This is a genomic window from Ewingella allii (genome assembly GCF_044430645.1).
GTDB lineage: Bacteria > Pseudomonadota > Gammaproteobacteria > Enterobacterales > Enterobacteriaceae > Ewingella > Ewingella allii.
In genome coordinates this window covers 115,344-173,014 of sequence record NZ_JAWUDN010000006.1, presented here as the reverse complement: position 1 = coordinate 173,014, position 57,671 = coordinate 115,344, and the positions used below count along the sequence as shown (strand labels likewise).

Below are 57,671 nucleotides of genomic sequence, written 5' to 3'. Positions count from 1 at the left end.
GTGAAAAAAAACGCAATTATAACAAAGAATTATTAATCCTGATTTTCACCGTTAAAAACCACTCTTTCAGGCAAGCCACATCCCCTCTGCCATCGATCAGGATCAATAAAACAAAGCGAATAGAACTTGATTATTCAAATACGGAAAACTAGGATAGCCGGTGTTTGCTTTCACTAAAATATTGATATGAAAATTTTATTAATTAGACGCGATAATATTGGCGATTTGATTCTGACTACCCCATTAATCAAAAACCTAACAGATAACACTCAAAATACGCTCGATTTACTGGTTAATACTTACAATAAAGATGTACTGGTGGGTAACCCACACATCAACAAAGTTCATCTCTATTGCAAGTCTCACCATCGACAAGCGGGCCAAACGCTGCTTGGCGTCTATCTTCAGCGGCTAATAACCTCAATCTCTGTGCGTATGGGAGGCTACGACGTCGCCCTGCTCGCCAGCACTGACAAACGCTCACTCCAATGGGCAAAACTCTCTGGTGCAAAACGCATTATAGCTATCGGAAATAATCCTAAGAGCTTCGTAACGGATAATTTACCGAACATTGAGGGTTTGCATATTGTTGAATTATTAAACACATTATCAGAGCCATTAGGTATCAATAAGGCACCGGGGCCACTGGAATTATATGTCTCTGAAAATGAAGTTAATTATATTGTTGATAAATTTAAAATTGTCAGAGACAAGCCAATCTATGGTTTACAAATAAGCTCTCGCAAGCCACAGCAGCGTTGGCAAGTAGAGAAGTTTATTGAGTTAGCGCATCGCTTAGTGGCACGGGAAGATTGCCGTTTAGCTTTATTCTGGTCACCGGGAGCTGAAAATAACCCTAAACATCCGGGCGACGATCAAAAAGCGCAAGCAGTCATTGATGCCTGCAAAGATCTACCTTTAACGCCAATGCCAACCGACAGCATTCGCGAGCTGATGGCGGCGATGTCACTTTGTGATCAAATCATCACCAGTGATGGCGGCGCATTGCATATTGCTGCGGGAATGCAAAGACCCGTAGTGGCAATGTATGGCAATAGCGATGCTAATTATTGGGCACCATGGCAGGTTCCATGCTCCATCATTGAAGCTCCTTCAGAAGACGTTCGTTTGCTAGAAGTTGATGATGTTTATAGCCGTTTTATAGAGCTGCGTGAAAAAGTGCTGTCCTTGGCCCCATAAGCCAAAGTTCGTTATGTTAGCTAATCCCCTAAACGTAAAAAAGCCCCATAAACGGGGCTTTTTTTTATGCGCAGAACCCAGCAGTTATCAGCCGTTTTCCACTTCAGCATCTACAGTGGCTGGTAGCTCGGCGGCGAAACCGCGTAGACCCACCACGTGCACGTGTTCATGGTTGTTGAACACTTTACGCACCAGCTTATAGGTTGTGCCCTTCTCTGGACTGATGTTTTCAGGTGCGGCGATGATCAGCTGCATCTCAAGCCGGTCGCAGAGTTCGAACAAGGTGGCGATAGATTTCGCATCTAGACGCGCCGCTTCATCAAGGAACAGCAGGCGGCAAGGCGAAATGTCTTTACCGCGCATGCGGCTCGATTCTTCTTCCCAGCTCTGCACCACCATCACCAGAATCGACATACCGGTACCGATAGCCTCACCGGTAGACAGCGCCCCGCTCTCCGCACGCAACCAGCCGTCAGAACCACGGTTAACCTCCACTTCCATTTCGAGATAGTTACGATAATCCAGTAACTCCTCGCCGATGGTTTGTGGCGTACGCTGGCCCATGTCGATCTGCGGATTCAGGCGCTGATAGAGCTTCGCCAGTGCTTCAGAGAAGGTTAGACGGTTGCTGCTAAACAGGTCCTGATGCTGATCTTGCTGCTCGGAGAGCACGTCCAGCAGGCCCGCATGTGCTTCGCGAACGTTAACGTTTAGCCGCACGCTCTTAACCTGACCGAAGGCCACGGCCTGTAGCCCCTGGTTCAGCATGCGAATACGGTTCTGCTCGCGCTGAATGGTTTTGCGAATAATGTTCGCCACGCTCTTCGAGCTGATCGCCAACTGCTGCTCACGCGCGGTCAGCTCTTCCGTCAGACGCCCCAGCTCGATTTCCATCTGTTCGATAGCTTCAACCGGGTCGTCGGTGCGAATAATATCCTGACGAATGCGCTCGCGCAGATGCTGATAAACCGCGATGTAGAACTGAATTTTGCGCTCAGGGCGTTTTGGATCTTCGGAAAGACGCAGAACGTCGCGCAAATGCTCGTTGTCAGCCACCGCCAGGCGCAGCGCGCCCAGTGATTTATCCGACATGGAACGCAGCTCGTCGCCGTCCATATAGGCCAGCTCGCGGCGGTGCAGACGACGCTCGACGCCATTGTCTTTCACCAAACGCATCACCGCACACCAACCCGCCTTCGCGGTGACCACGTGTTCGCGGCTCTGGTGATAATCACGCTCGAGCTTGCGCAGTTTCTTCTGCAAGTTATCCATTTCGGCTTCGCAGAAGGTGATCTGTTTTTCCAACTGGTTGCAGCGAGCGCGGTTGGTGCTCAGCGCGGCATGCAGCTCGTCACGACGGGTCTTGGCGCGGGCCTCGGCGTTAGCGTCAGCCTGCACGCCGATATCCTGCAGCTCTTGCCCCAGCTCTTTGAGCATATCGCGCTTGGCATCGAATGAGCTTTTCAGCGACGCCAACACTTGGTTGTACTGGGCGTACTGTGCCTGATGTTGACGCATCTGCTCACGGGCACGGGTACGCTCAGCCTCGGCATGTTCAAGGCGCTGACGCAGCTTGTCATTCAAATCAGAGTTTTCAGTCAGCATGCCCGCTGAATCGGTATAGCCGAAGTGCGCACGACGCTGAACCACTTCGGTAAGCGAGAAGGCCTGCTGCTTCGCCAATCGCTGCGCGTGCTGGGCCTGTGCGTAATCCTCTTTTAACTGGTCATGCTGCTCGGGGTCACTTTGCAGCACAGAAACCAGCGGCTCCAGCTTGGTGAGAGACGCGCCGTGTTGCTGAATAAAGCGGGCAGAATCCTGCGCTTCTTCCAGCTCTTCACGGATCTCTTCAACCCGGTCGATCAGGGTTTCATCACACAGCAGGCCAACGCGCGGTAGCAGCTTGTTGAGCATGGCAACGGATTCTTTTGCCTGTTCATACTGCTGGCGCTGCTGCTGGTTGGCCCCTTCATGAGAGTTCAGGGCGCGCTCCAGCTCACCGCGACGCCCGCTGAGAGTGCGGATCTCGGCTTCCGGGTCGGCATCAAACGCCACCGCCAAGTGACTGCCGATGAAGCGGCTGAAGGCCTGATGCACACGCTGGATCTTCTGTACGTCAAACGACAAGGTCGCATAACGCTCAGACAGGGTTTCGCGCTCTTTATGTAAAGTCTCGAGGCGATTCTCACGCGCCGCGCGGCCGAACAGAGGCACCTGCGGGAAGTGGGAATAACGCCACTGGCGGTCGCCTGTTTTGACCAGCACCGCGCCCTGCATCTCTTCGACGGCAAACACGCTGTCATCGAAGGACTGCGGGTCCCCTTCAATCAGATAAAGGTCTTCTGGGCAGTCGTCCAAGCCGTCAAGCTGGTCGCGGATCAGAGAGAGATCTGGCACCACGATGGCGTGGCGGGAAGGCCCGTAAAGCGCGGAGAAGTAAGGCGCGTCATCAATGGTAACGTCGTCATAAATCTCAGAAAGCAACACACCGCCAAAACGCTCAGCCAGAGCAATCATGCGCGAATCTTCCGCACCGCTTGGCTGGCTAAGGCGCGTTATTTGCCCTTCAATGCGTTTTTTGCGCGAAGCCACTTCGTCGCGCTCAACCGTGGTTTCGCGCTCGCTTTCCAGCATCTGCTGCATGTACTCAGTAACCTGCTGGCTACTTTCCAGCGGCTCTTTGCTCTGCTCGCTCAGCTGGCTCAGCGCCTCTTGCGCCGCCAACCACACCGGTGCACGGGCGGTCAGCTCACGAATACGGGCCTGAACGCGCTCAAGCTCTTGGCGCATCTCCATGCGGCGCTCGCCGGCTTGAGAAACCACGCCAGACAGCTCTTCAATCTGTACTTCCAGCTCGCGCTGAAGCTCGTCTAAATCTTCAGGATGAACATCCTGACCCGAACGTTTGCAGAACTCCTGCAATTGGCGCTCGGCGTCTTGCTGCTCGCGCAGGCGGCCTTCAAGCTCGGACAGGCGCATGCGCAGTGGCTCTACGCGCTCGGCCTGATGCTGTTGAGAAGACCAGTCGCGCAACAGTTCACGCGCGGTTTGCCAGGCTTCGCTGCGGCTCACTTCACCGGCGATTTTCACCACCAGCTGATAGGCGTTTTCGAACTGGCTGTGCGCCGCGTCGGCCACGCTCATCTTCTGCTCGAGCATCAGCAGGATATCTGTGGCTTCCTGCTCTTTGCTTTGGAAGGTTTCCAGCCACTCTTCGCTGTTCTGGCTCGACAGGTCAGGGATTTGGCACAGCTCGCGCGCGCGCTCAAGGGCGTGCAGCGCCTGCTGGTATTGAATAGCGCGGGTTTGTTGCACGTCGAGCGCCTGCTGGTAATCCGCCAGCTGGCTCTTCAGCTCATCCACCTCAATCTCAGCGGCTTCGGCGCGGGCTTCGTGCTCGGCGTGCAGCTCGCTGGCTTCCGCAACCACTTCATTTTGTTCTTCGAGACGGTAGGTCAGCTCTTCGAGGTCGCTCTCATAGCGCTCGATTTTTTCCTGCTGGCGCATCGCCGTTTGCACCAGACTCAGGTGGTCACTGGCCGCCTGATAGTCAGTTTCTAAATCACTTTGCGAGCCGCTCTGCTCGGCCAACTCGCGGGCCATTTCAACATGGCGATACTGCTCGCTGGAGAGCTGTTTGCGGCTGGTCAGCAAGTCGTTGCGCAGCACCAAGGCACCGTCGAGATGGATGCGACGCTCGTTGGCATGGCGCATATAGTCGGCGGCAACGTAAGAGGTGGCTTCGGAGATCAGGTGTTTGAACAAATCGCGGTCAGACTGGGTGACGCGAATAGCTTCCAGCGTCATGCGGTTCTCACGCAGGGCGGCTTCCATATCCTGGAAGGCTTTGCGCACGCCGCTGTTTTCTGGCAACAGGTAGTCGCGCAGAGAGCGGGTGATGGCGCTGGAAATCCCGCCGTACAGCGAGGCTTCAATCAGGCGATAGAACTTGCTGCGATCGGACGCGGTGCGCAGACGGCGCGGGATCACGCCCAGATCGAACATCAGCGAGTGATAGTCAGTGATCGAGTTGAACTGCTTGAACTGCACCCCTTCCATCGCTTCGACGCTGTCTTTTAGCTCTTGCAGCGACAGCACGCGCGCCTGACGGTCGCCCACGGTCTGGGTCAAAATCTCAGTAGGCTGAATCGCAGTAGGCAGACCTTGAATGGTGAAAGGTTTGATATCTACTTTACGATCACGCCCGGCAACCTGCTGCAAACGCACACCAACGATCACCCGCTGATGGCGCGAGTTCACCACGTCGAGGGTGGAATAGCAGACGCCCGCGCGCAGCTTGCCGTGCAGACCTTTGTCACGAGAGCCGGAGGTCGCACCCGCTTCGGTGGTGTTACGGAAGTGCAGCAAGGTTAAGTCAGGGATCAGCGCCGTAACGAAGGCCGCCATGGTGGTCGATTTCCCCGCCCCGTTGCCGCCCGAAAGCGTGGTAACCAAAGCATCAAGGTCAAAAGTACGCGCAAAGAAGCCGTTCCAGTTAACCAGCGTTAGTGAGCGAAATTTACCGCGTTCAATCATTCCTGTTCGTCCTCTGCGCTGTCATGCCTTTGTTCGGTTGGCGATTCGCTGTCTTCGTTTTCGTCATTCAGCGATAACGCGCTTTCAATTGGCATTGCTTCACCGTCGCGGATCATTCGCAACTGCGCTTCGCGGGCGTCATCGCCACTGCGTACATCTGCCCCGAAGCGGAAAACGGCTTCGGTAATGCGGAATTTGCTGCTGTCGGCCCCCATAAACCACACCATGCCCAAGCGGCGCAGGCGGTTCAGCGAGGTTCTGACTTTCTCTTGCAGTTTCTGGCGATCAAGGTCAGAGCCGGTAGAACGCTGATTGACGTATTTCAGCAGCTTGCTTTCATCGGCAAGGCTGAGCAGCTCATCATAAAGTTCCTGCTGGGTGAAAATGCCTTCATGCGCCAGACGCTCCGGGCTGAGGTACAGATAGCAGAGAATTTTCCCTACCATCATGTCCAGCTCGGACAGCACCGAACGCGGGATGAGCGTGGTTGAACGTGGGCGCAGGTAGAAGAAACCTTCAGGCGCTCGGATCAATTCAACGCTGTAGCGGCTATAAAACAGCTCGAGTTCTTCCTGATAGTCCATCAGGAAAGCGTGGTTATCCAATTCGTCAATGCCAATGTGACGGCCAGAACGCAGCTGACTGTCCAGAGCAGGAAATACGGAATTTGCCAACGCTTGCGCCAGCTTAGCTGGCATTATGTGTTCAATATTTGTCGATGACATGGGCCTGCACCTTGGCTCCGAAATCATTGATTGCCTGCCATTCGGCTGGCAACCCTGAAAAATCTGCTTCAGCCACACCAAGGCGTACAGCCTGGTCGACCACAATTCGCGCTACGTCAAAATGCCGCGCGCGCGGGTACTGTTCAAGGTAATCGCGCATCACGGTGCCCAGATTGAGCGGCGTCTTCTGTTGTTGATACACTTGCAGCGCTTGCTCAATCATTGCGGCAAGCTGCTCACGTATTTCACTAAATTCTTCATATTCCAGGTCCGGCGGAAGTTCACCGGTCACCTCTTCACTGCGCAGCGCCAGCTCTTCATCACGCATGTCCAGTAAACGCTCTGCATTCGCAAAGGTTAACGTCCACGGATTGTCGAAGTAATTTTGGACGGACTGGCGAAGACGCTGAGCAAAGACGCGGTTTTTATCCATATCGATCGCGGTACGAATAAATTTGTGAACATGACGGTCATAACCGATCCACAGGTCAATCGCTTGCTGGCCCCAGCTGGTAATTCGGTCAAGCTTGCTTTGCAAATCAAAGACTAACTTATCGACGAAGCTCAGTTCGCTTTCGCCCATGGTCGAGTCCTGAATCCGCAGTAAGTGCGCTTGCAGCAGGTCGCCCGCGGCCTCCAGCGTATCCTGTAATTCACGCAGCGTACCTGAGGTTTCGGACAGCAGCATTTCACAGCTGGAAATGGCCGCGCGCCAATCTTTGTTTAACAGCGCGGCGATATCGTCTTTCACACCCTGCTGCTGCTCGTCCATGATGCGCTGCGTCATGTCGATACTGTCAAAAATCTCCGCCACGGAGTATTTCAATGGCGCGAAAACGTTGCGATGCCAATGGAACTCATCCCCGCCCTCTTCGGCGGCATCCGCGGCGCGCTTAAGCTCTTGGGCCACGATGGACAGCTGCATGGAGAGGCGCAGCGTCGAGAATTCACGTTGGCGAATATAGTAGTCGGTGATGCCAATGCCCAGCGGCGTTAAACGATAAATGGCATTGCCGTCAGCCAGTTCACTGACAAAACGATTGAGTAAACGCTGACGCACCATGTCATTAATGGCGTTGTTGGCGCGCACGGTGACCGTTTCGTGAGTTTGCTCGAAGCCTTTGCTTACGTGGCGAAAAGCATCGACCAGCTCACCCTCACTCATTTCACCGTCCAGACGCTCACCGTTCAGCGTGGCGATTGCCAGCAGAAAGGCCAGACGTTCGGTAGGCAGAGAAATGGAGAAGTCATTTTTGCGCGCCCAGGCGACCAGTTCGGGTACAGTCTGGGAAAATTCACTCATGATTCGTCCTTCAGATTGGGTTTGTGCGCCATCACGTGGATGTAACGTCCCAAACTAATAAAAGGTTCCTGTCGGCAATAACGCTGTTCCAGCGCCAGAAGCTCGTCGAAATCCTGTTTATGTTGTTGCCGGTTACGCAAGTAATCATGGAAAACGCGAACACCGGTTTTGCCCGTGATCACCATCCCCAACGCCTCAAGCCAGGCATAAACTTGTTGAGGTTCCAGAGGATGATCCGGCAACAGCGAGCTTTTTTTAATTTTTGGCACGCCTGCTTCGACGTGACCGAAGTTACCCAAGATCATGTGACGCATCACCAGACCATGGATATTGTAAAACATTAGCGACAAGGCACCACCCGGCGCCAAACAATCGGTTAATGCCTGCAGCGCCTGTTGAGGTTCCGCGAGCCATTCAATCACCGCGTGAAACAATATCAGATCAACAGGCTGTTCCAAATGCTGAGCGACGTTCTGAGCAGGACATTGTACAAATTGCATGTTGTCGCTCACACCTTTTTCCTCGGCGGCCGCTTTGGCGCGGCGGATCATCTCACCAGAGAGATCGCACAACAAGACCTGATGTCCCAAAGCGGCGAGTTCGCACGCCATCTGCCCTTCGCCGCCCCCGGCATCCAGAATGCGCAGCGGCCTCTGGGGGAGCGTGGCGATCAGTTCGCGAAGATCTTGTCCCAGCACGGCCTGACGAATACGGCCTTTGGTCGTACCGTAAATATTGCGTGAGAACTTTTCGGCGATATCGTCGAAATTACGATCCTGCATGAAATGATACCTGTTCCTGATAGCGCATTTTGTTGAATGAAATCATAACCGAAATAGTTGGCATAGCGGGACGGCCGCGCCTGCTATTTTGGCACAGGCTGACGTAGAATAAATCATCCCAATGTGGATTCGCACCTGGATGTCGTTTTTTCGCTCAAAAGGACCTATTTTCGATGCCATTTATTCTCAAAAAAGCCGTTGGAGGGCTGCTGCTCCCGCTACCCTTTTTATTAACGATCATGGCGGTAGCGCTGGTTTTACTGTGGTTTACTCGCTGGCAGAAAGCAGGAAAAGTCTGCTTTTTACTGAGTTGGCTCGCTCTGGCCCTTTTAAGCCTGCAACCTGTGGCTGATGCTTTGCTGCGGCCGCTAGAATCAACCTATCCCACTTACCGCGCCAATAGCGCGCAGCCGTTAAAATATGTGGTGGTATTAGGCGGCGGGTACACTTATAACCCAGACTGGGCACCCAGTTCCAATTTGATCAATAACAGCCTGCCACGAGTAGCAGAAGGCATTCGGGTTTATCGGGAGAATCCGGGGTCGAAGATGATTTTCACCGGCGGAAAAGCCATTGGCAACCCGGTGAGTACAGCCGAAGTGGCGGCGAAAGTCGCCATCAGCCTCGGCGTGCCGCAGAGCGATATCATCATGCTCGACACCCCGCGTGATACTCACGAAGAGGCCGAGCAGGTGAAAATACATATTGGAGATCAGTCTATGGCGCTGGTGACCTCTGCCAACCACCTGCCGCGCGCCATGATTTTCTTCGAGCAGCAGGGTCTGCACCCTACTCCTGCTCCGGCCAATCAGCTGGCCATCGACTCGCCGCTCAATCCTTGGGAAAAAATATTGCCAAGCTCGCTGTTCTTAGGACACAGCGAACGAATTTGGTATGAAACTCTGGGGCGAATCTGGCAACGAATTGGCGGCAGTGGCGACTGACCTCAGTTAAGCCATGGAAGCAGCTGCTGTTTAGCGTGTTCAAACGCCGGGCGGTCCAGCTTGCCGGTGTGTAGCAAGTGGGAGACAGATTCCCACAGAAGATATAAACCGCGCCGGGCGAGGAAGCTTTCTGAGACCGGCGCACGCTGTAAATAGCGAAATAGCAGCTGCTCGCTCATCCCTTTCTCCCACAGTCGGAACAGCTCAAACTCCCTTGGCCCCCACAGCAGCGTGCCGGGGTTGATCATGGCTAAGAGCTGGTCGCTGCGCGGGTCTTTTAACAGACTGCGCAGGGAGAGGTTGCCATGAAGCAGTACGGAATTATCATTAAAGTCAGCAAACAGGCTGGGCAGGCTGGCGCGAGAACGGAACAGCAAAGTGCGATCTTCCTGCGTCAGCTGCGCTGACTGCAAATGACTGATGGAAGCCCAAAGTGCCTCAACGCGCTGCTGATACCACAGCGACCACTTATTGTCCTGCGTGCTATCCACCGTGCCCACGTGGCCATGGCTGTCAATGCGGTGCCACGCCAGCAGCCCTTCGATAATCTGCTCTATCAGCATCTCGCCGCGCTGCGGCGTGCGGGTCGGAGCTTCGGCAGAAACGCCTCGAAGGCGCTCGATCAGTAACACTTCCTTAAAAGGCGATTGGCTGGTGGTAACTAAACCAAATACCGTCGGCACGCGCACCACGCCCTCGCGCGCCAGCATCGACAATTTATACGCCTCCTGGCTGGCAATGCCCGAACAGACGTAACTTTTGGCCATTAGCGGCACGGCGTGCCCCTGCTCATCATAAATCGCATAGAGATGGGCATAAGGTTGCTCGCTAACGCATTCAAGGCGAGACAGGCGTTCGCCCAGCACAATACTTAATTCGGCTTTCAGCTGTTCCATGACGGTTACACAGTGAAGAAGTGATGAGGTTTATGATGAAAGCATTGCCCGACGATTTCTCGGTGGCAGATCAATGAAAGTCGCAGAATAAAAAACGGAATGCCCAATGACATTCCGTATCAGTATAGCGTTGCAAGGCGCAAAGCGGGAAAAGGCTAATTAGTGGGCCAGAAACTCGCGCACGCGCTGCAAATCTTCTGGCGTATCGACACCCACCGACGGCACTTCTTTCGCTACGGCCACGTGGATTTTTTCGCCGTACCACAGCACGCGCAGCTGCTCCAGAAGCTCGATATTCTCAAGCGGACTTGGCGCCCAGTTGACATAGCGGCGAATGAAACCGGCGCGATAGGCATAAATGCCAATGTGGCGCAGGAACGTATCACCGACAGTCTCTCTGGATTTAGCAAAACGCTCGCGCTCCCAGGGAATGGTTGCCCGCGAGAAATAGAGCGCATAGCCGTTGACGTCCATCACCACTTTTACTGCGTTAGGGTTAAACGCCTCTTCTGCCGTTTCAATAGGCACCGCTAAAGTCGCCATGCCGGCTTCACAGGAGGCCAGATTTTCAGCGACCTGCTTGATAATCACCGGCGGCACCAGAGGCTCATCGCCCTGCACATTGACGATAATGTCCTCGTCGGAAAAGCCGTACAGTTCGATGACTTCGGCCAGGCGCTCAGTGCCTGACTGGTGGTCAGCGCGGGTCATGCAAACTTCGCCGCCAGCCGCTTCTACTGCAGCAAAAACGTCAGGATGGTCGGTGGCGACGATAACGCGATCGGCACCGGACTCTTTCGCGCGTTCCATCACATGAACGACCATTGGCTTGCCGCCGATATCCGCCAGAGGTTTCCCCGGCAGGCGGCTGGAAGCAAAGCGGGCAGGAATGATGGCAATAAAACTCATGGATGCGTCTCGTCAGCAGAAAGCGCACGGGCTTCAGTTTCTAACAACACCGGAATGCCGTCGCGCACCGGATAAGCCAGTCCGTCCACTTTACAAATTAATTCTTGCGACTCTTTATTGAAATAAAGCTTACCGGTACAGACAGGGCAAGCAACAATTTCGAGTAAACGATGATCCATACATTCTCCCGGGGGCATGTGAATTGCACGCTTGAAGGCCAAGCAGTTGCAATAATGCGTGTTTTGACAAACCTCTATGGTGGCAAAGAATACCATAACCCTTCCGCCAAGGTTAATCTGACAAAGGCAATATAGGCTGCCCAGTGGGATAAATCGCCAAGAGGCCGAAACAGAGATTGATCAAAGCCGGAGGTCGGCGTAGTATTTTTTGTGACACAAGTCACATTAAATTTCTACTGACGAGCACTGAAATGAAACTGATCCACAAAATCATCGCGATGTTTGCCAACTACAGCAACTAAGGCTGTTTTGACATTCTCACCCAGCGAAAAACGGCTGCCAATGGCAGCCGATTGTTTATTTGAGCAATGACCAGCCCGCTTCCCAGTGCAGCCGCAACGCTTCTGGTACCTTCCCTATCAGCACCCGATCTGCCTCGTGCCATAAGGCAAAACGACTGACGGCATCAGTGATATCTTTGATGCGTCTTGGGCTAAGTTTAGTACCACTCTCAAGGTGCAAGGTTTTCACTTCAAAGGTTTTCTCTTTGCGATGCATCTTGGCGTCCACGCGCCCGATCAGCTCTCCGCGATGCAAAATAGGCAACGTGAAATAGCCATATTGCCGTTTCGGCTCCGGCGTGTAACATTCCAGCCGGTAATCAAAATTAAACAGCGCCAGAGCCCGTTTTCTATCCCATACCACGGGATCGAATGGCGAAAGCAGCGCGGTGACCGTCGAGCTAATTTTGCCGTTAATGGCTTGTTCCAGCACGGAAAACTGACTCTGATGCACATAGAACAGGCCATCCAGCCCTTTTACATTGACCGGCCTGACCTCGCCACTTTCTAACCAGCGGGATATCACCTCCTGCGCTTTAATGCGTTTCAGGCGATAGTAATCTGCCAGCCACTCAGGTTTAAATAAGCCCAGACTTTGCGCCGACCGGCGCAGCATGATCTCTTCGGCATCCTGCTGTGACAGAGCTTGGGTGGCATCATTCCAGTCGGGCATTACGCGCTCTGCGAGGTCGTAAACCCGATGAAAACTGCGACGCTCCACCACCATCAGCTTGCCTGCGGTAAACAGCGTCTCCAGATGCCGCTTGTGCGGCTTCCAGTCCCACCAGCCGGTAGCTGAACGCTTCTCTCCGGCGAAATCCGCCGAACGCACCGGGCCATTTTCCGCAATATGGCTGAGGATGCCGTCAATGTCTTCCTGATGCTTTTCGACCCACTCGGTTGAGTATTTCCAGCCCATTTTCTCAGGCTGAAGCATGCGGTGGCGCAGCAAAGCGTAATCTTCGATGGGGATAAAACAGGCTTCGTGAGCCCAATACTCAAACAGTTTTCCCGACGCCAGTGCGTCTTCCAGCCACTCCTGCGGATAGTGCCCGAGGCGGCTAAAAAGCACTAAATATGGGCTGCGGGCGACCACGCTAATGGTATCAATTTGCAGCAAACCCATCTGAGTAATGGCTGTGAGGAGATCGTCCCGTTGGGGCTTGCGCTTAAGTGGGTGTTGAAGTTGTTGAGCAGCGAGGTGCAAAGTGCGGGCGGCAGAGAGAGATATAACCGGGTGAGACATATCGGTATCCGTTGATGAAAGCATTACAGATACCGATAACACATTTTGACCTGAGCGTAAATTTACGCGCCAAGGTCTGGGGGACAGGTCAAACTTAGAACGCGATCACATCGGCTGCTGCCGGACCGTGAGCCACGCTGCGGTAGGTGGTGAACTCTACGCGCTGGCCAGCATTCAAAGATTTATTGCCTGTATTAGCAATAGAGGCGCGCTGAACATAAATTTCAGACGTACCGTCGAGAGGGCAAATAAAACCATAGCCTTTAGCTTGATTGTACCATTTAACTAAACCCATTTTTAACATCATAATTGTAGATCCTTTATTTTGGGCATCCATGAACACGCTTTTTATTATTGTTCGGATGCGCTTGCCCACTCTAAAGTTATTTTTTTATAAAAACCTCTAATGAGCGATTGTGAAATAATTTATTCGTTTTTTTCGCCTTATAGTTCAGCATCTTAATTCTTTGATTAAGATTTTCTGCCATAAAACGTTTAGGGCCAATCGAGTAGATTGATTACTTATGGGGAGGTACTTAGAAGGTTCGACTTGAAGAGGAATCGTTTTATCAAAGATAACGTCTTGGGAGGAACTGCTAGATTGTAAACTCGGACATAAATAGCTCTGCATCACAGGCCGGACTGCATTTACTCACAACTCAAATGTAATAGCAACACCTATAAATTAAATAAATATTTAAAACGCCAACATTGAATTATATTCTATACAAATCAGATGATTAACTGGGAATTTTATTATTTTTTTAATTTGAAGAAATGTAAACAAGGCCTACCCTGAGAAGCAATAGGCTATTTTTTCGCGATAACTTGGTCGATTTTTGCCAACAGGCGGGCTGTATCAGCGTCGGAAATGTGGGCATTAACCGGCAAATACCACCAATTTGGCTGGGCAAAACTTCTGCATTTAACAGCGTCTTTTTCCGTCATCAATAGAGTTTGTTCAGCACCGACCAGAGCACTAAGTTGCTCGGATTGGTAATTTTGATGATCGGCAAAAGCGAACTCGGCTTGCGTGGTTACTTGAAGGTTTTCCAGCGTGGCGAAGAAGCGCGGAGGGTGCCCAATACCCGCCATGGCAACCACCTGTGGCAAAGAGGTGGCATCGCGCTGTTCACCCGTTAGCAAGTTGACGGCCATTCCCGGCTGCAAGTGCATGGCGATTTCGCCCGGCTCGCTCTGCCCGCCATTGGTGATAACGGCGTCGACAGAACGCAGGCGCGATGCCCTTTCGCGCATTGGCCCGGCGGGTAACCACCAGCCGTTGCCGAAACGGCGTATGCCATCAACCACCACAATTTCTAAATCACGCTGCAAAGCGTAATGTTGCAGGCCGTCGTCGGTGACAATCACGTCGAGCTGATTATTCTTGAGCAGCGCTTTTACCGCATCGGAGCGAACTGGGGATACCGCCACCGGGGCGCCGGTGCGCTGATAAATCAGCACAGGCTCATCGCCCGCTTCGGCCGTTTGGGTATTTGCATCAAGCACCAACGGATAAGTCTCTGACTTACCGCCGTAGCCGCGAGAAACTACGCCTGCGTGTAAACCCTGACGCTGTAACAGTTCAATCAACCAAATCACCACCGGCGTTTTCCCATTGCCACCGGCAGTGAGATTACCGACCACGATAATCGGGACAGGCGAGCGCCAACTCTTTTTCCACCCCTTTCTATAGCAGAGCCGTAACCCGCAGGTTATCAGCCCGTACAGCCATGAAAGAGGCAGTAACAGTAGATAAAGTGGCGACTTACCTGACCAGATTCGCTCTATCATTGGCCAAACTGCATCCGGTGCAACTGGGCATAAGCGCCGCGCATCTCAAGCAGCTCGGCGTGGGAACCGCGTTCAACCACTCGACCATCTTCAATTACCAGAATTTCATCGGCTTTTTCAATAGTTGAGAGACGGTGCGCAATCACCAGCGAAGTACGGTTCTTTTGCAGCTCGTCAAGCGCGGCTTGAATCGCACGCTCTGACTCCGTATCCAGCGCCGAGGTTGCTTCATCGAGGATCAGCACCGGCGAGTCACGCAGCAGAGCACGGGCAATAGCAATACGCTGGCGCTGGCCGCCAGACAGCAGCACGCCGTTCTCGCCAATTACCGTATCGAGACCGTTATCCATTTTATTAATGAAGTCCATGGCATAGGCCATTTTGGCGGCTTTCTCAATCTCTTCGCGGCTGAAGACGTCGGTGCGCGCATAGGCAATGTTATTAGCAATAGTATCGTTAAAGAGGTGAACGTTTTGCGATACCAAAGCCACCTGATTACGCAGCGATGACAGCGTGTATTCACGCAAATCATGGCCATCCATCAGGATTTGGCCTTCCTGAATGTCGTAGAAACGCGTCATCAGGCTGGCAATGGTCGATTTACCCGAGCCAGAACGCCCTACCAGAGCAACAGTACGGCCCGCCGGGATGGTGAAAGCCACATCGCGCAGCGCTGGCGCATCGCGCCCAGGATAGGTAAAGGTGACGTTTTTGAATTCAATATCACCTTTGGCGCGCTCAACGACACGTTTACCTTCATCCTTTTCCTGCTCCATATCGAGGATAGAGAACAGCGTCTGGCAAGCTGCCATACCGCGCTGGAATTGGGCATTAACGTTGGTCAGTGATTTCAATGGGCGCATTAAAGCAATCATGGAAGAGAACACGACAGTGATAGTACCGGCGCTCAGTGTTTCCATCACAGACGGGAAGCTGGCGGCATAAAGAACAAATGCCAGCGCCAGAGAGGCGATAAGCTGAATAATCGGGTCAGAAATCGATGATGCCGACACCAAACGCATACCCTGCTGACGCATGCGGTTGCTAACAGAATCGAAACGCTCAGTTTCCACTTTCTGCCCGCCAAAGATCAGCACTTCTTTATGACCTTTGAGCATCTGCTCGGCGCTGGTTGTAACATGACCCATGGTGTTCTGCATGTTTTTGCTGATATCGCGAAAACGCTTTGAAACCAGACGGATAACAATCGAGACAATCGGCGCAATCACCACCAAAATGATCGAAAGCTGCCAGCTGTAGTAGAACATCATGATGAACAGGCCAATAATCGATGCACCTTCGCGCACTACTGTTACCAGCGCGCTTGAAGAAGAAGAGGCAACCTGCTCGGAATCATAAGTAATACGTGACAGCAAGGTGCCCGTAGACTGTTGGTCGAAGAAGGCGACCGGCATGCCCATCATATGGCCAAACAGACGGCGACGCATCTGCATCACCACTTTGCCCGATACCCAAGAAATGCAGTAGCTGGAAACATAGCCACTGATCCCTCGCACAATCATTAATGCGATTACCGCCAGCGGCATCCAAAGCAAGATAGAGCGATCGGCTTTGCCAAAACCATCATCCAGCAGAGGTTTCAACAGCGACAGCATGAAGGTGTCACTGGCGGCGTTCGCCACCAGCGCAACAGCCGCCGCGATAAGCCCTGCTTTGAAAGGGGTAATCATCGGCCAAAGGCGGCGGAATGTCTGCCAGGTGGAGAGATCTTTATCATTCATAATGCATTATTAACCAGCAGCGAAAGAAACAGCGGCCCATTCTACTCATTATCGCCTGATACGCCAAACCGACGATGATACCAACGAGGAAATATTTGCTCTCTGAATCCTTCTACGCGCCAATATTTGTCATAAAAATGAACAGATAACTGGCCTGAGCTTGAGGTATCGCGCCAGGCTAGTCTGGCATTTCGATACCTTGCCATCACTTTTTGCGCGGGGAGATGCCACTTATTGAAGCGAGAAGAGGAAGAAATCGCCAGTTCCGGTGCGACAGCGCGCAAAAACGGCGGTGTTGATGACGTATTGCTGCCATGATGAGGAACCTGCAGCACCGAAGAGCCTAAGGCCCCGCGATATCTTGAAACAATTTTGCGTTCAGCGCCTGATTCAATATCTCCGGTCAGTAAAACACTGAAATTCCCGTCACTGACCCTCACGACGCAGCTGTCATCATTGCCGGACATGATTCCCGCCCTTTCCGGCCAAAGCGCAGCAAAGGACAGCCCTTGCCAATCCCAAGTAATACCAGCATGGCAAGGCAGTGGTGAACCTATCACGCTTTCCCTTAGAGTCGCCGAAGGAAATGCCCGCATTATGGCGTCTAAACCACCGCGATGGTCGGCGTGAGCATGGCTAATAATGATCTGTTCAAGTTGAATATTGCGCCATCTGATCAAGGGTAGGATATTCATCTCGGCCGCCGAACCCGTCTCCCAGCGATTCCCAGTATCATATAACACCCCCTTGCCGTTTTTGCTGATCAACATGGCAAGGCCATGGCCGACATCCACCATGTCCACACGCCAATTCTCTCCATCCGTCCTGTAGAACCAGACCATTAGCACCGAGGCCAGGCCTATTACGGTGGCGGGGAAAATCCTAAGCCACCCCAGGCGCCAGACAATCACACTCCCCCACCCTGCCAAAGTGAGTGCGACGGCTGGCTCACTTAAATAGAACCAGCCACCTGAGAATCTCTGCACGCCCCAAAATACCAGCGACAAGCTCTGGTCTGCCATTAACCACATTTTCTCTGTAACAAGGGATGGCAGTGCGCCTGAGCAAATTACGCCTAGCAGTACCAAGGGCACGGTAAATAGCGAAACGATAGGCACGGCCCACATATTCGCGGCGAAAGAAGAGAGATTGACGCCGTGGAACAGGCCGACTTGGAGAGGTAGCAGCAAAATCGTCATTCCCAGCTGCAAATGGGCCCAGCGCACCGCAGCCCAGCGCCATGAGTGCCCGATTCGATGCGGTAAAGGCGCCCACTGAAACCAGAAGATCAGGGCCGCCACCGCAAAACAGGAGAGCCAGAAGCTATCCGAAAGAATACTCATCGGGTCGCTAATCACTATTAGCGCGACGCACCACAGCCATATTTGCCACGGATGGCATTTAACTCGCATGAATCGCAATAGCAGCCATAGTGAAAGCGCCACGGCGGCCCTCACGGCGGGGGCGTTACCTCCTGCCAACCAGGTGTAGGTCAGCAGGAATAACTCGCTGGCGATGAGTGGGAAGCGATAATCGATATATTTAATCGGTAATAAGAATTGCAGCGCTCGCGCCAACACATAGCCAAACCAGGCCGCTATGCCGATGTGCAGCCCTGAGATAGCAATCAGATGAGCAATGCCTGTTCGCTGCATCAGCATTTTGTCTTCGGCTTTTATCAGCCCCTTCTCGCCAAAGGCTAAAGCCATTAGCACCGCGCTGTTCCCCAAGGGAGTGATAGCCTGTTGCACGTGAGAAATTAGACGCTGGCGCAGACTGCATTCGGGGCTGATGAGCGTTCTGCTGCTGATCCTGCCAGTTAAAGGCCAGCGGTTGGCTAATGCCCAGCGCTGGCTATCGAACCCACCCTCATTTAGCAGGGCGTGGACTGGGCGTAAATTGACGCTTAGCTGCCACTTTTGGCCAGCGCAGAAGTTACCCTCCCCCTCCCAACGACTGCGAAAATAAATCGGAGGAAAAAGTAACTCACCGTCGACTCTTTCAATTTTATAGATGACTAACTGACTACCTGATTGATGCAAATTTATCGTTTTTAGCTCGGCAATCACCTCTTTCTTGCCCAGACTCAGGCTCTCGGTTTGCTTAAGTAAATAGTGTCCATTGTGCGTCCCCCACAGCATGCTCAGCAAAATAATGGCGACAAGTAGCGACAATCTACGGTTAATCCACCCACAGCCTATCACGCCAAGGGCCATGAAAAGACAGGCATAGAAGCCCGGCAGTTGGGGAAGAAAAATCAGTGGCAGCATTCCGGCGATCGCAGCCAGCGCTATCTCATCCATTGAGATTTTGATGTGGCGTCCTTACTGCATTAGTTGGCGAGAGATAAAAACTCGTTGCTGTTTTTTCCAGCAAAATAGGTTGGCGGAAGTATGATTTTGCGGGAGGAGGAGAACAAGAGGCAGAGAGGAAGGATGCGAGACGTCACGCAATTGTGGAGCGAGATAAGCACAAATAAAAAAACGGTGTCTTAAAAAGACACCGTTTTTGGTTCGCTATAGGCATAATTTATGTCAGACCGAAGTCTTAACCATAAATATTCGCGCGATCGCGCAACTCTTTGCCCGGCTTGAAATGCGGAACGTACTTACCGTCCAACTCCACTTTGTCGCCAGTTTTTGGGTTACGACCAACACGCGGAGCACGGTAGTGAAGAGAAAAACTGCCAAACCCACGGATCTCAATGCGTTCGCCATCAGCTAAAGTTGCAGCCATATGTTCAAGCATCTCTTTCACTGCATCCTCAATGGCTTTCGCCGGGACATGAGAGTGCTGGCCAGCAAGTCTTTCAATAAGTTCAGACTTGGTCATATTACCTCCAAGCTTTGCAGCTAAACTACCGTTTCGGGGCGGTATAAATACCGCCCCCCGTCATTACTCGCCTTTTGCCGCTTTGAACGCTTCAGCCATAGCATTAGAGAAGTTGCTTTCGTCTGGTTTGTTGTTAACCACGGCGATTGCTTCTTTCTCGTCTGACTCATCCTTAGCACGGACGGACAGGCTTACTACGCGGTTCTTACGATCAACACCGGTGAATTTAGCTTCAACTTCATCACCAACGCTCAGAACCAGAGTTGCGTCTTCAATACGGTCGCGAGAAGCTTCAGAAGCACGCAGGTAACCTTCTACGCCGCCTGCCAATTCAACTGTAGCACCTTTGGCGTCAACTGCTGTGACTTTACCAGTAACAATAGTACCTTTCTTGTTAACAGACAGGTAGTTATTGAATGGATCTTCAGCCAGTTGCTTCACGCCCAGGGAGATACGCTCGCGCTCTGCGTCAACTTGCAGAACAACAGCTGCGATTTCGTCGCCTTTTTTGTATTCACGTACTGCTTCTTCGCCTGCAACGTTCCAGGAGATGTCAGACAGGTGAACCAGGCCGTCGATGCCGCCGTCCAGACCAATGAAGATACCGAAGTCAGTGATTGACTTGATTTTACCTTCAACACGGTCGTTTTTGTTGTGAGTTTCTGCGAATTGCTGCCATGGGTTAGCTTTACATTGCTTCAGACCCAGGGAGATACGACGACGTTCTTCGTCGATATCCAGAACCATAACTTCAACTACATCGCCCACGTTAACAACTTTAGATGGGTGAATGTTTTTGTTAGTCCAGTCCATTTCAGAAACGTGAACCAGACCTTCAACGCCTTCTTCGATTTCTACGAAGCAGCCGTAATCAGTCAGGTTAGTAACGCGACCAGTCAGTTTAGTACCTTCTGGGTAACGTTTAGCGATAGCAACCCATGGATCTTCGCCCAGCTGTTTCAGGCCAAGGGATACACGAGTACGCTCACGGTCAAATTTCAGAACTTTAACAGTGATTTCGTCGCCAACGTTGACGATTTCGCTTGGGTGTTTAACACGTTTCCAAGCCATATCAGTGATGTGCAACAGGCCATCAACGCCGCCCAGATCAACGAATGCACCGTAGTCAGTGAGGTTCTTAACGATACCTTTAACTTCCATGCCTTCCTGCAGGTTTTCCAGCAGTTGATCGCGCTCTGCGCTGTTCTCAGACTCAATTACTGCACGGCGAGAAACAACAACGTTGTTGCGTTTCTGGTCCAGTTTGATGACTTTGAACTCAAGATCTTTGCCTTCGAGATGCAGCGTGTCGCGTACCGGACGAACGTCTACCAGTGAACCTGGCAGGAACGCACGAATACCGTTCAGCTCAACAGTGAAACCGCCCTTAACTTTACCGTTGATAACACCGGTAACAGTTGCAGCTTCTTCGTAAGCTTTTTCCAGCATCAGCCATGCTTCATGACGTTTAGCTTTTTCACGGGACAGCAGAGTTTCACCGAAGCCGTCTTCAACAGCGTCCAGCGCAACATCAACTTCGTCGCCAACCTGGATTTCCAGTTCGCCCTGTGCGTTTTTGAACTGCTCTGCTGGAATAGCGGACTCAGATTTCAGACCGGCGTCAACCAGTACTACGTCTTTGTCGATAGACACAACAACGCCACGAACGATGGAACCCGGACGGGTTTCGATTGTTTTTAAGGATTCTTCAAAGAGTTGAGCAAAAGATTCAGTCATGTTGATAATCTTTAGGTTCTTAAGTTTAACGTCCATCTGGCATCCTGCTGGATGGGGTTGTTTCAAATGCCCCGCTACAGATCCTTGCGGCGAGGTTAAAAAAAACTATAGCTAAAACTGGCGCTGAACCTTTATTCAGCACCAGTTAACAAGCTCGATCACCGGGTTTGTTTTTGCGGCAATCCTAGAATTTCAGTGGCATAAGCCAGCGCACGTTGGATAACTTCGTCGATCGACATGCTGGTTGAATCCAGCAAAAGCGCGTCAGAAGCAGCGACCAAAGGCGCTATAGCACGATTACGGTCACGGTCATCCCGTTCCTTTATCTCGGCTAAAAGACGTTCAAAGTTAACACTAAAGCCTTTTTCCTGCAACTGTAGCATTCTTCTGTTTGCACGTTCTTCCGCACTGGCGTCTAAGAATATCTTTACCGGCGCGTCGGGGAACACCACGGTGCCCATATCTCGGCCATCGGCAATCAGCCCTGGGGCCTCGCGAAATGCGCGCTGACGGCGCAATAACGCTTCGCGAACCCGAGGGAAAGCGGCAGCCTGTGACGCGGTGTTTCCTACCGTTTCGGTGCGGATTTCATTACTGACATCCTCACCTTCTAAAATCACTTTTAATTGCCCATCCTGAGCCACAAAACGCACATCAAGATGTGCGGCAAGCGGCACCAAAGCATCTTCAGAGACAATATCAACCTGATGATGTAAAGCAGCCAGTGCTAAAACGCGATAAATGGCACCAGAGTCCAGCAAACGCCATTCCAGAGCCTCTGCCAGCGCCTTGCACAAGGTGCCTTTACCTGCGCCACTTGGCCCATCAACGGTAATTACCGGGGCTAAAGCCGTCATTTCTGTCTCCTTTGGGTGGGGTAAACCCTCATCATTAACCCGATAAGGCTAATTCAGGAGCGGCATTATACGCTGCCTTTGCGTCAACTGTTACCCCACATCATCCAGTTGGCGAAAAAGCAGACTATGTCTGAAGAAGAATAGTTCATTACTGCATAAAAAAACGGGCATCGACTGATGCCCGTTATCGCTGAAACCCAGATACAGCTTGAGAATTACGCCAGAGTGCTGATGCTAGCCAGTCTGTCGAAATAGTCAGGGAAAGTTTTCGCGGTGCATTTCGGGTCAAGAATGGTCACCGGCGTATCCGACAGCGCCACCAGCGAGAAGCACATCGCCATGCGGTGGTCGTTATAGGTGCCAATCTCGGCGAAAGTCAGAGACTGCGGCGGCTCAACGCGGATGTAATCCTCGCCTTCCTCAACGGTTGCTCCCACTTTGCGCAGCTCAGTAGCCATTGCCGCCAGACGGTCAGTCTCTTTTACGCGCCAGTTGTAGATGTTGCGCAACGTGGTCGGGCCTTGTGCGAATAGCGCGGTGGTGGCAATCGTCATGGCGGCGTCAGGAATATGGTTCATATCCATATCAATCCCGGTCAGAGAGCCACGAGAGCATTCAATATAATCTTCAGCCCAGGTGATTTTCGCACCCATTTTCTCCAGCACGTCGGCAAAGCGAATGTCGCCCTGCATGCTGTTTTTACCAATGCCGGTCACGCGAACGGTGCCGCCTTTGATGGCTGCCGCGGCCAGGAAGTAAGAAGCTGAAGAAGCGTCACCCTCGACTAAATAGGTGCCTGGAGAGACATAGGTCTGCTGGCCTTTGATGCGGAACTCTTGGTAGTTCTGGTTCTCTACCGTCACGCCGAAAGTCTTCATCAGATTCAGAGTGATATCGATGTAAGGCTTGGAAACCAAATCACCTTTGATGCGAATAGTGGTATTTGCCGCCGCCAGAGGCGCGGTCATCAGCAACGCGGTCAAGAACTGGCTGGAAACGCTGCCATCTACCGTAACTTCGCCGCCTTTGAATCCACCGCGCAGGCGCACGGGTGGGTAATCTTCTTGTTCGAGGTACTCAATCTCCGCTCCGCCCTGACGCAAAGCATCAACCAGATGGCCAATTGGGCGCTCTTTCATGCGCGGCTCGCCGGTCAGCACCACGTCATGCGCGCCGAGGCACAGGGCTGCGGCCAGAGGACGCATCGCGGTGCCCGCATTACCTAAAAACAGCTCTAAGGCTTCAGAAGGCTGGAAAGCTCCCCCTAAGCCGTCAATATCACAATGCGTGCGATCTGCTGACAGGCGGTGAATCACGCCCAGTTTGGTGAGCGCGTTGAGCATGTGACGCACATCGTCACTGTCGAGTAAGTTATTTAAGCGGGTTGTACCCTGGGCAAAGGCCGCCAGCAAAAGTGCACGGTTGGAAACACTTTTTGAGCCCGGTAAATTGATAGTGCCGTTAACCAATGCAACGGGTTGTAATGTCAGGGATTCCACGCTTTCTCCATTATTCTTTATTCATAAAATGACCCCGGATTTCAGGCCGGGGTCATTTTCAAGCCATGCTGCGCACGGCGATTATTACAGATGATTAACCGTGGCTTTTCTCGAAATCAGCCATAAAGTCGGTCAATGCTTTAACACCTTCAATCGGCATCGCGTTATAAATCGATGCGCGCATTCCGCCAACAACGCGGTGCCCTTTCAGAGCATGCAGGCCCGCTTTCTGCGACTGCTCTAAGAACAGTTTGTCCAGAGACGCATCCGCCATTTGGAAAGGAACGTTCATCCACGAACGGTTGGCCTGAGCCACGTCGTTACGATAAAAATCAGAACGGTCGATAGTGCCATAGAGTAATTCAGCTTTCGCCCGATTACGCTTCTCCATTTCGCGCAGGCCGCCCTGCTCTTTCAGCCATTTGAAGACCATGCCAGACAGATACCAGGCGAAGGTCGGCGGCGTGTTAAACATGGAGTCATTTTCAGCCAGCACGGTGTAATCAAGAATCGAAGGCAATTCTTTGCGAGCACGGCCCAGCAAATCTTCGCGCACGATCACCAGTGTCAGGCCAGCCGGGCCGATGTTTTTCTGCGCACCGGCATAAATCACGCCAAAACGGTTCACGTCTACCGGACGAGATAAAATAGATGACGAGTAGTCAGCAATGACCAGTTTGTCGCCAAAGTCAGGCACTTCATCAATAGCGACGCCATCAATGGTTTCATTGGGGCAGTAGTGAACATAGGCGGCATCTTTGTTCAACGCCCATTGGCTCATCGGCAAAATGCCGCGTTTGCCGTCGACGGTGGTTGTCACATCAATAACGTTTGGCGTGCAGTATTTCTGTGCTTCGTTGACCGCGCTATGTGCCCAGTAGCCGCCGTCAATATAGTCAGCAGTGGTTTTATCACCCAGTAAGTTCAGTGGGATCGCAGCGAACTGCGCGCGCGCGCCGCCGTGGCAGAACAGGACTTTGTAGTTCGAGGGGATATTCATCAGCTCGCGGATATCACGTTCCGACTCTTCGGCAACCTGAATAAACTCTTTACTACGGTGACTGATTTCCATCACCGACGTGCCCAAACCATGCCAATTACATAATTCTTGTTGCGCACGACGTAACACTTCTGCCGGGATCATTGCCGGACCTGCACTGAAATTATAAACCTGAGTCATTTCCCCTCACCACTCCACTGAGCTAACCATCAATACAATCAATTTAACGGTTTTATCATTCGAAACAAGCAGTCTGCAACGCTTATTGTTCCTGAGAGCAGGATCACATTGCTGTCACCCGAATATCGCCCCATTCACCGCGTTTAAATCGTTAAAAAATGAAAAATAAAGACTATGTTGCTAATGCTTTATCACGCGCACGCAATAGCTGTATGAATACGTGGAGCTATAGGCCAAAACCCCGTATCATTGCGCGTTTTTAGAACGCTCAAAAGTGAACTCAATGACGCAAACTTTTATTCCTGGTAAAGACGCCGCGCTGGAAGACTCTATTTCCCGCTTCCAACAAAAACTCGCCGACCTCGGTTTCAATATTGAAGAAGCTTCATGGCTGAATCCTGTACCCCACGTTTGGTCGGTACATATTCGCGATCGCGACTGCCCGCTCTGCTTTACCAACGGTAAAGGTGCCAGTAAAAAAGCGGCATTGGCTTCTGCCTTAGGTGAATATTTCGAGCGTCTGTCGACCAACTATTTCTTCGCCGATTTCTATCTGGGTAAAGAGATTGCCAATGGCGATTTCGTGCATTATCCAAACGAGAAATGGTTCCCAATCCCAGCAGATAACAGCCTGCCAGCGGGGATTTTGGATGAGCGTCTGCATGATTTTTATGATGCCGATAAAGAGCTTACCGGCAGCGATTTGGTAGATCTGCAGTCCGGCAACCCGGAGCGCGGGATCTGCGCCCTGCCGTTCACTCGCCAATCTGACCTGCAAACCGTCTATATCCCGATGAACATCATCGGCAACTTATACGTTTCCAACGGCATGTCTGCGGGTAACACCGCTAACGAAGCGCGCGTTCAGGGGCTGTCCGAAGTTTTCGAGCGTTACGTTAAAAACCGCATTATCGCTGAGTCAATCAGCCTGCCGGAAATCCCTGCTGAGGTGCTGGCACGCTATCCGGGCGTGGTTGAAGCCATTGCCAAGCTGGAAGAAGAAGGTTTCCCAATCCTTTCTTATGACGCCTCTCTGGGCGGCAACTATCCGGTTATCTGCGTAGTGCTGTTCAACCCATCCAATGGTACCTGTTTCGCCTCTTTCGGCGCGCACCCGGACTTTGGCGTGGCGCTGGAACGTACCGTGACCGAGCTGCTGCAAGGTCGTAGCTTGAAAGATCTGGATGTGTTTACTGCACCCACCTTTGATGATGAAGAAGTGGCTGAACACGCCAACTTGGAAACTCACTTCATCGATTCAAGCGGCCTGATCTCATGGGACATGTTCAAGCAAGATGCGGACTATCCGTTTGCAGACTGGAGCTTCAGCGGCACCACCGAAGAAGAGTTCGCCACGCTGATGGCAATCTTCGATAAAGAAGATGCTGAAGTGTATATCGCTGATTACGAGCACTTAGAGGTTTACGCGTGCCGCATCATCGTGCCTGGCATGTCAGACATCTACCCGGCGGAAGACTTGCTGTTAGCCAACAACAGCATGGGCGCTCACCTGCGCGAGCAGCTGTTGGCTCTGCCAGACAGTGATTTCTCACAGGAAACCTATCTGGAAATGATCACCCAGATGGACGACGAAGGTCTGGACGACTTCACCCGCGTTCGCGAGTTGCTGGGCATTGCCAGCGGCAAAGATAACGGCTGGTACACCCTGCGCGTGGGTGAGCTGAAATCCATGCTGGCCTTGGCCGGCGGCGACTTGGATCAGGCACTGACCTGGGCCGAGTGGGCGCACGAGTTTAACTCGTCCGTGTACAGCGATGAGCGCAACAACTATTACCGTTGCTTGCAAACCCTGCTGCAACTCTCATTGGAAGAAGATCGCGACCCGGCCCAGTATTATGGCGCCTTCGTCAAAATGTACGGTCAGGATGCTGTCGATCACGCCTCGGCTGCGATCAGCGGTGAAGAGCGTTTCTATGGGCTGTTTGCTGTCGATGCTGACCTGAAAGCCCTGCCGTCCCATCAAGGGCTGCTGGCGGCCTATGAAAAGCTGCAGGCGGCTAAACGCCGTCACTGGCTGAAGAAGTAATTCGCTTTACTCTTTCTTGAGCAAATCCAAACCGGTAGCCCAGTCTGCCGGTTTTTTTAATCCTAAATATCAAAAATCTGGAACCGTTTTTTTGCATTAAAAACCATCGATATGATTATTTGACTACACATTCAATTTGCTGCTTAATTTTATGCCTTAACTATTTTTAATTTCCCCGCTTATTTTTTATTTCACTTCTGCTAATCATTAAAAAAAAATCGCAGATAATATGCACAATAAGAAATGATTTCATTACATTGCCCTTTAAACTTTAACATTTCGTTCTCACCCTCAAAAATGCAATTCAACTTTTTTTGTAAGATTTAAAATGTTTTTATTTGTTATTTTTCAAAAAGATAAAGCATCATTTACTCCTTTGGTATAAGCTCCCAGCTCGGATATAACCCCCCCTTATGATCCAAGTCAATTTTTACGTTATACTGCTTTGCTAGTATCTCGTTGTGCAGTAGATAACCCTTACAGAGAGAGTTACTGTGAAAGCTGACAACCCCTTCAATTTATTGTTACCCGCAGCTACAGCGAAAGTCGCCGAAGATGCTGGTGTTTATAAAGCCACTAAACAACCGCTGAAAACATTCTATTTAGCGATAACCGCTGGTGTCTTTATCTCAATTGCATTTGTTTTCTATATCACCTCTACCACAGGCACTGCAGCCGTCCCTTACGGTCTGGCTAAATTAGTCGGTGGTATCTGCTTCTCTCTCGGCCTGATGTTGGTCGTGGTGTGCGGAGCTGACCTTTTCACTTCTACGGTACTGATCGTGATAGCCAAGGCCAGCGGCCGAATCACATGGGGCCAATTGGCGTGTAACTGGGTCAATGTCTATATTGGTAACTTGATTGGCGCGTTGTTCTTTGTCGCCCTTATCTGGTTCTCTGGTGAATATATGGTTGATAACGGCCTTTGGGGGCTTAATGTCCTACAAACCGCCGACCATAAAATGCATCACACATTCATCGAAGCCGTATGCCTCGGCATTCTGGCTAACCTGATGGTCTGTCTGGCGGTGTGGATGAGTTACTCAGGCCGCAGCCTGATGGACAAAATGTTCGCCATGATCCTCCCTGTCGGCATGTTCGTTGCCAGCGGCTTCGAACACAGCATCGCCAACATGTTTATGATCCCTCTCGGTATCGTGATTAAAAACTTCGCTTCCCCTGAGTTCTGGCAGGCGATTGGTACCACACCTGCACAGTTTGCAGAGTTGAATATCAGTAACTTTATCATCGACAACCTGATCCCAGTCACCATCGGCAACATCATTGGTGGCGGTTTAATGGTCGGATTGACGTACTGGGTAATTTATCTCCGTGATGAGCAAAAACACTAAGTTCTGTGAATTGCTGGTCATAACAAGTTTACAAACCGATTTATAAAGAAAGCCAAATTAGAAGGTAGGTGCATAATGTCCAAGCTCAATGAAAAATTGACCAACGCATGGCAAGGTTTTAGTGCTGGCGAATGGCAGAATGAAGTTAACGTCCGTGACTTCATTCAGAAAAACTACACCCCGTATGAAGGTGATGAGTCTTTCTTAGCTGGCGCAACTGAAGCGACTTCTACCCTGTGGGAAAAAGTGATGGAAGGCATCAAACTGGAGAACAGCACCCACGCTCCAGTTGATTTTGATACCGATGTCGCGGCAACTATCACCTCTCACGATGCGGGCTACATCAACAAATCTCTTGAGACCATCGTCGGTCTGCAGACTGATGCTCCTCTGAAACGTGCCCTGATCCCATTCGGCGGCATTAAGATGGTTGAAGGTTCATGTAAAGTTTATGGTCGTGAACTGGATCCAGCGCTGAAAAAAGTCTTCACCGAATACCGTAAAACTCACAACCAAGGCGTTTTCGATGTTTACACCAAAGACATCCTGAACTGCCGTAAATCCGGTGTTCTGACCGGTCTGCCAGATGCCTACGGCCGTGGCCGTATCATCGGTGACTACCGTCGCGTTGCGCTGTACGGTATTGATTACCTGATGGCTGACAAATACGCACAGTTCCAGTCTCTGCAAAATGACCTGGAAAATGGCGTAAATCTGGAAATGACCATCCAACTGCGCGAAGAGATTTCTGAGCAACACCGCGCACTGGGCCAGATTAAAGAAATGGCAGCGAAATATGGCTACGACATTTCAGGTCCTGCAACTAACGCACAAGAAGCTGTTCAGTGGACTTACTTCGGCTACCTGGCCGCGGTTAAATCTCAGAACGGTGCAGCAATGTCCTTCGGACGCGTATCTACCTTCCTTGACGTGTTCATCGAGCGTGATATCAAAGCTGGCACTCTGACTGAAGAAGCTGCACAAGAGCTGATTGACCACTTGGTTATGAAACTGCGTATGGTTCGCTTCCTGCGTACTCCTGAATACGATGAACTGTTCTCCGGTGACCCAATCTGGGCAACGGAATCTCTGGCAGGTATGGGCGTTGACGGCCGTACTCTGGTGACCAAAAACAGCTTCCGCTTCCTGAACACGCTGTACACCATGGGTCCTTCACCGGAACCAAACATGACCATCCTGTGGTCTGAAAAACTGCCACTGAACTTCAAAAAATACGCAGCGAAAGTCTCAATCGATACTTCATCCGTACAGTATGAAAACGATGACCTGATGCGTCCTGACTTCAACAACGATGACTACGCAATTGCTTGCTGCGTAAGCCCAATGGTTGTTGGTAAACAAATGCAGTTCTTCGGCGCACGTGCCAACCTGGCGAAAACCATGTTGTACGCCATCAATGGCGGCGTTGATGAAAAAATGAAAATCCAGGTTGGCCCGAAAGAAGCGCCAATGATGGATGAAGTGCTGGACTATGACAAAGTTATGGCCCGCATGGACCACTTCATGGACTGGTTGGCTAAACAGTACGTGACTGCCCTGAACATCATTCACTACATGCACGACAAATACAGCTACGAAGCTGCATTGATGGCGCTGCACGACCGTGATGTTTATCGCACAATGGCGTGTGGTATCGCAGGCCTGTCCGTGGCTGCTGACTCCCTGTCTGCAATCAAATACGCCAAAGTGACGACCATTCGTGACGAAGACGGTCTGGCGACTGACTTCAAAATCGAAGGTGAATATCCGCAGTTCGGTAACAACGATTCTCGTGTAGATGACATCGCTTGTGACCTGGTAGAACGTTTCATGAAGAAAATTCAGAAACTGCGTACCTACCGCGGCGCTGTGGCAACTCAGTCTGTTCTTACCATCACCTCTAACGTGGTTTACGGTAAGAAAACCGGTAACACGCCAGATGGTCGCCGCGCCGGTGCTCCATTCGGTCCGGGTGCTAACCCAATGCACGGTCGTGACCAGAAAGGTGCCGTTGCCTCTCTGACCTCCGTCGCTAAACTGCCGTTTGCTTACGCGAAAGACGGTATTTCATACACCTTCTCCATCGTGCCAAACGCGCTGGGTAAAGATGATGATGTCCGTAAAGCCAACCTTGCTGGCTTGATGGATGGTTACTTCCACCACGAATCAAACATCGAAGGCGGTCAGCACCTGAACGTCAACGTAATGAACCGTGAAATGCTGTTAGATGCGATGGAAAATCCGGAAAAATATCCGCAATTGACCATCCGTGTATCTGGTTACGCAGTGCGTTTCAACTCGCTGACCAAAGAACAACAGCAAGACGTGATCACCCGTACCTTCACCAAAACGCTGTAAGTAATACAGCGGTAAGTTAGCCGCAAAACATAAAGGCTCCACAACCGTGGAGCCTTTTTAACATCAAGCCCTGCTCTTTGATGAAGACTTTATAGAATAAGTCTGCTTTGCCAGAGTCTTAGTGACAGAGGCTTCTGGCAAAGCAAATCCGCGATGCTATAGCAATCAACCTTACTAATTGTCTGTTATTATTAACAAGTAGCAACCAGAGAATCCTCAAGGATATGGGGTTACTTTCAGTTTATCTCTGCCAGGCCAGCATCCGCGCATTTAGACTGCAACTTATTGGTCAATATTGGAGAAAAACCCGCAATGTCAGTTCAAGGTCGCATCCACTCTTATGAATCCTGTGGCACGGTAGATGGCCCAGGCATACGTTTTATTGTGTTCTTCCAGGGTTGCCTGATGCGTTGCATGTATTGCCACAACCGCGATACGTGGGACACCCATGGAGGCAAAGAGATCAATGTTGAAGATTTAATGAGTGAAGTGGTCACCTATCGCCACTTTATGAACGCCTCGGGCGGCGGGGTCACGGCTTCGGGTGGCGAAGCGATCCTGCAAGCTGAATTCGTTCGCGACTGGTTCCGCGCGTGCCAGAAAGAAGGCATCAATACCTGTCTCGACACCAACGGGTTTGTTCGTCGCTATGACCCGGTGATTGATGAGCTGCTCGACGTGACTGACTTAGTCATGCTCGACCTCAAACAGATGAACGACGATATTCACCAGAATCTGGTTGGCGTGTCGAACCACCGCACACTGGAATTCGCCCGTTATCTGGCAAAACGCAATCAGCGTACCTGGATCCGTTATGTAGTGGTTCCGGGTTGGTCGGATGATGACAAATCGGCGCATCTGCTCGGTGAGTTCACCAAAGACATGACCAACATCGAGAAGATTGAACTGCTGCCCTACCATGAGCTGGGTAAACACAAATGGACCGCCATGGGCGAGACCTATGGTTTGGACGGCGTCAACCCGCCGACTAAAGAGATCATGGACAGAGTGAAAGGCATTCTTGAAGGCTACGGCCACAAAGTGATGTACTAACCCTTCCGTATCCGCACAAATAAAAAAGCCCGAAGGTTCGGGCTTTTTTATGTCTGTTTACCGTGAGTTGGCTTTAGGCCGTCGCCACCGGAGTCTGATGTTTGTCAGCTTTACGCAGCAGAACTACCAGATAAACCAGAGCCACGGCGGCAATCATCACAAAAAGTAGACGGTCGGAATAGTTTTGCATCAGCATCGCGGTCATGGTTGGCCCGGCAAGGCTGCCGATGGTGTAACTCATCAACAGCGCCTGATTCATCGCCACCAGCTCTTCCGGATTGACCTTCTCACAGGCCCATGACATCGCCACCGGATAGAGAGTAAAGCCCGCGCAGCCGAGGATAAACAGGGTTGGCGCCATCGCATAGCCACTGAGCATCGCAATACTGCCAAGGATCACCACAAACACCTGCACACGCAGCACAATCAGGCGACCATAACGGTCGGCCAAACGCCCTACCGGCCACTGCCCGATGATCCCCGAACTGACCAGCAACGCCATCCAATATCCCACGTCAGCATCGCTCATGCCCTGATGGTTAAGGAACAGCGGCATTAAGCCGTACAGCGAGCCGAGAATAATGCCTGAAATCACGCAGCCGTTGATACCCAAGCGCGCGCTGCGACGTTTTAGCATCGGCCAAATAGAGGTGCGCGGCAGCTCGCTGTCCTGATTGGTTATCTGGGTGAACAGCAGAGGCAGGATGGAAATGGCGATAAGCGATGTCACCCACGGCAGCACGCTGAACAGTTCGGTCGAGACTATGCCGAGCATCAGCTGTCCGACCACGGTACCGATATAATAGATGATCATGTAGGCCGCCAGCAGCTGACCACGGTTACGCACTGTACCGCTGCGCAGCAGAGCACTTTCCACAATGACCCAAATCAGCGCACAGCCCACACCGGCCATAAAGCGCCAGCTGATCCAACTCCAGAAGCTCATTGACAGTGCTAGTCCGGCGGTCGCGGCGGCAAATACCATGCAGGAGAGGTAATAACTGCGGTTGAACCCTAGCTTCTTAATCACCGCACCGGCGATCAGCGTGCCCACCAGGTTGCCCGAATAATAGGATGAACTCACCAGTCCGACCTGCCAGGTAGGCAGCATTTCATGGCTGAGCCAAAGCGGCACTAGTGTACTGAGTACAGCGATAGAAACCGTCAGCAAAAGTAGCCCACATAATAATAAAATTACCGGGCGAGAGTAGGCGGACATAGGGAAGTTGGCGACCAAGAAGCGAAGAAATTGCGCGCATCATGCCACTGGCGATTTAAAAGTCAATTGGCTGAAAATCGGTATCAGCACAAACTGTGAGTCGATGATTTAAAACGCTAATCAATCCAACGCTAAGAACTCATGAAGGTTGTAATGACAAACTAATATCACCATGATAACAAACGAGTTTGCATTTACCGCAGCCGTTACAGTTATCGTTATTTATCACCGGTTGATTATGTTGATTAAAAAATATTGCCGTCCGCGGACAGGCTATTTCACACATTCTGCACAAGTTATCGAGGCGTCCCAGACACTGCTGAGAAATAACCGGACGCAGCCCGGTATCCATCACCACCGTCGCCTCTAATGGCCCGCGCTGACAGGCGTGAGTGCAAGCACCGCAAAAGTCGCACTCGGCGTACTCAATTTGCAGCGTTGCCTTGCCCTGTTCCACGGCGATGATGCCCATCGGGCAGGCATCGCGGCACTCCCCGCAGCCGTCGCACGCTTGCAAAAAAAGCGGCTCGGCGATGGCCTGTGGCGGGCGAGCGCACTGGCGAACTAACACGCCGGCATCGCGATTGTCTTCAACGGCGCGCTGGCCGGAGGCGAAGAAGCCGCGAAACAGCCCGCGACGGCTAACTTTCCGCGAACTCATCCACGCCCGGTAGTAGTTGGCATCACGCGAATCGCTCATTAACGGTAAAGCTCCTGCTCAACCACCGCCAATGGGCAGAACTGCTGCCAGCCATCCAGCGTGATTTGCGCCAGACGCGCCACGGCTTGATAAAACGGATGCACCGCGCCTTGCTCGAGCAAGGACAAATAGCGGGAAGACCAAGGCAGCAGATGCTCGGCTAAAAACGCGTCCAGATGCTGGGGATCGTTTTCCGCCAGCCAGCTGGCCATCATCAGCATTAAGCCAATGTGATCTTCGGGTTCGGCCTGAACAAGCTGAGTTTCAATGTCGCGCTGGCGCATCCACTCGCGCAGTTTGAGGGTTGAATCGCCAAACAGGACGCTCTCTTTATCCAGATAGACTGAACCCCAAGGCGAAGCCGGTAAGGCATATGGCCCGACAAACAGCCGCTGAAACGCCTCTTCGCATGACTCTTCCTCACTCAAACTTTGCTGCAATAAAGCCTCGATATCAGCTGCAGCGTTAGCCGTTAAATAGGGCCATTCGCTTTTCCACGCCCCCTCTTGCAGCCATTGGATCAGCGGGAAAACCTGCGGTGAATCGGGCGGGAAGTAAAGCAGTGCGCCTAGCACTTTGCCAGTTACGGCGATAGTTTCAGTAGACATAGTTGACTCGTTTTTAGCCCGCGCGGCCTCACGACGGCGCGGGCCCTGTGAAGCTTAGCTGCCGATGGCAACACCCACGGTCATATGCAGACCATAGAAAATGGCGCGTCCGATCAGCTCACCGGCAAATACCAGCACGAAGGCCAGAACCAGCGAGGCCACCGCCGGGCGTTTACGCATCACCAGTGGGCAAATCCAGCAGCCCAGCCCGAGTACCACCAACACCACGCGCCATACCGACAGCGCGCCGTATTGCGGGATAAGCGCCGAAGCGGCCTGTACCGAGCTGTTAATGCCTGCCAGACTGGCGCTTTGCATCATCATCACCGCGATACTCGCCACCAGAGCCACCACGCTAATCATCGGCAGCAGCCTGAGTCCGCACCCTTGGATGTTCGCGCCGCGCAGCAGCAAATAGCCCAGCAGCGGGCCGCCAATCAGCACAGTAAGAGCAAAGTTGAGTGCCGTGAAAGCATTGTCCCAGGTCGGCACGGTGTCGATTTCATACACCCGGCACATGGCGTAAACAAAGCCAACGCCCGCCAGCATAGTGACCACCAGCCAGACTTTGCCCAGCGCCTGCGGCATCTTATTCAACACCGCCAGCAGCCAGTAAATGCCGCCCAAAGCGAAGAACAGCGAGCCGCTGCCAATCTCATTACTCAGCGGCGATGCGCCAAGGCGATTTAGCGAATTGAAGGCGCGCAGTGGCGACCCCAAGTGCAGCACTGAAGCAATAAACGCCACCGCCATCAGCACCCAGAGAAAGAACATAGAAAGGTGAATGCGGCGCGTCTCTTCCCGCGTTCTATTCCCCAACAGCGCGATCGCCAGCACAATAAAACCGCCGACCACGCACTGACCTAACACCGTAAAGACCATCAAAGGCCATTCATGCCATCCGTTTCCCATCTTAAACCTCCTTCGGGTTAGCTAAGTAACCCGTGGTGTCGCCGACCGGACGGCTGTTCGCGTTCGGCTTAATCACAATATTCGGCTTGGTAAAGTGCGCGCCCGGCAGTGGAGCGACCTGCGCCAGCGTGCCGTATTTCTCGCGAAGCTCTTCAATCGGTGCCATATCCAGCGCGCGCAGCGGGCAAGATTCGACACAAATCGGCTTTTTGCCTTCGGCAATGCGCTCGTAGCAGCCATCACACTTAGTCATGTGCCCCTTAGCCGCGTTGTACTGCGGCGCGCCGTAAGGACAGGCCATGTGGCAATAGCGACAGCCGATGCACACCTCTTCATTGACTACCACGAAGCCATCTTCGCGTTTATGCATCGCGCCGCTCGGGCAGACTTTGGTGCACGCCGGGTCTTCGCAGTGGTTGCAGGAGATAGAGAGGTAGTAGGCATAGACGTTTTGATGCCAGCCGTCGCCGTCCTGCTGCCAGTCACCGCCGGCATATTCATAAATGCGGCGGAAATTGACGTCCGGCGTTAAGTTTTTGAAATCTTTACAGGCTAGCTCGCAGGTTTTGCACCCGGTGCAGCGGCTTGAATCTATATAAAAACCATATTGGGTTGTCATAACTTAGTCCTTTAAACCTTCGCCACTTGCACAAGGTTGGTATGAGAAGGATTACCTTTCGCCAGAGGGGAAGGCCGTTGTGAAGTCAGAACGTTGATGCTGCCGGCGCGATCGATGCGCTTGCTGTCCGGCGAGTACCAGGCCCCTTCCCCGAGAGCCACCACGCCAGGCATCATGCGCGGCGTCACTTTGGCGGCAATCTGCACTTCACCACGCGCGTTGAAAATGCGGATCATGTCGCCATTGCTGATACCCCGCGCCGCGGCGTCTAATGGGTTGATCCACATCTCTTGACGGCAGGCCGCTTTGAGCAGGTCGACGTTGCCGTAGGTGGAGTGCACGCGGGCCTTGTAGTGGAAGCCGGTTAATTGCAGCGGATAGGTGCTGGCAAGCGGGTCGTCATAGTTTTCAAAACCGGCGGCGTAGACAGGCAGAGGATCGATTACATCATCCTTTTCCAACTGCCACGTAGCGGCGATGTCTGCCAGTGGGGCTGAATAGATCTCGATTTTGCCCGACGCCGTAGCCAGCGGGTTGGCCACTGGGTCTTCGCGGAAGGCTTTATAAGCCACGTGATGGCCCTGCGGGTCGCGCTGTTTGAACATGCCTTGCTGGCGGAAAGTGTCGAAATCCGGCAGTGCCGGAATAGCTTGCATGGATTGCTGATAGAGATGGCGTAGCCACTCCTCCTGCGTCCGCCCTTCGGTGAACTTCTGCTCCACGCCCATGCGCTTGGCCAGTTCGCTGGTCATTTCATAAATGTTTTTGCATTCAAAACGCGGCTTGATGGCCTGATCGGCAAAAATCACGTAGGACATGTTGCCCGCCGAGGCATCTAGGCAGAAATCCATCTGCTCAGAGGCGGTACAGTCCGGTAGCACGATATCGGCGTATTTGGCCGAGGAAGTCATGTGGTTATCAATCACCACAATCATCTCGCACTTTTTATCATCCTGAAGAATATCGTGAGTGCGGTTGATGTCAGAGTGCTGGTTTATCAGGCAGTTACCGGCATAGTTCCAGATGAACTTAATCGGCACATCCAGCTTCTCTTTGCCGCGCACGCCGTCGCGGGTGGCAGTCATTTCCGTGGCGCGGAAAATCGCGTCGGTCCACATAAACATGGAAATGCTGGTCTGAACCGGGTTTTCGAAGGTCGGCATGCGCACAAAAGGCAGGCTGTAAGAGCCTTCACGCGCCCCTGAGTTACCGCCGTTAATGCCCACGTTGCCGGTCAGTATGGCGAGCATGGCTATTGCGCGAGTGGCGGTTTCGCCATTCGAGTGGCGCTGTGGCCCCCAGCCTTGGGTGATAAATGCCGGTTTGGCCTGCCCAATTTCGCGGCCTAGCTTGATGATTTTATCAGCCGAAATGCCGGTAATTTTGGCCGCCCAGCTTGGGGTTTTGGCGATACCGTCGGCGCCCTGCCCGAGAATATAGGCCTTATAGTGGCCATTCTTCGGCGCGCCAGCGGGAAGGGTTTTCTCGTCATAGCCGACGCAGTATTTGTCGAGGAAGGGCTGATCTACCAGATTTTCGCTGATCATCACGTGGGCCAGCGCGGCGGCCAGTGCGGCGTCCGTGCCAGGGCGGATCGGCAGCCACTCATCTTCACGGCCTGCGCCAGTATCCGTGTAACGCGGATCGATGATAATCATCCGCGCCTTGGATTTTTGCCTCGCTTGTTCAATGTAGTAAGTCACCCCGCCGCCGCTCATGCGCGTTTCGCCAGGGTTGTTGCCGAACAGCACTACCAGTTTGCTGTTTTCAATATCCGACGGGCTGTTGCCATCCGCCCAACCGCCGTAGGTGTAGTTCAGCCCTTCGGCGATCTGCGCCGAGCTGTAGTCGCCGTAATGGTTGAGGTAGCCGCCGCAGCAGTTCATCAGACGGGCAATCAGCGTCGCGCCCGGTGGCCATGAACGGGTCATGGTGCCGCCCAGCGTGCCGGTGCCGTAGTTGAGATAAATCGCTTCGTTGCCGTACTGGCTGATGATCTTCTTCATGCTGCCGGCGAGGGTGTCGAAAGCCTCCTCCCAGCTGATGCGCACGAATTTGCCTTCGCCGCGCGCGCCGACTCGTTTCATCGGATATTTCAGGCGGTCCGGGTTATACACGCGGCGGCGCATGGAGCGACCGCGCAGGCAGGCTCGGACCTGGTGCAGCCCTTCGTAATCGTCATCGCCGGTGTTATCGGTTTCCACATAGCGAATTTCGCCGTCAACCACGTGCATCCGCAACGGACAGCGGCTACCGCAGTTCACGGTACAGGCGCTCCAGACTACTTTTTCATTCTGAGCGGTAGCCGTGGCTGGCGATTGGTCGGCGCGTGCCTGTCGGAATGGCAACGAGATGCCACCGGCAGCGGCGGCCAGGCCAACCAGTGCGGAACTCTTCATCAGGGTGCGGCGGCTTAAACCCTCACCCGTTGATGATTTCCCTTGTTTTTTTATCGACATTACTTGCTCCTAAATATCCTCTAGTGGAAATTGCCCAGAGGCAAAACTTGGGTATGGCAAAATGGGCAATGGATCTCTTGGTCCATTGCCTCGGCTTACACTTTTTCTATTTGAATCAGATTGGTATGTTGCGGATTGCCCTTGGCTAATGGCGAGGCGCGATGCGTGGTCAGGGTGTTCATACAGGCGCCGTGATCGACGCGATCTCCGGCCATGTTGGCCTGATGCCAGGCTCCCTGCCCCATCGCCACCACGCCCGGCATGATCCTTGGCGTCACCTTGGCGGCCACTCGCACCTCTCCTCGCCCGTTAAATACGCGCACCGCGTCGCCGTTTTTAATGCCACGGCCCTGTGCATCCAGTGGGTTGATCCATACCTCCTGACGGCAGGCGGCTTGCAAAATATCGATATTGCCGTAGGTCGAGTGGGTGCGCGCCTTGTAATGGAACCCGAACATCTGCAGCGGATATTGGCTGCGCATTGGGTCATCCCAGCCTTCAAAGGTTGAGGCATAAACCGGCAGCGGGCTGATGGTTTCGTCCTTCTCCAATTCCCAGCGCGAGGCGATATCCGCCAGCGCCGAGGAGTAGATCTCAATCTTGCCGGAAGGGGTTTTCAGCGGGTTAGCCTGCGGATCCTCGCGGAATTTCTTATAAGCCACAAAGTGACCATTTGGGTCTTTACGCTTATAGATGCCCATCTGGCGCAGCTCTTCATAGGCCGGTAACGCCGGGTCTTTGACGAGCATTTTGGCGTACAGATACTGAAGCCATTCGCGCTGGGTGCGGTTTTCCGTAAACTTGCTGTGTACCTCTGGACCAAGGCGGCGGGCGACTTCACTCATCACCTCATAAATGCCTTTGCGCTCGAACTTAGGCTTGGTGGCGGGCTGAATGAAGATCAGATACCCCATGTTGCCCGCGTAATCATTCGGGATGATGTCCTCCTGCTCGGTGGTCATCAGATCTGGAAGCAGGATGTCGGCATATTTCGCCGAGGAGGTCATGAAGTTTTCCAGCACGACAATCATTTCGCACTGGCTGTCGTCTTGCAGAATGTCGTGGGTTTTATTGATGTCCGAATGCTGATTGGTGATGGTGTTACCGGCATAGTTCCAGATGAACTTGATCGGCACGTCCAGCTTGGCTTTGCCGCGAACGCCATCTTTTTCGGCCGTCATTTCCGGACCGCGGAAGATAGCATCGGTCCAGCTAAAGCAGGAGATCTGCGTCTTCACCGGATTGGTTAACACCGGCATGCGCTCAATGGTGATGGTGTAAGTGGACTCACGCGCGCCGCTGTTGCCGCCGTTGATGCCTACATTGCCGGTCAGGATTGGCAACATGGCGATAGCCCGCGAAGTCAGCTCGCCGTTGGCTTGGCGCTGCGGCCCCCAGCCCTGAGAAATATAGGCCGGTTTCGCCTGACCCATCTCACGCGCCAGCTTGATAATACGCTCGGCCGGAATACCGGTGATGTGCGACGCCCACTCCGGGGTTTTCGCCGTGGCGTCTGCACCTGTCCCTAAAATATAGGCTTTGTAATGACTATTTTCTGGTGCCCCTGCTGGCAACGTTTTCTCGTCATAACCGATGCAATAGCTGTCGAGGAAGGCTTGATCGACCAGATTTTCTGTGATTAACACGTGCGCCAGGCCAGCGACCAGGGCGGCGTCGGTGCCCGGACGAATGGGGATCCACTCATCTTCGCGCCCGGCTGCGGTGTCGGTATAGCGCGGATCGATGACAATCATGCGCGCATTAGATCGCTCGCGGGCCTGTTCGAGGTAGTAAGTGATCCCGCCGCCGCTCATGCGCGTTTCCGCCGGATTATTGCCGAAAAGTACTACCAGCTTGCTGTTTTCAATATCTGAGGTGCTGTTGCCGTCGTTGCTGCCGTAGGTGTAAGGCATGGCGCAGCTGATCTGCGCGGTACTGTAGGTGCCGTAATGGCTGAGGAAGCCGCCGTAGCAGTTCATCAGACGGGCCACTAAAGAGGCATAAGGCGAGGAGCGCGTAATATTGCCGCCGACGATGCCGGACGTATAGTTGATGTAAACCGCTTCATTGCCGTACTTGGCGACGATTCGCTTTAAATTATTGGCAATTTCATCGAAAGCTTCATCCCAGCTGATGCGTTTGAACTTGCCTTCACCGCGCTTCCCTACCCGTTTCATCGGGTAGTTGAGTCGCTCAGGGTGATTCATGCGGCGGCGAATAGAGCGCCCGCGCAGGCAGGCGCGCACCTGATGATCGCCATACTGGTCATTGCCGGTGTTGTCGGTTTCAACCCAATAAACTTCTTCGTCGCGCACGTGCAGCCGCAGAGCGCAGCGGCTGCCGCAGTTGACCGAGCACGCGCCCCAGACCACTTTCTCTGCTGCCTGATGGGCAGCGGGTTGGATGGCATCGGCGACGGCTTTGCGGCTGAATGGTAAACAGACACTCCCCGAAGCCAGCGCTAGCCCGGCAAGAGTTGATGATTTCATCAGGGTACGGCGGCTGATACCGCCTTTTTTGACAGGTTGTGTTGGCTTTTTATCCCGCATGCTCTGCTCCATGTGATTTTCCTGATAGCGAGTCCATGTCGACACGGGCATTGAAGATCAGTTATCAGGTAAGGGGGAGCGGGCTAAGACGTTATGATCAGATGATTTATACCCACTCTTACGCAGGGGATATTACTCATTAGTGGTTAGCAAACTTTGTTTGCTATCAAGAAAGGAGGGCTTTACTTAAGCAGAGCAGTGAATTGTTTCGAGTGGCGCACACTTTAAAACGTAAAAAAGGCGCCCGAAGGCGCCCTTTCGCTATATTATAAAATATATAGCGCCATTAGCCGATCACTTCCAGTCCACGCATGTACGGACGCAGAACTTCTGGCACTTCAATGCGGCCATCTTCCAACTGATAGTTTTCCAGCACGGCAACCAGAGTACGGCCAACCGCTAAGCCAGAACCGTTCAGGGTATGAACCAGACGCGGCTTTTTCTCAGTTTTGCTGCGGCAGCGAGCCTGCATGCGACGAGCCTGGAAATCACCCATGTTGGAGCAGGAAGAGATTTCGCGGTAAGTGTCCTGCGCTGGCAACCAGACTTCTAAGTCATACGTTTTGGTTGAGCCGAAGCCCATATCGCCAGTACACAGCAGCACTTTGCGGTATGGCAGGTTGAGCAGCTGCAACACTTTTTCAGCATGCGCAGTCAGCTCTTCCAGAGCTTGCATTGAGTCTTCCGGGCGAACAATCTGCACCATCTCAACTTTGTCGAACTGGTGCATACGGATCAGACCACGGGTGTCACGACCATAAGAACCAGCCTCGGAGCGGAAGCACGGAGTATGCGCAGTCAGTTTGATTGGCAGTGACTCTTCTTCAACAATCTCGTCGCGCAGTAGGTTGGTCAGTGGAACTTCAGCCGTTGGGATCAGCGCGTAGTTGCTGCTCCCCGCTTCTTCGCCCAAAGGCTTGGTGTGGAACAGGTCTTCACCAAACTTCGGTAATTGACCGGTGCCGAACAGCGTGTCTTGGTTTACCAAGTAAGGCACGTAAGTTTCGCTGTAGCCATGCTGCTCAGTATGCAGGTCCAGCATAAACTGGGCTAGTGCACGGTGCATGCGAGCGATCTGCCCTTTCATCACCACAAAGCGCGAACCCGTCAGCTTAACGGCGGAAGCGAAATCAAGCCCACCGGCCAGCTCGCCCAATGAAACGTGATCGCGAACTTCAAAGCCATACTGGCGCGGAGTGCCCCAGCGACTGATTTCCTGATTATCGTTTTCATCTTTGCCGGCTGGAACAGAGTCATCTGGCAGGTTCGGGATCGCAGAAGCGATGTCGCGAATAGCCGTCTGCAAAGCATCAAGTTCTGCTTTCGCCGCATCCAATCTCTCACCCAGCTCATTAACTTCCTGACGCAGGGGCTCGATGTCTTCGCCACGGGCTTTCGCTGCACCGATCGATTTCGATCGTGCATTACGTTCTGCCTGCAGAGTTTCCGTTTCTACTTGCAAGACTTTGCGACGTTCTTCTTGAGAACGCAGCGTTTCCACATCGAGTTTAAAACCTCTGCGAGCCAGTTTTTCTGCAACTGCGTCTAGCTCATTACGCAGCAGATTGGGATCGAGCATGCTAATCCTGTACGTGTTGTTTTGAATGTGAATTAGATGAAGCACGCCGCCTGAATAGGCAGCATGTCAAAGAGTTATCAGAAGTAACCTTACCGCAACAGCAATATTAGCGGTAGCGTTTTGTCGGGCTATTTTGATCTTGTTCAGTCAACCATGCCAGCTTTTCACCAATCTTACCCTCCAGACCGCGAGAAGAAGGATAATAGTACTGGGTGTTAGCCATTTGTGGCGGGAAATAGTTCTCACCGGCAGCGTAGGCATTGGGTTCATCATGGGCATAACGGTACTCTGCGCCCAGTCCCATCTCTTTCATCAGCTTGGTCGGCGCATTGCGTAAATGCTCTGGGACGTCGTAGTCAGACTGTTCGCGGGCATCGCGCATCGCGGCTTTAAACGCAGTGTAAACAGCATTACTTTTTGGCGCACAGGCAAGATAGACGATGGCCTGCGCAATCGCCCGTTCGCCCTCGGCTGGGCCGACGCGGGTGAAACAGTCCCAGGCGGCAATTGCTACCTGCATGCCGCGCGGGTCGGCATTGCCAACATCTTCTGAGGCAATAGCCAACAGGCGGCGCGCCACATAGAGCGGGTCACCACCGGCGGTGATAATACGCGCATACCAGTACAGCGCAGCGTCGGGGGATGAGCCGCGCACTGATTTATGCAGCGCGGAGATCAAATCGTAATATCGATCACCTTTATTGTCGAAACGCGCGCTGCGCTCACCGGAGATCTCCTTCAACAATTCAGGCGTCAGGGTTCTCACGCCTTTTTTGTCAATTTCGGCCATGTCGGCCATCATCTCGATACTATTTAGCGCACGCCGCGCATCGCCGTTGACCAGCTCTGCTAACATGCGGCGAGTCTCAGCGGGAATCACAATTTTCTGATCGGCGTAGCCGCGCTCTTTGTTGGTCAGCGCCTGCTCGATAACTTTTTCAATATCCTCGGCAGTGAGCGATTTGAGCAGATAGACACGGGCGCGGGACAGCAGTGCCGAATTCAATTCAAAAGAGGGGTTTTCGGTGGTCGCGCCAATAAAGGTGATGGTGCCATCTTCAATGTGCGGCAAGAAAGCATCTTGCTGGCTTTTGTTGAAACGGTGCACCTCGTCCACAAAGAGGATGGTGCGACGGCCCGCGTCGCGATTCTGCCGCGCACGTTCAATGGCTTCGCGGATCTCTTTGATGCCTGAAGTCACCGCCGAGATACGTTCGACGTCGGCGTTGGCGTAGCGCCCTATCAGCTCCGCCAGCGTCGTTTTCCCGGTGCCCGGCGGCCCCCACAAAATCATCGAATGCAGCTGCCCCGCTTCTATCGCGCGCGGTAGCGGCTTGCCAGCGGCTAAAAGGTGCTGCTGGCCGATGTATTCTGCAAGTGAAACTGGCCGCATTCTTGCGGCCAGTGGCTGGAACTCATTATGGGAAAAATCGAGTGACAGATTACTCAAAGGGACCTCACTGACGCTGGTCGTCCACCGTCACGCCTTTCGGCGGTGTAAATTTGAATTTGGCATCATCAACCGACGCGTTCTGCTCGCCTTTCAAGCTATACGCGCTTTTCTGACCATCTTGCTCCACCGCAGTAAAGCTTTTGATGGTGCCGGTTGGTGTCACGGTGATCGCAAACTGCTTCAGATTACCGGCTGCCGTTTTTGGCGTTAATTCGAAATCATCGCCTTTTTGTTTAACGTTGTACTTGGCCCAGTCACTGCTGTCGTTACGCGTGATCAGCATAAACGGCGTGTTACCGGTGGCGTTTTTCAGCCAGGTTGCCGTGACTTGCTCAACAAATGGGTTGTAGAACCACAGGGTTTTACCATCGGAAACCAGAATGCTTTCATCCGGCGAGGTCATGTGCCAGTTAAACAAGTTAGGACGTTTAACCCACAGTTCACCTTCACCTTGCTGCACGGCGGCGCCGTCATCACTGGTAACGGTTTGCGTGAAACTGGCATGGAAAGTATTCAGCTTGCCCAAGCGACTTTTCAGGTCACTGCTGGCATCGGCTAAAACCGAGGCGGAAGTAAATGCTGTCAATAAACAACCAACAACTAACAATTTTTTCATTCTTATCTCTACCTCAGAAACCATTTTTGATTCAGACGTTGCCTTATGTTAATACACAGGCCCATGTTGCGAACTCTAGCGGAGGCGCTGGCACAAAGGTAGCTCATTCGTCTGAAAAACTAGGGGTTTACGCTTCTTTGCACAAAGGCCGCCATGGCGACCTTTGTGCATTCGACGGTATTATTCGTGAGAAGGTGGGGCTAAGACTTCACGGTTACCGTTGTGGCCCGGCGTACTCACAATGCCCTGTGCTTCCATTTGCTCAACGATACGCGCCGCGCGGTTATAGCCGATGCGGAACTGGCGCTGAACGCCGGAAATAGAAGCACGACGCTTGTCGACCACAAAGGCTACGGCCTGATCAAACAGCGCATCCAGCTCTTCATCGCTGTCCAAACCACCGCCGCCCCCTTCGCCATCTTCACCACCCGCAAGGATGCTGTCGATGTACTTAGGACGCCCGCGCGCTTTCCAGTCCTGAACCACGGCGTGGACTTCCTGGTCACGGACGAATGCGCCGTGAACACGAACCGGAATCGACGAGTTTGGAGCCATGTAGAGCATGTCACCCATGCCCAGCAGGGACTCGGCGCCGCCTTGGTCCAAAATGGTACGGGAGTCAATTTTACTCGACACGGTAAAGGCGATACGGGTCGGAATGTTGGCCTTAATCAAGCCGGTAATAACGTCTACCGATGGGCGCTGAGTCGCCAGAACCAAGTGAATACCGGCCGCACGGGCTTTCTGAGCCAGACGCGCAATCAGTTCTTCAACTTTTTTACCTACCGTCATCATCAGGTCAGCAAACTCATCGACCAACACAACGATAAATGGCTCTTTTTCCAGATAAGGCGGCTCAGCGGCCATGCCATCACCCGGTTTCCAGAATGGGTCGGGGATCGGACGGCCCATGGCTTCGGCTTGCTCAACTCGCTCGTTATAACCCGCCAGATTACGCACACCCAATGCCGACATCAGCTTATAACGGCGTTCCATTTCGCCGACACACCAACGCAGCGCATTGGCGGCGTCTTTCATGTCAGTTACCACCTCGGTTAACAGGTGTGGAATGCCCTCATAGACCGAAAGCTCGAGCATTTTCGGGTCAATCATGATGAAGCGAACTTCTTCCGGCGTGGCCTTGTAGAGCATGCTGAGGATCATGGCGTTGACGCCGACCGACTTACCGGAACCGGTCGTACCGGCCACCAGCAAGTGTGGCATTTTCGCTAAGTCAGCCACGACTGGCTCACCAGAGATATCCTTGCCCAGCACGATGGTCAGCGGCGACGGACTGTCTTTGAATTTGTCACAGTCCAGCACTTCGCGCAGGTAAACGGTCTGGCGCTTCTTGTTTGGCAGCTCCAACCCGACATAAGGTTTTCCAGGGATAACCTCAACCACGCGCACGGCAACCGCCGACAGCGAACGCGCCAAGTCACGCGAGAGATTCGAAATACGTGCGGCTTTCACGCCCGGCGCCAGATCCAGTTCGAAACGGGTGATCACCGGCCCTGGTAGCTTATCGACAACATCGGCTTTGATGCGGTAATCGTTCAGACGCGCTTCAATCAGGTTGCCCATCTGTTCCAGTGCAAACTCATCCACCGGCTCAGATTCGGCTGGCGGGGAGGTCAACAAATCGAGCGACGGCAGCGGCGTGGTCGGTTTTACCAACGGCTGCTCGTGACGCATCAGGAATGGATGGATCAGGCTATCCATATTCGGCTGAGCAGGTTGAGATTGCTCCGGCGCCTCATATTGTTCGATTGGCTCGTGCTTCGGCGCTGTCTGTCGATAGCTTTGGCCAAAGGTCGGCACTTCTGGCTCATCTTCTTCTTTGTGCGGTGACAGCGTAAACAGAGGTTCGGTTGGCGTGTCATCCACCAAATCCGCCATCGGCGAGAAGGTGAAAGCATCATGCGTGCTGATGTTCATCGCGGCAGCCGCGAGTGCATCGGCCGCCGCAGAAGAGACTGGGTTCTGCTGTGGCGCGCTGTGCTGAGAGTAAGCAGGCTGAGTGTCCTGCTGCTCATCCTGCTGATAACGGTTCTGCTCACGGGCAGCGAAAGCCTGACGAAGCTCGGCTTCTTGTAAGGCCGCCTCTTCATCTTCTTCTGAAGCAACGTGTTCATCGCCATAGCGCTGACTCTGCTGCTCAGCAAACTGCTGGCGCAATGCCGCTTCTTGTAATGCGGCTTGATCATCGCCCTGCTCGCTATCCGCTTCATCTATAACGGGCTGTTGCTGGGCAGCAAGCTGCTCCTGCTGCTCGGCAATGCGTTGTGAAGGTAACTTGATGCCATAAGAAGCCAGCTCACGACGCGTTGGAATACGCACCGGATTTGGCCTTGGCAGCTCAGGACCCACGCCTTTTTTGACCTGCGAATTGCCGTCACTGACCGCGCTGAAGGCAGGCATAAAGGTATTGCTAGCAGAGCTGGCTGACTGCCCGGCCTGTGCCAAACCTGTCGCCAATGCCGCAGTGGCCGCCAGACTGTTGACTTCGCTGCTGTCGCGCTGGGCGGTGCTGAAGTCAAAAGGTGAACGTTCCGGCTCGGAAGGCACGCTCGCCTGCCAGTTACCCATGCGCGGCTCATCGGCATCATAAGATGGCGACTTGGTTGGCTGCTGCGGAGCAGGCGTTTCTTGCGGAATTTCAAAGCTATAGAGCGGTGGCGCGGGAGCAATAGTTGGCTCCTGAGCTACCGGCGCAGCAGGCATCTCAACCACAGGTGCAGCAGGCTGAGTCGCCTCTGGCGCTGGAGCTGGTGCTTGAACTGGCGCAGCCTCTGGCTGAGTTTTGGCCTCGGCATTGTCATGCAGCGATGGCGCTGAGAACAGCACGTCATCGGCATCATCAACGGCGGCGCTAGCAGGTGCAACGTTGGCGCTGGCGGTGACAGCCGCGGCAGCTTTCGCTGCGGCAGAAGGCACGTAGTCAGAGTCGAGTAACGGATCATCATGGCTATCATGAGCACCATTTTCATGGTGATCATCTTCGTAGTCATAATCATCGTCACGGCGCGAACGATTGGTCATGAATGTCGTTACGCCCAACACCGCGCCGCCGATTTTCTCGGCAATTGTCAGCCAAGACCAGCCGGTAAAGAGTGTCAGCCCGGCCGCCCATATACAGAGCAGAACCATGGTTGCGCCGACATTGTTAAACCAAGGGGTCATCGCCGTGGTCAGCAAACTGCCAATCACGCCGCCTGAGGCAAAGTAATAAAGGTCATCAATATTGAAGGCTGCCAGTCCACAAGACGTAAGGATCAACGCCAGCGTACCAATAAGTCGCAGCGACAAAGAGAAATAGTCGATGTAATCCTGATTATCACGCTGACGAAACGCCGCCCAACACAGGCAAAGCATGATAGGGGGAATAGCGTAAGCCAATACGCCAAAAATGAAGAACAAGGTGTCGGCCATCCACGCGCCTACACCACCGCCCCAGTTATGAATAGGTCCATGCCATGCGGTCTGCGACCAGCTTGGATCTGAGGGGTTAAAACTCACCAACGCCGCCATAAGGTAAACGGCGAAAACGGCTACCACTACCAGAACAGCTTCCAACACGCGGCGGCTACTGCTCAGTTTTTTCAGGGTAACGTCTTTATCTTCTGTATATTCCTGGCTCAAGAAAGGCTCTCCAGGTTCCTGTGGGCTGAAAAAGCAACAGCGCCGAGAACGGGCCTCGGCGCCGGGGCTGTATAGATACACAGGAGTGTAGCTAAATTTATAAGGTTTTGCACCTGAACCTTTACCGGGTCTTAATAACCAGACGGTTGGTTTGTTTTACTTCTTCCATCACCACGTAGGTGCGGGTGTCATTAACGCCCGGCAGTCGAAGTAATGTCTCACCTAGCAACTTACGATAGGCTGACATGTCAGGCACGCGGGTTTTCAACAGGTAGTCGAAATCCCCAGAAACCAAATGACACTCCTGAATATCTTCAAGTTTTTGTACTGCTGCATTGAATTGCTCAAACACGTCCGGTGCGCCACGGTTGAGTGTTATCTCAACAAACACCAGCAGCGATGCATCCAGATAGTGTGGATTGAGCAACGCGGTATATCCGTTAATGAAGCCTTGACGTTCTAAACGACGAACGCGCTCCAGACACGGTGTTGGAGATAATCCCACTCGTTTGGAAAGCTCGACGTTGGAGATCCGGCCATCCTTTTGCAGTTCGTTGAGGATGTTACGGTCAATACGGTCGAGATCTTTTCCCGGACGCTTTTTGTTGTCTACCATTATTATTGTCTCTCTGCTGTCCTTCCCTGCACCTGCCATACCCTAGCCAACTTCAATGTGTCAGGGTTTGTCCCAAGCGAAGACCCGATAGTTTTAGGTTTGAGTATGCCGTTTGATTGCGTGAGTCCCCTGTCGAAAGAAAACGCATTCAATGACGTTATACCGAGAAGAAATATCGCTGTGAAATGAATAGCTTGCGCAACGCTCGCTGTTTTCACTAAATCCTGCACAAGAAAAAACCAGCGAAACAACACCTTGAACAAGTCAGGTAGCAGCTGATCGTAGAATTTCAAGTCACAGGCAGGCGATTAATTTCTTCGTCCCTAGATGTTTTCGCAAATGCACAGCGGATTGTCAAAGTAAAAGAAGCAAAATCAGAAGAACGTGCCAGATTGAAATCTCACGGCCTCGTTTTTACCTATCTTTCAACGACCAATAATAACAAAACAATTAACCTGCTTTTTCGTGCTAAAGCCTACATAAAGTCGGGATTTGCCGCGAAAAGGCCAGCGTTTGATGGAAAAATAACAAGCTCACAACATATTCATTGCCGGTTATTTGTCCAATCTTCAATTGGTTACCTCAAATGAGAGCTAACCGGGGTGTAGTTGTACGTGGGTTTGAAATTAAAAACTATCAGACAAATCGTTAACAACATCTGAGTTTGCTTTTTTTACTGCGCGGTTTTCCCTACAATCGGTTCATTGCTAGTCGCCATCACGGAGATGAATTGCTCATGAGTACGGTTAAACACAGTAAGCTATTGATTTTAGGTTCAGGTCCAGCAGGTTACACGGCAGCGGTTTATGCCGCGCGCGCCAACCTGAATCCGGTATTGATCACCGGTATGGAAAAAGGCGGTCAATTGACCACCACCACAGAAGTGGAAAACTGGCCGGGCGACCCAGAGGGGCTGACAGGTCCGGGACTGATGGAGCGCATGCACGAACATGCTGCGAAATTTAATACCGAGATCATCTTCGACCACATTAACAAAGTTGATTTGCAGAACCGCCCGTTCCGCCTGTTCGGTGACAGCGAAGAGTACACCTGTGACGCGTTAATCATCGCCACCGGGGCGTCTGCGCGTTATATCGGCCTGCCTTCTGAAGAAGCGTTCAAAGGCAAAGGCGTTTCTGCCTGTGCGACCTGTGACGGTTTCTTCTATCGCAACCAGAAAGTCGCGGTAGTCGGTGGTGGTAACACCGCGGTTGAGGAAGCACTTTATCTGGCGAACATTGCCGAAGAAGTGCATTTGATTCACCGTCGCGACAGCTTCCGCGCTGAAAAAATTCTTATCGACCGTCTAAACGAGAAAGCCACCAAGGGCAACGTGGTGCTGCACACCAACAAGACCTTGGACGAAGTTCTGGGCGACCAGATGGGCGTAACCGGCGCTAACCTGCGCGATGCGCGCACCGACGAGCTGAGCAAGCTCGACGTCGCGGGCGTGTTCATCGCCATCGGCCACAGCCCTAACACTGCCATTTTCGACGGTCAGCTCGAGCTGGAAAATGGCTACATCAAGGTGCAATCCGGCATCCAGGGTAATGCCACTCAGACCAGCATTCCTGGCGTGTTTGCCGCTGGCGACGTGATGGACCATATCTATCGTCAGGCGATCACCTCTGCGGGCACCGGCTGTATGGCCGCGCTGGATGCAGAACGCTATTTGGACGGCTTGGCAAAACCTGCTGTCTAATCGCTGAATGCCAGACAAGTATTAACTCCTCATGAGGCGGCCAATTGGCCGCCTCATTGTTTTGTTTTTTATGGAAATAACCGTTTTTATAGAAATAGATTTTTCAGCGTAAGTCCGAACATGTAACATGAGCGAGCTTTCGACTCAGCTCGGAATGCAACGGGTAATAGCACCGCCGTGGCGGCGCTTTTTTGGATCATGCGACCTGCGAGCGGGCTTCTTCAGCGTCATCCTGACTCTCCGTTCAATCGCATGTCACTCTATACGGAAATACCCCTGTGATTTCTGTATTGCTGCGCAGACTGATTGCCTGATGAATAAAACACGACAACAAGAACTCACCCGCTGGTTAAAGCAACAAAGCTCACGCGCCAAAGGCTGGATACGCCTGTCGATGATGCTGGGTTTACTCTCTGGTTTATTAATTCTTGCCCAAGCCTGGTTAATGGCGGGCCTGCTCCACAGCTTAATTATTCAAAACACGCCGCGCGACCAGCTGGTGCAGAGCTTCCTGCTCTTGGCGCTGACCTTCATTCTTCGCGCCGTAGTGACCTGGCTGCGTGAACAGGTGGGCTTTATTTGCGGCAAGATTATTCGTCGCGAAATGCGCAAGCTCGTGCTGGACAGGCTGGAGAAGCTTGGCCCGGCGTGGATCCAAGGCAAGCCAGCCGGAAGCTGGGCCACCATCATTCTCGAGCAAATCGAAGAGATGCAGGATTACTACTCCCGCTATCTGCCGCAGATTGCGCTGGCGGGGATTATTCCCCTGCTGATTCTGATGAGTATTTTCCCAATCAACTGGGCCGCGGGCATGATTCTGCTGGTCACCGCGCCATTAATCCCTATTTTTATGGCCTTGGTCGGCATGGGCGCGGCCGATGCCAATCGCCGCAACTTCACCGCCCTCGCGCGCCTGAGCGGCAATTTCTTAGACAGCCTGCGCGGCTTGGATACGCTGCGCCTGTTCCACCGCGCTCAGGCCGAAACCGCGCAGATCCAACGCTCTACCGAAAGTTTCCGCGCCCGCACTATGGACGTGCTGCGACTGGCGTTCTTGTCTTCCGCCGTGCTCGAGTTCTTCGCCTCAATCTCCATTGCCTTGGTCGCGGTCTACTTTGGCTTCTCCTATCTTGGTGAACTGAATTTCGGCAGCTACGGCACGCCTGTCACGCTGTTTGCCGGTTTTCTGGTGCTGATACTAGCTCCCGAGTTTTTCCAGCCGCTGCGCGATTTAGGCACCTTCTATCACGCTAAAGCACAGGCGGTGGGCGCGGCAGAGAGCCTGTTGACCTTCCTGAGTGCTGAAGCGGAAAGTCAGGGAGAAGGCACCCAGCCTTGGGCGACGGCAGCCGAGAGCGCCATTTCACTGGAAGCCGTCGACCTGATTATCCGCTCGCCGGACGGCAAAACGCTGGCTGGCCCACTTAATTTCACCCTGCCCGCGGGTAAACGCGTGGCGCTGGTTGGCCTGAGCGGCGCAGGTAAAAGCTCGCTGCTCAACGCCCTGCTCGGCTTCCTGCCTTATCAAGGCTCGCTGAAAGCCAATGGCATAGAGTTGCAGCAGATAGCCCGCGCGGACTGGCGCCAGCAGCTCAGCTGGGTGGGACAAAACCCGCACCTTCCGGAGCAGAGCCTGCGGGCTAATATCTTGCTGGGCTGGCCGGATGCCAGCGAAGCGCAGCTGCAATCGGCTATCGAGCGCGCCTATGTCAGCGAGTTTCTCCCTCTGCTGCCTGAAGGCTTGGACACCGAGCTTGGCGACAGCGCGGCGCGCCTTTCCGTCGGGCAGGCTCAGCGCGTGGCCGTGGCTCGGGCCCTGCTCTCGCCTTGCCACCTGCTGCTGTTAGATGAACCGACAGCCAGCCTTGACGCCCACAGCGAAAAACGGGTGATGCAGGCGCTGAGCGACGCCTCTCAGGCACAAACCACGCTGCTGGTGACCCATCAGCTGGAAGACACCCGACACTACGATGAAGTATGGGTGATGGATAAAGGCCAGCTGATCGAGCAAGGCGGCTATCAACAATTGGCGAGCGGGAATGGCGCATTTTCCCGATTGTTAGCTCAGCGCAGTCAGGAGCTATAAACATGAAAATTCTACTGCCTTATCTGGCGCTTTATCGCCGCCATTGGCTCCGTTTATCGCTCGGCATCGTGCTGGCGATCATCACCCTGCTGGCGAGCATTGGCCTGCTGACCCTTTCGGGCTGGTTCCTCGCGGCGTCGGCGCTGGCGGGCCTCGCGGGGCTTTATACTTTCAACTACATGCTGCCCGCTGCGGGCGTGCGCGGCGCGGCGATTTTCCGCACCGCCGGGCGCTATGCGGAGCGTCTGGTGAGCCACGACGCCACCTTCCGCGTGCTGGCGCACCTGCGCGTGTTTACCTTCACCAAAATCATGCCGCTCTCTCCGGGGGGTATGGCGCGCTTCCGTCAGGCAGATTTGCTTAACAGGCTGGTAGCCGACGTCGACACCCTCGACCACCTCTACCTGCGGGTTATCTCGCCGCTGGTCAGCGCGCTGGTGATTATTCTGGTCGTCACCTTCGGCCTGAGCTTCCTCGACCTGCATCTGGCCTTAACACTCGGCGGCATCATGCTGTTACTGATGCTGTTGCTTCCCTTGGTGTTTTACCGCGCGGGCCAGCCGATTGGCCGTGAATTAACCGAGCTGCGCGGCGCGTACCGCACTCAGCTCAACTCATGGTTGCAGGGCCAGTCGGAATTAGCCGTATTTGGCGCACAGGCGCGTTTTCGCCAGAGTATGAATGAGACGGAGAGCCGCTGGGTGAGCCGCCAACAGCAGCAAGCCAAGCTTTCAGGTCTGTCGCAGGCGATGATCATTGCCAGCGCCGGTTTAACCGTCACGCTGATGCTGTGGCTGGCTGCCGGTGGCATTGGTGATATCGCCCAGCCCGGCGCGCTGATTGCCCTGTTTGTCTTCACCCCGCTGGCCGCCTTTGAGGCACTCGGCCCAGTCGCGGCGGCTTTCCAACATTTGGGGCAAGTGATTGCCTCCGCCCAGCGAGTAACGCAGATCATTGAGCAGCAACCCGCCGTCACCTTCCCGGCCCACGGCCCACAGGCTGAACAGCAGGTCGCGTTGGAAATTGAAAATCTCAGCTTCACCTATCCCGATCAGCCACTGCCAGTGCTCAAAGGCATCAATCTGCGGGTTAACTCTGGTGAACACGTGGCGCTGCTCGGCCAAACCGGCTGCGGTAAGTCGACGCTGTTACAGCTCATCACCCGCGCGTGGGACAGTAACCAGGGCAGCCTGAACATTAACGGCGCGGCCATTGCGGATTACGATGAAGCTACGTTGCGCCAGGTGATGACCGTGGTCAGCCAGCGGGTGCATATCTTCAACACCACGCTGCGGGAAAACCTGCGCATGGTAGCCCCGGCCAGCAGCGACGAGCAGCTGGTCAAGGCGCTGGAAGCCGTTGATCTTCAAGCTTTGCTGGCCGGTGATGGCTTAAACAGCTGGCTGGGAGAAGGCGGCAGGCAGCTCTCAGGCGGCGAACAGCGTCGCCTTGGCTTGGCGCGCGCCATCTTGCACGACGCTCCGCTGTGGCTGTTGGATGAGCCGACAGAGGGTCTCGACGCAGAAACCGAACGTCATATTCTGGCGCTGTTGCGCCAACATTGTGAAAAAAAGACGCTAATCTTAATTACCCATCGCCTCTACGGCTTGGAAAATATGGATAAGATCTGCGTGATGGAAGAGGGTCAAATAGTTGAGGAAGGGACTCACCAAGCGCTGATCGGCATGGCGGGTCGCTATGCACGTTTTCGTGCGCGCGGCTGACAAACTCTTTTGATCAATGAATAAGGACCCTATGCGGTTAGTCAAGCTTGAAGCGAATTCCGTCGTCTTCCCTAATCCGGAGACGGCGCTGCATGAACCTAACGGCCTGCTGGCGCTGGGCGGGGATTTAACCTCCCCTCGCCTGCTTTCGGCTTATCGCAGCGGTATCTTCCCCTGGTTCGAGCCGGGGGAAGTCATTCTCTGGTGGTCCCCTGACCCACGGGCCGTGCTCTACCCCGAAGAACGTCATATCAGCCGCAGCCTGCGCCGTTTTATGCGTCGGGAACCCTATCGCTTCACGCTTAACAAAGCGTTCGCTGAGGTGATTCACGCGTGCTCTCAGCAGCGTGATGAAGGCACCTGGATTGGCCCGCTGGTGAAGCGCGGTTATCAGGAGCTGCATGAAGCGGGCCATGCACATTCGATTGAAGTGTGGGATGGCGACGAGCTGGTAGGCGGCATGTACGGCGTAAACGTCGGCGGATTATTCTGTGGAGAATCAATGTTCAGCCGCCGAGACAACGCCTCAAAGTGCGCCGTAATGATTTTTTGCCAACATTTTACCCGCTATGGTGGAGAACTGATTGACTGTCAGGTGCTCAACCCTCACACTGCGTCGCTGGGTGCGAGAGAGATCCCACGCCGCCAATTTTTGCAGTCGCTTTCCCGGCTTTCACAGCAACAATTACCGCCGGAATGCTGGCTGCCCCAAGACTTATCCCCACGTTATGAAGACCTGCCGACAGTCCCGATGGATAGGGAATAGATGCGATCGTCAACCATACTTCTTTACATAATGTGGGTTTTTCGGCATTATCACGCCGGTTAAAAACTATGGTAGTTAGACCTAGAGGATTCGATGGCCAAAGAAGACAATATTGAAATGCAGGGCACCGTACTTGATACGCTGCCAAACACTATGTTCCGCGTTGAGTTGGAAAACGGGCACGTAGTCACCGCACACATCTCCGGTAAAATGCGTAAGAACTACATCCGCATCCTGACGGGTGACAAAGTCACTGTAGAATTGACTCCTTACGACCTGAGCAAAGGCCGCATTGTCTTCCGTAGCCGCTAACAGGCGGCTCACTCATCGCTGATTTCCAGCGATACCCGAGGATACCCTCTTCGCCCTTCCTGCTTTTGCAAGGGCGTTTTGTGGTATCCGCAATTCGGCAATTTCTGCTATTTCCCTCTGGTATCAGCTTCAGGTTATCTACCCCATCCCACTGATACTCGGCGGAAAACAGGCATAAAAAAAGGCGATGTCTCCATCGCCTTTTTACTTTTCAGCTACTGCTGCTGATGCTTAGTGCACCGCGCCTTCCGCTTTTTTCTTCTGCGCACTCATAAAATGGTACGTCAGTTTATCGGCACTCTTATCGAGGCCCACGGAGACTGAACCGCCATCAACCAGCGAACCAAACAGCAGTTCATTAGCCAACGGTTTCTTCAGGTTTTCCTGCACGGTACGGGTCATTGGACGTGCGCCCATGGCGCGGTCGTAGCCTTTGACTGTCAACCAGTCGCGCGCTTCGTCGCTGACTTCCAGAGACACGCCTTTCGCATCCAGCTGCGCCTGCAGTTCAACGATGAATTTGTCGACAACCTGCTGAATAACTTCAGTAGACAGGTGGTTGAACCAGATCACGTTGTCCAGACGGTTACGGAACTCTGGCGTAAAGACTTTCTTAATCTCTTCCATCGCGTCCGGGCTGTTATCCTGATGCACCAGACCAATAGATCTGCGCTCAGTTTCACGCACGCCGGCGTTGGTGGTCATGACCAGAATGACGTTACGGAAATCCGCTTTACGGCCGTTATTATCGGTCAGCGTACCGTTGTCCATTACCTGCAACAGCAGGTTGAAGACGTCCGGGTGCGCTTTCTCGATTTCATCCAGCAGCACAACCGCGTGCGGGTGCTTCAGCACGGCGTCGGTCAGCAAACCGCCTTGGTCGAAGCCGACATAGCCCGGAGGTGCACCAATCAAACGGCTGACGGTGTGACGCTCCATGTATTCGGACATATCGAAACGCAGCAGCTCAATGTCTAACGCTTTCGCCAGCTGTACGGTCACTTCGGTTTTACCGACCCCGGTCGGACCTGCGAACAGGAAGGAACCGACAGGCTTGTGATCCTGACCCAGACCGGCGCGGCTCATTTTGATCGCCTCGGTCAGTGCTTCAATCGCCGGATCTTGCCCGAATACCAACATTTTCAGGCGATCGCCCAGATTCTTCAGCACGTCACGGTCGGTGGCCGATACTGTTTTCTCTGGAATACGCGCGATGCGCGCCACCACGCTTTCGATGTCGCTGACGTTAACGGTTTTCTTACGCTTGCTGACCGGCATCAACCGGCTGCGCGCGCCCGCTTCGTCAATCACGTCAATCGCCTTGTCCGGCAGATGACGGTCATTAATGTATTTCACTGACAGCTCAACCGCGGCGCGCACGGCTTTCGCGGTATACCGCACGTCGTGGTGAGCTTCGTATTTAGTTTTCAGACCATTAATGATCTGCACGGTCTCTTCGACGGTTGGCTCAGTAATATCAATCTTCTGGAAGCGACGCGCCAAGGCACGGTCTTTTTCAAAGATGTTGCTGAACTCCTGATAGGTCGTTGAGCCGATAACCCGAATTTTGCCGCTAGAAAGCAGTGGCTTAATCAGGTTGGCTGCATCAACTTGGCCGCCAGACGCCGCGCCCGCCCCGATGATGGTATGGATTTCATCGATAAACAGGATGCTGTTTTTGTCCTGCTCAAGCTGCTTGAGCAGTGATTTAAAACGTTTTTCGAAGTCACCGCGGTATTTGGTGCCCGCCAGCAGTGAGCCGATGTCGAGTGAGTACAGCGTGCAGTCGGCCATCACTTCAGGCACGTCGCCCTGCTCGATTCTCCAGGCAAGGCCTTCGGCGATAGCGGTTTTGCCCACGCCTGACTCGCCCACCAGTAGTGGGTTATTTTTGCGACGACGGCAGAGAACCTGAATCGCCCGCTCAAGCTCTTTGTCACGGCCAATCAGCGGGTCAATACCCCCTACGCGCGCCAACTGGTTAAGGTTTGTGGTGAAGTTCTCCATACGATCTTCCCCCGCCGACTGCTCTTCGTTAACTGGGTTCTCTGCGTTGTTGTTTGGCGCCTGACCTGGCTCATCTTTACGGGTACCGTGAGAGATGAAGTTGACCACGTCGAGACGGCTAACGTCATGTTTGCGCAGCAGATATGCGGCCTGGGATTCCTGTTCGCTGAAGATCGCGACCAGAACGTTTGCGCCAGACACTTCACTACGACCGGAAGATTGCACGTGGAATACCGCACGTTGCAGAACGCGCTGGAAACTCAGCGTAGGCTGGGTGTCGCGCTCTTCTTCACTGGCAGGTAAGGTGGGCGTGGTTTGTTCGATGAACGCTTCCAGTTCCTGGCGTAACGCCACCAGGTCAACGGTACAAGCTTCAAGCGCTTCACGGGCTGCCGGGTTGCTTAGCAACGCCAACAGCAGGTGCTCCACGGTCATAAACTCATGCCGGTGCTCACGGGCTCTTGCGAAAGCCATGTTGAGACTGAGTTCAAGTTCTTGATTGAGCATAGGCACCTCCCAAATAGATTGCCTTAATCAGGCTTTTTCCAGCGTACACAGCAACGGATGCTCGTTCTCCTTGGCGTACTTAT

General features: G+C 53.2%; 42 protein-coding genes (1 of these 42 only partly in view). 11 read left to right on the top strand and 31 right to left on the bottom strand.

The annotated features are described in order from the left end of the window. Positions 1 to 186: 186 nt before the first annotated feature. The gene (locus tag SBO83_RS14705) at positions 187 to 1,200 is read left to right on the top strand and encodes a glycosyltransferase family 9 protein (RefSeq protein WP_396132016.1); all 1,014 of its coding nucleotides are present in this window, start codon (positions 187 to 189) and stop codon (positions 1,198 to 1,200) included. An 87-nt stretch (positions 1,201 to 1,287) separates the two neighbouring features. On the opposite strand, the gene mukB is transcribed toward SBO83_RS14705, so the two are convergent. From mukB to cmoM, 4 genes are read right to left on the bottom strand one after another with little or no spacing between them, the layout of a single operon-like run. Further along, the gene (gene mukB / locus SBO83_RS14700) at positions 1,288 to 5,736 is read right to left on the bottom strand and encodes a chromosome partition protein MukB (RefSeq protein WP_353501557.1); all 4,449 of its coding nucleotides are present in this window, start codon (positions 5,734 to 5,736) and stop codon (positions 1,288 to 1,290) included. Next, positions 5,733 to 6,461, bottom strand: coding sequence for a chromosome partition protein MukE (mukE, locus tag SBO83_RS14695; RefSeq protein ID WP_396132015.1), 729 nt, complete (start codon positions 6,459 to 6,461; stop codon positions 5,733 to 5,735). The genes mukB and mukE overlap by 4 nt, the downstream gene beginning before the upstream one ends. Further along, complete coding sequence (gene mukF / locus SBO83_RS14690) at positions 6,442 to 7,764, bottom strand: chromosome partition protein MukF (RefSeq protein ID WP_034789221.1); 1,323 nt, start codon at positions 7,762 to 7,764, stop codon at positions 6,442 to 6,444. Before mukF ends, mukE begins: the two co-directional genes overlap by 20 nt. Beyond that, a complete protein-coding gene (gene cmoM / locus SBO83_RS14685) occupies positions 7,761 to 8,546 on the bottom strand; it encodes a tRNA uridine 5-oxyacetic acid(34) methyltransferase CmoM (protein WP_396132014.1) in 786 nt (261 codons plus the stop codon). The genes mukF and cmoM overlap by 4 nt, the downstream gene beginning before the upstream one ends. Before the next feature lie 173 nt (positions 8,547 to 8,719). Between cmoM and elyC the strand changes: the two genes are divergently transcribed. Then, on the top strand, positions 8,720 to 9,490 hold the full coding sequence (gene elyC / locus SBO83_RS14680; RefSeq protein WP_396132013.1) for an envelope biogenesis factor ElyC: 771 nt from the start codon (positions 8,720 to 8,722) through the stop codon (positions 9,488 to 9,490). A gap of 2 nt (positions 9,491 to 9,492) precedes the next feature. Here elyC and SBO83_RS14675 read toward each other — a convergent pair whose 3' ends face one another. The 13 genes from SBO83_RS14675 to serC form a co-directional block, all read right to left on the bottom strand. Continuing rightward, the gene (locus tag SBO83_RS14675) at positions 9,493 to 10,386 is read right to left on the bottom strand and encodes a YcbJ family phosphotransferase (RefSeq protein ID WP_396132012.1); all 894 of its coding nucleotides are present in this window, start codon (positions 10,384 to 10,386) and stop codon (positions 9,493 to 9,495) included. 159 nt (positions 10,387 to 10,545) lie between these two features. Continuing rightward, entirely contained in the window at positions 10,546 to 11,295 is a 750-nt protein-coding gene (gene kdsB, locus SBO83_RS14670; RefSeq protein WP_396132011.1) for a 3-deoxy-manno-octulosonate cytidylyltransferase, read from the bottom strand. Further along, positions 11,292 to 11,474 (bottom strand): Trm112 family protein, encoded by a 183-nt coding sequence (locus tag SBO83_RS14665; protein ID WP_034789208.1) that lies wholly within the window; start codon positions 11,472 to 11,474, stop codon positions 11,292 to 11,294. Before SBO83_RS14665 ends, kdsB begins: the two co-directional genes overlap by 4 nt. 357 nt (positions 11,475 to 11,831) lie before the next feature. Next, positions 11,832 to 13,061 carry a DNA glycosylase AlkZ-like family protein gene (locus SBO83_RS14660; RefSeq protein WP_396132079.1) on the bottom strand — a complete coding sequence of 410 codons (1,230 nt, stop codon included), beginning with the start codon at positions 13,059 to 13,061 and terminating at the stop codon, positions 11,832 to 11,834. Positions 13,062 to 13,155: 94 nt separating this feature from the next. After that, complete coding sequence (locus SBO83_RS14655) at positions 13,156 to 13,368, bottom strand: cold shock domain-containing protein (protein ID WP_396132010.1); 213 nt, start codon at positions 13,366 to 13,368, stop codon at positions 13,156 to 13,158. 503 nt (positions 13,369 to 13,871) lie between these two features. Continuing rightward, positions 13,872 to 14,855, bottom strand: a complete 984-nt coding sequence (lpxK, locus tag SBO83_RS14650; RefSeq protein WP_396132009.1) for a tetraacyldisaccharide 4'-kinase — start codon at positions 14,853 to 14,855, stop codon at positions 13,872 to 13,874. Then, the gene (msbA, locus tag SBO83_RS14645) at positions 14,852 to 16,600 is read right to left on the bottom strand and encodes a lipid A ABC transporter ATP-binding protein/permease MsbA (protein WP_396132078.1); all 1,749 of its coding nucleotides are present in this window, start codon (positions 16,598 to 16,600) and stop codon (positions 14,852 to 14,854) included. The genes lpxK and msbA overlap by 4 nt, the downstream gene beginning before the upstream one ends. Positions 16,601 to 16,638: 38 nt before the next feature. After that, positions 16,639 to 18,900, bottom strand: coding sequence for a ComEC family protein (locus SBO83_RS14640; protein ID WP_449536234.1), 2,262 nt, complete (start codon positions 18,898 to 18,900; stop codon positions 16,639 to 16,641). Positions 18,901 to 19,144: 244 nt separating this feature from the next. Then, positions 19,145 to 19,429 (bottom strand): integration host factor subunit beta, encoded by a 285-nt coding sequence (gene ihfB, locus SBO83_RS14635; protein WP_034789191.1) that lies wholly within the window; start codon positions 19,427 to 19,429, stop codon positions 19,145 to 19,147. A 63-nt stretch (positions 19,430 to 19,492) separates the two neighbouring features. Further along, on the bottom strand, positions 19,493 to 21,166 hold the full coding sequence (gene rpsA, locus SBO83_RS14630; protein WP_100935605.1) for a 30S ribosomal protein S1: 1,674 nt from the start codon (positions 21,164 to 21,166) through the stop codon (positions 19,493 to 19,495). Between the two features lie 158 nt (positions 21,167 to 21,324). Further along, the gene (cmk, locus tag SBO83_RS14625; protein ID WP_353501549.1) at positions 21,325 to 22,023 is read right to left on the bottom strand and encodes a (d)CMP kinase; all 699 of its coding nucleotides are present in this window, start codon (positions 22,021 to 22,023) and stop codon (positions 21,325 to 21,327) included. Positions 22,024 to 22,238: 215 nt separating this feature from the next. Continuing rightward, the gene (gene aroA / locus SBO83_RS14620) at positions 22,239 to 23,522 is read right to left on the bottom strand and encodes a 3-phosphoshikimate 1-carboxyvinyltransferase (RefSeq protein WP_396132007.1); all 1,284 of its coding nucleotides are present in this window, start codon (positions 23,520 to 23,522) and stop codon (positions 22,239 to 22,241) included. A 94-nt stretch (positions 23,523 to 23,616) separates the two neighbouring features. Then, positions 23,617 to 24,702, bottom strand: a complete 1,086-nt coding sequence (serC, locus tag SBO83_RS14615; RefSeq protein WP_353501547.1) for a 3-phosphoserine/phosphohydroxythreonine transaminase — start codon at positions 24,700 to 24,702, stop codon at positions 23,617 to 23,619. A 283-nt stretch (positions 24,703 to 24,985) separates the two neighbouring features. On the opposite strand from serC, the gene ycaO reads away from it, so the two are divergent. From ycaO to pflA, 4 genes are all read left to right on the top strand, one after another. Beyond that, complete coding sequence (gene ycaO, locus SBO83_RS14610) at positions 24,986 to 26,749, top strand: 30S ribosomal protein S12 methylthiotransferase accessory factor YcaO (RefSeq protein ID WP_396132006.1); 1,764 nt, start codon at positions 24,986 to 24,988, stop codon at positions 26,747 to 26,749. A gap of 494 nt (positions 26,750 to 27,243) precedes the next feature. Beyond that, positions 27,244 to 28,101 (top strand): formate transporter FocA, encoded by an 858-nt coding sequence (gene focA / locus SBO83_RS14605; protein WP_396132005.1) that lies wholly within the window; start codon positions 27,244 to 27,246, stop codon positions 28,099 to 28,101. Positions 28,102 to 28,176: 75 nt separating this feature from the next. Beyond that, on the top strand, positions 28,177 to 30,459 hold the full coding sequence (gene pflB, locus SBO83_RS14600; RefSeq protein ID WP_396132004.1) for a formate C-acetyltransferase: 2,283 nt from the start codon (positions 28,177 to 28,179) through the stop codon (positions 30,457 to 30,459). A gap of 312 nt (positions 30,460 to 30,771) precedes the next feature. Beyond that, positions 30,772 to 31,512, top strand: a complete 741-nt coding sequence (gene pflA, locus SBO83_RS14595) for a pyruvate formate lyase 1-activating protein (RefSeq protein WP_034789169.1) — start codon at positions 30,772 to 30,774, stop codon at positions 31,510 to 31,512. Between the two features lie 73 nt (positions 31,513 to 31,585). On the opposite strand, the gene SBO83_RS14590 is transcribed toward pflA, so the two are convergent. The 12 genes from SBO83_RS14590 to lrp form a co-directional block, all read right to left on the bottom strand. Beyond that, positions 31,586 to 32,731 (bottom strand): MFS transporter, encoded by a 1,146-nt coding sequence (locus tag SBO83_RS14590; protein WP_396132003.1) that lies wholly within the window; start codon positions 32,729 to 32,731, stop codon positions 31,586 to 31,588. A gap of 139 nt (positions 32,732 to 32,870) precedes the next feature. Then, a complete protein-coding gene (napF, locus tag SBO83_RS14585) occupies positions 32,871 to 33,431 on the bottom strand; it encodes a ferredoxin-type protein NapF (RefSeq protein WP_396132002.1) in 561 nt (186 codons plus the stop codon). Next, positions 33,431 to 34,039: a Tat proofreading chaperone DmsD gene (gene dmsD / locus SBO83_RS14580; protein ID WP_396132001.1), complete on the bottom strand. Its 609-nt coding sequence runs from the start codon at positions 34,037 to 34,039 to the stop codon at positions 33,431 to 33,433. The genes napF and dmsD overlap by 1 nt, the downstream gene beginning before the upstream one ends. Positions 34,040 to 34,093: 54 nt before the next feature. Continuing rightward, the gene (locus SBO83_RS14575; protein ID WP_353501540.1) at positions 34,094 to 34,951 is read right to left on the bottom strand and encodes a dimethyl sulfoxide reductase anchor subunit family protein; all 858 of its coding nucleotides are present in this window, start codon (positions 34,949 to 34,951) and stop codon (positions 34,094 to 34,096) included. A 1-nt stretch (position 34,952) separates the two neighbouring features. Then, positions 34,953 to 35,570, bottom strand: coding sequence for a DMSO/selenate family reductase complex B subunit (locus SBO83_RS14570; RefSeq protein WP_100937623.1), 618 nt, complete (start codon positions 35,568 to 35,570; stop codon positions 34,953 to 34,955). An 11-nt stretch (positions 35,571 to 35,581) separates the two neighbouring features. After that, a complete protein-coding gene (dmsA, locus tag SBO83_RS14565) occupies positions 35,582 to 38,029 on the bottom strand; it encodes a dimethylsulfoxide reductase subunit A (RefSeq protein WP_396132000.1) in 2,448 nt (815 codons plus the stop codon). A gap of 95 nt (positions 38,030 to 38,124) precedes the next feature. After that, positions 38,125 to 40,578, bottom strand: a complete 2,454-nt coding sequence (ynfE, locus tag SBO83_RS14560; RefSeq protein WP_396132077.1) for a selenate/tellurate reductase subunit YnfE — start codon at positions 40,576 to 40,578, stop codon at positions 38,125 to 38,127. Positions 40,579 to 40,864: 286 nt separating this feature from the next. Continuing rightward, positions 40,865 to 42,157: a serine--tRNA ligase gene (gene serS / locus SBO83_RS14555; RefSeq protein ID WP_396131999.1), complete on the bottom strand. Its 1,293-nt coding sequence runs from the start codon at positions 42,155 to 42,157 to the stop codon at positions 40,865 to 40,867. A gap of 106 nt (positions 42,158 to 42,263) precedes the next feature. Beyond that, positions 42,264 to 43,607, bottom strand: coding sequence for an AAA family ATPase (locus SBO83_RS14550; protein WP_396131998.1), 1,344 nt, complete (start codon positions 43,605 to 43,607; stop codon positions 42,264 to 42,266). 7 nt (positions 43,608 to 43,614) lie between these two features. Further along, complete coding sequence (lolA, locus tag SBO83_RS14545; protein ID WP_034789137.1) at positions 43,615 to 44,226, bottom strand: outer membrane lipoprotein chaperone LolA; 612 nt, start codon at positions 44,224 to 44,226, stop codon at positions 43,615 to 43,617. 180 nt (positions 44,227 to 44,406) lie between these two features. Beyond that, a complete protein-coding gene (locus SBO83_RS14540) occupies positions 44,407 to 47,868 on the bottom strand; it encodes a DNA translocase FtsK 4TM domain-containing protein (protein ID WP_396131997.1) in 3,462 nt (1,153 codons plus the stop codon). Positions 47,869 to 47,989: 121 nt separating this feature from the next. Beyond that, complete coding sequence (gene lrp / locus SBO83_RS14535; RefSeq protein ID WP_013574775.1) at positions 47,990 to 48,484, bottom strand: leucine-responsive transcriptional regulator Lrp; 495 nt, start codon at positions 48,482 to 48,484, stop codon at positions 47,990 to 47,992. A gap of 736 nt (positions 48,485 to 49,220) precedes the next feature. On the opposite strand from lrp, the gene trxB reads away from it, so the two are divergent. The 5 genes from trxB (at position 49,221) to infA (ending at position 55,074) form a co-directional block, all read left to right on the top strand. Beyond that, a complete protein-coding gene (gene trxB / locus SBO83_RS14530; RefSeq protein ID WP_353501535.1) occupies positions 49,221 to 50,186 on the top strand; it encodes a thioredoxin-disulfide reductase in 966 nt (321 codons plus the stop codon). Positions 50,187 to 50,499: 313 nt separating this feature from the next. Beyond that, entirely contained in the window at positions 50,500 to 52,272 is a 1,773-nt protein-coding gene (gene cydD, locus SBO83_RS14525) for a heme ABC transporter permease/ATP-binding protein CydD (RefSeq protein WP_396131996.1), read from the top strand. A gap of 2 nt (positions 52,273 to 52,274) precedes the next feature. After that, positions 52,275 to 53,996: a heme ABC transporter ATP-binding protein/permease CydC gene (cydC, locus tag SBO83_RS14520; protein WP_396131995.1), complete on the top strand. Its 1,722-nt coding sequence runs from the start codon at positions 52,275 to 52,277 to the stop codon at positions 53,994 to 53,996. A gap of 31 nt (positions 53,997 to 54,027) precedes the next feature. Beyond that, positions 54,028 to 54,762, top strand: a complete 735-nt coding sequence (gene aat / locus SBO83_RS14515) for a leucyl/phenylalanyl-tRNA--protein transferase (protein ID WP_353501532.1) — start codon at positions 54,028 to 54,030, stop codon at positions 54,760 to 54,762. Between the two features lie 93 nt (positions 54,763 to 54,855). Next, positions 54,856 to 55,074, top strand: a complete 219-nt coding sequence (infA, locus tag SBO83_RS14510) for a translation initiation factor IF-1 (protein WP_002211347.1) — start codon at positions 54,856 to 54,858, stop codon at positions 55,072 to 55,074. A 231-nt stretch (positions 55,075 to 55,305) separates the two neighbouring features. Here infA and clpA read toward each other — a convergent pair whose 3' ends face one another. Together clpA and clpS are read right to left on the bottom strand one after the other, a co-directional pair. After that, positions 55,306 to 57,588 (bottom strand): ATP-dependent Clp protease ATP-binding subunit ClpA, encoded by a 2,283-nt coding sequence (gene clpA / locus SBO83_RS14505; protein ID WP_396131994.1) that lies wholly within the window; start codon positions 57,586 to 57,588, stop codon positions 55,306 to 55,308. 27 nt (positions 57,589 to 57,615) lie between these two features. Further along, a protein-coding gene (gene clpS / locus SBO83_RS14500; RefSeq protein WP_034789108.1) for an ATP-dependent Clp protease adapter ClpS crosses the window boundary here: on the bottom strand, positions 57,616 to 57,671 show its 3' end. Its footprint extends 265 nt past the window's final position; 56 of the gene's 321 nt are visible here — the last part of the coding sequence; its start codon lies beyond the right edge, outside the window — the gene reads right to left on this strand; the stop codon is at positions 57,616 to 57,618.

What these genes read in the sequence shown, in the direction of transcription:
- SBO83_RS14575 (WP_353501540.1), bottom strand. Translation starts at nt 34,951, where the DNA reads ATGGGAAACGGATGGCATGAATGGCCTTTGATGGTCTTTACGGTGTTA.
- SBO83_RS14665 (WP_034789208.1), bottom strand. Translation starts at nt 11,474, where the DNA reads ATGGATCATCGTTTACTCGAAATTGTTGCTTGCCCTGTCTGTACCGGT.
- SBO83_RS14660 (WP_396132079.1), bottom strand. Translation starts at nt 13,061, where the DNA reads ATGTCTCACCCGGTTATATCTCTCTCTGCCGCCCGCACTTTGCACCTC.
- SBO83_RS14675 (WP_396132012.1), bottom strand. Translation starts at nt 10,386, where the DNA reads ATGGAACAGCTGAAAGCCGAATTAAGTATTGTGCTGGGCGAACGCCTG.
- serS (WP_396131999.1), bottom strand. Translation starts at nt 42,157, where the DNA reads ATGCTCGATCCCAATCTGCTGCGTAATGAGCTAGACGCAGTTGCAGAA.
- SBO83_RS14590 (WP_396132003.1), bottom strand. Translation starts at nt 32,731, where the DNA reads ATGTCCGCCTACTCTCGCCCGGTAATTTTATTATTATGTGGGCTACTT.
- clpA (WP_396131994.1), bottom strand. Translation starts at nt 57,588, where the DNA reads ATGCTCAATCAAGAACTTGAACTCAGTCTCAACATGGCTTTCGCAAGA.
- dmsD (WP_396132001.1), bottom strand. Translation starts at nt 34,039, where the DNA reads ATGTCTACTGAAACTATCGCCGTAACTGGCAAAGTGCTAGGCGCACTG.
- cmk (WP_353501549.1), bottom strand. Translation starts at nt 22,023, where the DNA reads ATGACGGCTTTAGCCCCGGTAATTACCGTTGATGGGCCAAGTGGCGCA.
- infA (WP_002211347.1), top strand. Translation starts at nt 54,856, where the DNA reads ATGGCCAAAGAAGACAATATTGAAATGCAGGGCACCGTACTTGATACG.
- ycaO (WP_396132006.1), top strand. Translation starts at nt 24,986, where the DNA reads ATGACGCAAACTTTTATTCCTGGTAAAGACGCCGCGCTGGAAGACTCT.
- rpsA (WP_100935605.1), bottom strand. Translation starts at nt 21,166, where the DNA reads ATGACTGAATCTTTTGCTCAACTCTTTGAAGAATCCTTAAAAACAATC.
- napF (WP_396132002.1), bottom strand. Translation starts at nt 33,431, where the DNA reads ATGAGCGATTCGCGTGATGCCAACTACTACCGGGCGTGGATGAGTTCG.
- SBO83_RS14655 (WP_396132010.1), bottom strand. Translation starts at nt 13,368, where the DNA reads ATGATGTTAAAAATGGGTTTAGTTAAATGGTACAATCAAGCTAAAGGC.
- ynfE (WP_396132077.1), bottom strand. Translation starts at nt 40,578, where the DNA reads ATGCGGGATAAAAAGCCAACACAACCTGTCAAAAAAGGCGGTATCAGC.
- dmsA (WP_396132000.1), bottom strand. Translation starts at nt 38,029, where the DNA reads ATGTCGATAAAAAAACAAGGGAAATCATCAACGGGTGAGGGTTTAAGC.
- SBO83_RS14640 (WP_449536234.1), bottom strand. Translation starts at nt 18,900, where the DNA reads ATGGATGAGATAGCGCTGGCTGCGATCGCCGGAATGCTGCCACTGATT.
- lpxK (WP_396132009.1), bottom strand. Translation starts at nt 14,855, where the DNA reads ATGATAGAGCGAATCTGGTCAGGTAAGTCGCCACTTTATCTACTGTTA.
- elyC (WP_396132013.1), top strand. Translation starts at nt 8,720, where the DNA reads ATGCCATTTATTCTCAAAAAAGCCGTTGGAGGGCTGCTGCTCCCGCTA.
- trxB (WP_353501535.1), top strand. Translation starts at nt 49,221, where the DNA reads ATGAGTACGGTTAAACACAGTAAGCTATTGATTTTAGGTTCAGGTCCA.
- cmoM (WP_396132014.1), bottom strand. Translation starts at nt 8,546, where the DNA reads ATGCAGGATCGTAATTTCGACGATATCGCCGAAAAGTTCTCACGCAAT.
- aat (WP_353501532.1), top strand. Translation starts at nt 54,028, where the DNA reads ATGCGGTTAGTCAAGCTTGAAGCGAATTCCGTCGTCTTCCCTAATCCG.
- mukB (WP_353501557.1), bottom strand. Translation starts at nt 5,736, where the DNA reads ATGATTGAACGCGGTAAATTTCGCTCACTAACGCTGGTTAACTGGAAC.
- ihfB (WP_034789191.1), bottom strand. Translation starts at nt 19,429, where the DNA reads ATGACCAAGTCTGAACTTATTGAAAGACTTGCTGGCCAGCACTCTCAT.
- lolA (WP_034789137.1), bottom strand. Translation starts at nt 44,226, where the DNA reads ATGAAAAAATTGTTAGTTGTTGGTTGTTTATTGACAGCATTTACTTCC.
- lrp (WP_013574775.1), bottom strand. Translation starts at nt 48,484, where the DNA reads ATGGTAGACAACAAAAAGCGTCCGGGAAAAGATCTCGACCGTATTGAC.
- cydC (WP_396131995.1), top strand. Translation starts at nt 52,275, where the DNA reads ATGAAAATTCTACTGCCTTATCTGGCGCTTTATCGCCGCCATTGGCTC.
- pflB (WP_396132004.1), top strand. Translation starts at nt 28,177, where the DNA reads ATGTCCAAGCTCAATGAAAAATTGACCAACGCATGGCAAGGTTTTAGT.
- serC (WP_353501547.1), bottom strand. Translation starts at nt 24,702, where the DNA reads ATGACTCAGGTTTATAATTTCAGTGCAGGTCCGGCAATGATCCCGGCA.
- mukF (WP_034789221.1), bottom strand. Translation starts at nt 7,764, where the DNA reads ATGAGTGAATTTTCCCAGACTGTACCCGAACTGGTCGCCTGGGCGCGC.
- pflA (WP_034789169.1), top strand. Translation starts at nt 30,772, where the DNA reads ATGTCAGTTCAAGGTCGCATCCACTCTTATGAATCCTGTGGCACGGTA.
- mukE (WP_396132015.1), bottom strand. Translation starts at nt 6,461, where the DNA reads ATGTCATCGACAAATATTGAACACATAATGCCAGCTAAGCTGGCGCAA.
- kdsB (WP_396132011.1), bottom strand. Translation starts at nt 11,295, where the DNA reads ATGAGTTTTATTGCCATCATTCCTGCCCGCTTTGCTTCCAGCCGCCTG.
- cydD (WP_396131996.1), top strand. Translation starts at nt 50,500, where the DNA reads ATGAATAAAACACGACAACAAGAACTCACCCGCTGGTTAAAGCAACAA.
- SBO83_RS14705 (WP_396132016.1), top strand. Translation starts at nt 187, where the DNA reads ATGAAAATTTTATTAATTAGACGCGATAATATTGGCGATTTGATTCTG.
- SBO83_RS14570 (WP_100937623.1), bottom strand. Translation starts at nt 35,570, where the DNA reads ATGACAACCCAATATGGTTTTTATATAGATTCAAGCCGCTGCACCGGG.